The organism is Thioalkalivibrio sp. ALJ24, assembly GCF_000377785.1.
In the GTDB taxonomy this organism is placed as follows: domain Bacteria; phylum Pseudomonadota; class Gammaproteobacteria; order Ectothiorhodospirales; family Ectothiorhodospiraceae; genus Thioalkalivibrio.
Window position 1 is genome coordinate 113,616 of the sequence record NZ_KB898729.1, and the last position, 55,146, is coordinate 168,761.

Genomic DNA, 55,146 nt, shown 5'->3' on the forward strand with positions numbered 1-55,146 from the left:
GGGTACTGCAGCAGCAGCTGCGCGAACGCGCCGAGGGCCGGGACGCTGCACTGGACGAGGCCGGGCGCGAGCAGCTGGAACGCGAGCTCCACCACCAGAGCCTGTACCGCTTCGAGGATCTGCCGGTCGCGGGCAGCTACTGGAGCGCGGTGCGCCGGCACGGCGAGCAGACCGGGCTCGCCGGCCTGGTGATCCCGCCCGCGCCGCTGCCGGCCTTCTGGCAGCTGGCGCGCATCGCCCTGACCGTGGCGGTGGACGCGCAGGGCGAACTCGACCGCGACCGCTACCGGGCGCTGCTGGACGGCTACCACCGGGAGCGTCCGCTGAGCGCGATCGAGCGCGGCGCGGCGCCCACCCTGCTGCGCATGGCGGCACTGGATGCATGGCTGGGGCGCATCGAATCGGGCGATGCCGATGCGGGGCCGGATGCGCGCCTCGCCGGCCTGCAGGGTGCCGGCACCCGGGTGCAGTCGGTATGGGTACGCCAGGCGGCCTGAGGGCCCCGCGCGCGGGGCCCGGAGCCCTGTTCTTCGGCACGGTTCTCGGCGTGATCATCGCTGGTGCGCCCGGGCTCGCCGCGCAGGCCTCCACCGAGGTCCATCGCTGGGTGGACGACGACGGGGTGGTGCATTTCTCCGACGAGGCCCCTGGCGACAGCCGCAGTGAACGCATCGAGATACAGGAACCCATGGGCGCAATTCCGCTGGAGAACGCCCGCGAGATCCTGGATCGACCGATCCGCCGGCCGGGCGAAGACCCGGCGCAAGCCGAGGAAGACACCGCCGAGGCGGACGGAGAAGCCGACGACGCTGACGATGACGCGCCGGAATACACGGTTGAGGACGTCCCCGTGCCCGTGGAGATGGTGGATTTCTGAGGCTCCGCGCCGGATGCACCGCCATCGGGCAATTGATGCCCTATAATAGGGCAATGAATGCACCAATACGGAACACCTCGCCAGGCAGCGGCCTCGAAGGCCGGCCGACTTCCCGCCCGGTGCTTCTGGCGCGCTTCGTGCTTGGTATCGAGCGATGAGCTCGCAAACCCCCAGCACTGTCGACCCGCTGCCCACGCCCCCGTGGTGGGACGACCTCTCCACCGCGGTGCTGGTCACCGACGGCGAACTGCGCCTGCAGGCGATGAACGGATCCGCCGAGGTCCTGCTGGGGCTCAGTCGCGAGCGCATCCTGGGCCACTCCCTGGGGCAGTGGCTGCACCTGGACCGCAACCTGGCGACCCGCCTGCGCAGTGCCCTGACCCTGGACCAGCCGATCACCCTGCGGGCACGACAGATGGAACCTGTGCGGGCCGACAGCTTCCTCGCGGACGTAATCATCACGCCCCTGCACGGCCCGGGCGACAAGCCCGGACAGCTGCTGTTCGAGCTCAGTGCGATCGACCGCCACGAACGCATCTCGCGCGAAGAACAGCTGCAGAAACAGCAGGCCATCTCGCGCGCGGTTACCCGGGGCCTGGCCCACGAGATCAAGAACCCGCTGGGCGGCCTGCGCGGTGCCGCGCAGTTGCTGGCGGCGGAGCTGGACGATCCCGATCTGCGCGAATACACCCGCATCATCATCCACGAGGCCGACCGCCTGCGCTCGCTGGTGGACCGCATGCTGGGGCCCAACAACATGCCGCGGCGCGAACCGGTCAACCTGCACGAGATCCTCGAGCACGTGCGCGGCCTGATCAGCGTGCAGCTCCCTCTGGGTGTCAGGATCCGCGGCGACTACGACCCGTCGATCCCGGAGATCCAGGCGGATCGCGACATGCTGGTGCAGGCCATTCTCAACCTGGTGCAGAACGCCCTGCAGGCGCTGGGGGACGAGGGCGAGATCGTGCTGAGCTCGCGCATCCTGCGCCAGTACACCGTGTCCGGCCAGCGCCACCGGCTGGTGGCGCGCCTGAGCGTGCGCGACAACGGCCCGGGCATCCCCGAAGAGGTGCGTGAACGCATCTTCTTCCCCATGGTGACCGGCCGCGCCAGCGGCACCGGCCTGGGCCTGCCGATCGCACAGAGCCTGGTGCAGCTGCACAACGGGCTGATCGAATGCCATTCCCGGCCCGGCGCCACCCGCTTCGACATCCTGCTGCCGATCGAAGACCCGCCCGTCGCGGAGGAACCCCGAACATGAATCCCACGGTCTGGGTCATTGATGACGACGACTCCATCCGCTGGGTACTGGAGCGCGCCCTGCAACGCGCCGACATCCGTGTTCGGTGCTTCGAATCCGCCGATGCGGCCTGGGCCGCGCTGGAGCAGGACCATACCCCGGACACCGTGGTGGCGGACATCCGCATGCCCGGGCTTAACGGACTGGACTTCCTCGCGCGCATGCAGGAACGCGGCGACGCGCCGCCGGTGATCATCATGACCGCGTTCTCGGACCTGGAGAGCGCGGTGGGCGCCTACCAGACCGGGGCGTTCGAATACCTGCCCAAGCCGTTCGACGTGGACGAGGCGGTGGCACTGGTCCAGCGCGCTCTGGAGGCGCGGCGCGACAGCCAGGCCGCCGCGGCCCCGGGCGCGGCGGGCGCGGAGGAGGCCCCGATCATCGGCGAGGCGCCGGCGATGCAGGAGATGTTCCGCGCCATCGGTCGGCTGTCCCGGTCCAACATCACGGTGCTGATCAACGGCGAATCCGGGACCGGCAAGGAGCTGGTCGCGCGCGCGCTGCATCAGCACAGTCCGCGTGCGGGACAGCCCCTGATCGCGCTGAACACCGCCGCCATCCCCAAGGACCTGCTGGAGAGCGAGCTGTTCGGGCATGAACGCGGTGCCTTCACCGGCGCCAGCCAGACCCGCAAGGGCCGCTTCGAACAGGCCGACGGGGGCACCCTGTTCCTCGACGAGATCGGCGACATGCCGTTCGACCTGCAGACCCGCCTGTTGCGCGTGCTGTCCGACGGCACCTTCTACCGGGTCGGCGGACACACGCCCATCCGCACCGACGTGCGCATCATCGCTGCGACCCACCAGGACCTCGAGGAGCGCGTGCGCGCGGGCCAGTTCCGCGAAGACCTGTTCCATCGCCTGAACGTGATCCGCATCCATGTCCCCTCGCTGCGCGAACGCCCGGAGGACATCCCCCTGCTGGTCAGCCACTTCATGACCGAGGTGGCGGGCGAGCTGGGGGTGGAACCCAAGGTGATGCGGCCCGAGGTGGTCGCCGAGATGCAGCGGATGCCGTGGCCGGGCAACGTACGTCAGCTGGAGAACACCTGCCGCTGGCTGACGGTGATGGCTTCGGGGCGCGAGGTGCACCTGGACGACCTGCCTGCCGAACTGCGCGCGTCCGGCGCGCCCGCACCGCCCTCCGCCGATGGGGCCGACGGGGCCTACGGGCCGGTCGGGGCGAGCGCGCCGGGGCCGGCGCGCGACTGGACCGAGGAGCTGGCGCGTACCGCGCGCGAGCACTGGGGCCGCGGCGATGCCGACCTGCTGGGCAGTCTGCAGCCGGCGATGGAGCGCACCCTGATCCGCGAGGCCCTGCGCGCCTCGGGCGGGCACCGGCAGAAGGCCGCGGCCCTGCTCGGCTGGGGCCGCAACACTCTCACGCGCAAGATTCAGGAGCTGGGCATGGACCGCGAACCCGGGCCGCAGGACCCGGACTGACGCGCCATCGCTAGTCGGGTACGCCGCAGCCGGAGAAGCCCTCATTCAGCTGCAGCCGCCCGGTCAGCTCGCTCACGTGGCCGATCCCGTGGCGGTCCATGTAATCGTTAATGCCCGCCAGGATCTTCGGCAGGCACAGCGGATCGTAGAACAGACCGGTACCCACGCCCACGGTGCTGGCCCCCGCCAGCAGGAACTCCAGGGCATCCTCGGCGCGGGTGACCCCGCCCTGACCGATGATCGGGATGCCGTGGGCCTTCGCCACCTGGTGGACCTGGTGGACCTTCAGCAGCGCCACCGGCTTGATCGCCGGGCCCGACAGTCCGCCCTGGTTGTTGCCGATCACCGCGCGGCCGCTCTCGGCATCCACCGCCATGCCCATCAGGGTGTTGATCACCGCGAAGCCGTCGGTACCCGCTTCGATGCAGCGCCGGGCGTTCTCGGCGATGTCGGTCTGGTTGGGCGAGAGCTTGGTGATCAGCGGTTTCTGCGTGACCGAGCGGCAGGCCTCGACCACCCGCGCGGACATGTCCGGGTCATTGCCGAAGGCGACCCCGCCTTCCTTCACATTGGGGCAGGAGATGTTGATCTCGATCGCGTCCACCGGGGAATCATCGAAGGCCCGGGTGACCGCGATGTATTCCTCGATGGTGGACCCGGAGACGTTGGCGATGAAGCGCGTCTCGTCGTAATCCAGGCCCGGCAGGATACCGCCGACCACCTGTTCGACCCCGGGGTTCTGCAGGCCGATGGCGTTCAGCATGCCCTCCGGGGTCTCGTACACCCGGTGCGGGGGGTTGCCGGGCCGTGCGGCCCCGGTGGTGCCCTTGAGGCACACCGCGCCGGCATCCCGGTTGGAAAAGCCGGCCACCCGGGTATATTCCTCGCCGAACCCGACACAGCCGGACAGCAGCACCAGAGGCGTGTTGAAATGCAGCCCGCAGAATTCCAGGGAGAGCCGCGAATCGTCGCGCGCTTCGCTCATGTTTCACATCGTCCTGTATCAGCCCGAGATCCCGCCGAACACCGGGAACGTCATTCGTCTGGCCGCCAACACCGGGGCGGCCCTGCATCTGATCCACCCGCTGGGCTTCAGCCTCGACGAGAGCCGGCTGCGCCGCGCGGGGCTGGATTACCGGGAATGGGCCCGGGTCCGCGAGTATGACAGCCTGGCCGCCTGGCGGGAATCCGTGGCCCCGCAGCGGGTGTTCGCGATCACCACGCGCGGGAGCTGTCGCTTTGATACCCCGGCGTTCGCCGCGGGCGATGCCTTCCTGTTCGGCCCCGAGAGCCGCGGCCTGCCGCAGCAGGAACTGGACGCGATCCCGGAGGAGCGGCGCCTGCGGCTGCCGATGCAGCCCGGCAGCCGCAGCCTCAATCTCGGCAATTCGGTCGCGGCGGTGATCTACGAGGCCTGGCGCCAGCTGGACTTCGCCGGCGGCGAGTAGGGCGGCCAGGCTTCTCCGGTTCAAGGCTTCAGGGGTTCAGGCGTCCTCGGCGACCGGATCGCGCTCCAGCAGGCGGCGCACCGCGTCGTGCACCCGCCGGCCACGATAGAGCACCGCGTGTACCTCCTCGCAGATCGGCATCTCCACGCCGGCGGCATGCGCGCGTTCCACCGCCACGCGCGCGGTCTCGACCCCTTCCACCGACTGACCCACCCGCTCGCGTGCGGTCGCCAGGTCGTAGCCCTGGCCCAGCAGCAGACCGACCCGGCGGTTGCGCGACTGGTCGTCGGTGCAGGTGAGCAGCAGATCGCCGAGGCCGGACAACCCGGTCAGGGTCTGCGGCCGCGCGCCGAGGGCCTCGCCCAGGCGCTGCAGCTCGGCCAGACCCCGGGTCAGCAGGGCGGCGCGCGCATTGGCGCCGAACCCGGCCCCGTCGGCGACCCCGGAGGCCACCGCCAGGACGTTCTTGAACGCGCCGCCCAGCTCCACGCCGATCACGTCGGGGTTGCCGTAGATGCGCATGGAACCGCCGTGGAAGGCATCGGCCAGGCGGCGCCGGCGCTCCGGATCGGCCGAGGCGGCGGTCAGGGCGGTGGGCTGGCCGCGCGCAACCTCGGCGGCGAACGAAGGCCCGGAGATCAGGGCCGCCGGCTGTCCGGCCCCCAGTTCCGCCTCGGCCACCTCGTGCAGCCAGGCCCCGCTGGAGGTCAGGCCCTTGGTGGCCCAGGCCACCGCCTGCCCAGGGCCGAGCCGGGGCTGCAGCCAGCGCAGGGTCTCGCGGAAGGCGCCCGAGGGTACGGCCACCAGCACCAGATCGACGTCGTCGACGACCTCCGCGTCGGCACTCACCCGCAGGTTGCGCGGGAAGGTCAGCCCGGGCAGGTAACGGGGATTCTCGCGCTCGCGTTCCAGTCGCTCGGCAGTCTCCGCCGACCGGCCCCACAGGCGCACCTCGTCATGCAGGCGTGCGGCATGCACCGCCAGGGCGGTTCCCCAGGAACCCGCGCCCAGTACCGCGATGCGCATCGCCGGGGTCGGCTCAGGCGTTCTGGCTGGCGGTGACGCTGGCGCCGTTGCCGCCGCTGGCCTGGCCTTCCTTCTGCTCCTTCAGATGCTTGGCATACAGCGCGTCGAAATTGACCGGCTGCAGCAGCAGCTGCGGGAAACCACCCTTCAGGACCAGATCGGCGACCGTCTCGCGCGCGAACGGGAACAGCGCATTGGGGCAGTAGGCGCCCAGCAGCTGATTGCGCTGTTCCTCCGGGAAGCCGCGCACGATGAACACGCCGGCCTGCTTGATCTCGACCAGATAGCCGGTCTCGCCGTTGGACTCGGTGGTGACCGTCAGGCCCAGTTCCACCTCGTAGACTCCTTCCTGCTCACCTACCGGTCGCGCCTGGGTGTTGAGCTGGATGCCGGTCTCGCCCTTCCATTCCTTGAGGAAAATCTCGGGGGCGCCGGGGGCCTCGAAGGACAGGTCCTTGATGAAGACCTTCTGCATGGAGAATTCGGGGCCGCCGGAGCCCTGGCCGCCCTGCGCGGCCGCGTCGGTCTGATTGTCTTCAGCCATGGTGCGTTCGGATCCTTTCAGGTGTTCGTGGAATCGCCGGCGTCCACGCCCCCGCAGGCCTCGATCAGGCGGTCCAGCTCGCCGGACCGATCCATGGCCTGGAGTTCGTCGTAGCCGCCGATGTGGGTATCCCCCAGGAAGATCTGCGGGACACTGGTACGTCCGTTCGCGCGCTGCTCCATCTCGTGGCGCAGCCCGGAATCGCGGTCGATGCGGTATTCGTCAAACCCCAGATCGCGCTGGTTGAGCAGCCGACGGGCGAGGATGCAGAACGGGCAGTGCCCGGTGGCGTAGACTTCGAATCGCATTACTTTTTCTTCAGCGGCATGCCGGCATTCTGCCAGGCCTGGACACCGCCGGAGAGGTTGACCACGTCCTCGAAGCCGGCCGAGGTCAGCTGACTGGCCGCCATCGACGAGCGATTGCCACTCCGGCAATAGACCACCACCGGGCTCGATTTCCACCCCTCGATGTCCTGCATGCGCTTTTGCAGCTCGCCCAGCGGGATGTGCTTCGCGCCACCGATCCGTCCCTCCGAGACTTCCTTGTGCTCACGCACGTCAAGGATCAGGGCGTCGTCCTGGTTCATCACGCGCACCGCCTCGGTGGGTCCGAGCTCGCGGTACTTGCGCGTCAGGCGTCGGAACTCGGCGAAGATGATCAGCGCGAGCACGGCCACCAGGGCGCCGGTCAGGATGGGGTGGGCAGCAAGGAATTCGGGCAGACGTTCGAACATTCGGGAGACCGGTCGGGATTCAGGAACGACAGAAAACGTCCTGCATCATACCGATCAGGCGCAGGGTGCGGGAGTCCCCCACGCGATAGTAGACACGATTGGCGTCCTTGCGGGTGGCCAGAATCCCCTTGTCGCGCAGGATCCCGAGGTGCTGGGAGATGTTGCTCTGGGAAGTCCCGACCTGGTCCACGATTTCCTGTACGCTGACCTCCCGGTCACCCAGAATGCACAGGATTTTGAGCCGCAGCGGATGGGACATGGCCTTGAGCGAGCGCGAAGCTCGCTCGATGTCCTCGTCCTGCGACATCAGTTCGTCTTCGGTGCATGTATCGTCGCTCACGGCAGCCTCTTGATCGTGGGGGCAAGGCCCCTGGCACTGGGTGAGAATATTAGAACGCAAACGTACCCCGATATGCGGATCCACGCAATCTTGTCCCTGTCCTTTTCGTGGATTGTCCTGCTGGTGGCGGGTCTGCTGACCGCCCTGCCGGCCCAGGCACTGGAGCCCGAGGCCGAACTGGAGGCCACCCTGGAGGCGATCCGAGACATCGAACGCTCGCTGGACGAGCGCCGCGAGGCGGTGGCCGACCTCGAGGAACGCATCGCCGCCTCGGCACGCGGATCCAGCGAACAGCGCGAACGGCTGGGGGAACTGGAAGCCCGGCGCCAGGCGCAGGAACAGGTGATCGCGGACCACGAGGAGCGGGTGGAGGCACGGGAGGCCGGATTGCGCGAACAGCGCCGCGAGGCCGCTCATCTGCTGCACGACCAGTGGCTGCAGGGTCGGCACCCGCAGCGGAGTCGGGCCGATGCCGACCGCCAGCGGCATCACGACGTTTATCACGCTTCGATCCGCGATGCCCGCCAGGAGGCGCTGGCGGCGCTGCAGGAACGTCTGGAGGACCTGCGGGCGGCACGCGCGGAGCTGGCCGAGGAACGCGAACGCCTCACGCGGCGCGAGGCCGAGGCGCGTGAGGCGATGGAGGCACTGGAACGCGAGGAGGCGGCCCGCCGGGCGGCCCTGGCCGATCTTGAAGCCGCCATGCAGGACGAGACCCTGGAACTGGAACGGCTGGAACGCAACGCCGAGACCCTGGACGCGGTGATCCGTGAGATCGAGGAGGAACGGCAGGCGGCGCGCGAGGCGCCGGACGATGGGGAGACCCGGGGCGCGGTGAATCCCGATGTGGCCTTTGCCGCGCTGGAGGGCGAACTGCCGCGGCCACTCGAGGCCCCGGTGGTGCGCACCTTCGGCTCCAGCCGCGACAGCGGGCTCGGGAGCCGCTGGCAGGGGGTGGTTCTGGACGCAGAAACCGGTGCCGCCGTGCGCGCCGTGCATCAGGGGCGAGTGGCCTATGCTGACTGGATGCAGGGATACGGCTTCCTGGTGATCCTGGAACACGGGGAAGGATATCTGACGCTGTACGGGAACCTGGACGAGATCATGGTGCGGCCGGGCGAGGATGCGGATGCCGGCGAGGCCGTCGGGCGGGCCGGGGAAGGCAGTCCGGGCATCGCGCCCGGGCTGTATTTCGAGGTTCGGCGAGAGGGCCGCACATTGAACCCGGAGGACTGGTGGCCGTCTCAATAGTCAGCAACGGGAAAAGGCGCGGCGGCAGGCGTCCGCGGTGTTCGCGGATTGTGTGTACTTGAACGCGCGTTTCCCTAGAATGGATCGTCAGGGATCCGCAGACAGACTCGGACAAGGTATACATCAATGAACAAGCTTTTCCATTCCGGCTACGGCCTGCTGACCGGGCTGGTGCTGGGCATCATGCTGAGCGTGTCCGTGGGCGTCTATGCGGGCCGCGAAGACGCCTCGGGCCTGTCGGCCCTCCCGGTCGAGGACCTGCAGCGCTTCACCGACGTCTACATGCGCATCAAGCGCAATTACGTGGAAGAGGTCGAAGACAAGGAGCTGCTGGACAACGCCATCCAGGGGATGCTGACGGGTCTGGACGAGCACTCCACGTATCTGGACGAGGACGACTTCCGCGACATGGAGGCCGGCACCTCTGGCGAGTTCGGCGGGCTGGGGATCGAGGTCGGCATGGAAGACGGCTTCGTCAAGGTCATCGCCCCGATTGACGACACGCCTGCCGACCGCGCCGGGATCGAGGCAGGCGACCTGATCGTGCGGCTCGACGGCGAGTCGGTGCGCGGCATGGACCTGTCGGATGCCGTCAGCCGGATGCGCGGCGAGGAGGGGACCGACATCACGCTGACGGTGGTGCGTGACGGCGAGGATCAGCCGCTGGAGATCACCATTACCCGCGACATCATTCAGGTCGAATCGGTGCGTTCGGAAATGCTGGAAGATGGCTACGGCTACGTCCGCGTCAGCAATTTCCAGACGCGCACCGCACAGGACCTTGTCAGAGCGATTGAGGAACTGAAGGACAAGAACGGCCTGCGTGGGCTGGTGCTGGATCTGCGCAATAACCCGGGCGGGATCCTTAACGGCGCGGTGGGCGTCTCGGACGCCTTCCTCGACGGTGGCCGCATCGTGTACACCGAAGGACGCCTGGACGAAGCCCAGGTCGATTACGACGCCTCGCCCGGTGACGTGCTCAACGGCGTGCCAATGGTCGTTCTGGTGAACCGCGGTTCGGCCTCGGCCTCCGAGATCGTTGCCGGCGCGCTGCAGGACCACGGGCGGGCGATCATCATGGGTCAGAACAGCTTCGGCAAGGGGTCGGTACAGACGATCCTGCCGCTGACCGAACAGACCGGGATCAAGCTGACCACCGCTCGCTACTACACGCCGGACGGGCGTTCGATCCAGGACGAGGGGATCGAACCGGACATCCGTCTGGACGAGCGCTTGAGCGTCTCGCGGGACGAAGAGGACGAGACTGATGCGATGCGCGGTTTGCCCGACGACCTCGACGAGGACGAGGATGATGAGGAGAGCCTGGCGGAGCGTGACTTCGGCCTGAACGAGGCGCTAAACCTGCTGAAGGGTCTCAACATCTACAACGCGCGATAGGAGGCGGCATGACAAGCGTCCTGGTACCCGTCGCCGAGGGTTCGGAAGAGCTCGAGGCGGTGACCATGATCGATCTGTTCCGCCGCGCGGGGTTCGAGGTGACCGTGGCGGGCCAGTACAACGCCCCGGTCACCTGTTCGCGCGGCACCCGGCTGGTTCCGGATTGCGGTCTGGATGACCTGGGGGACCGGGCCTTCGACCTCATCGCGATCCCGGGTGGCCTGCCGGGCGCGAATCATCTGCGCGATGATGAGCGGCTCATCCGGCGGCTGCGCGATCAGGCCGCGGCCGGTCGACCGTCGGCCGCAATCTGTGCCGCCCCCAAGGTGCTGGCCCGCGCCGGGCTGCTGGAAGGTCGGCGCGCGACCTCGTTTACCGGCGCCCTGGATGGAACCGGTGTGGAATCGACCGGCACGGCGCTGGAGGTCGACGGACCGGTGATTACCGGCCGCGGGCCCGGGGTTGCGATGGATTTCTCTCTGGCCGTGATCGAGGAGCTGGCCGGCCGCGAGACTCGAGAGGCGGTCGAGGGCCCGCTCCTGCGGGCCTGAGGCGGTTCGGACGAACGACGTGTCCGTACATGAAAAAGCCCGGCATGGCGCCGGGCTTTTTCATGCTGCGGGCTGGCGCGACGCTCAGTCGGCGCGGCGCAGAAACGGGCGCTGGCCCGACTGCACGGCCCGCCGGATGAAATCGGCACGGCCGCTCTCACGCTGGTTGACCTCGTCGGCGCACTGCGACGGCTCGTAGGCAGCCGCGGACAGCATCACTTCCAGTTCGGCCACGTCGACCTTGGGCTGGGTCAACTGGTCGGAGGTGACGTTCAGGTGAGGGCCCACCTCCCAGAACATGCGCGGATGCCACATCTTGTTCTGCACCCGCGGCGAATTGAAAAGTTCGACGCAGCGCTGATTGATCTGTTGCTGATCCATGGAATACTCCGGTAACGGTTGGCGAATCGGACGGGAATCTAGCGAAGGCGGCGCACCAATACAAGCCGGGAGGGCTATTCGACGGTGACCGACTTGGCCAGATTGCGCGGCTGATCGACGTCCGTGCCCTTGAGCACCGCGGTATGATAGGCGAGCAGCTGCAGCGGGATGGAGAACAGCACCGGCGCGATCCACGGATTCAGCGGCCCGGCGGTCGGCAGCCCGATCCAGGTATCGTCGGGTCCAAGGGCTCGCGCAGCGGCGCTTTCGCCGATCACGATCAACTGGCCACCACGGGCCCGAACCTCCTGCAGATTGCTGGCGAGCTTTTCCAGCTGGGTGTCATCGGGGGCGACCGCGATCACCGGCATCTCGGCATCCACCAGCGCCAGCGGGCCATGCTTCAGCTCGCCCGAGGGATAGGCCTCGGCGTGGATGTAGGAGATCTCCTTGAGCTTCAGCGCCCCCTCGAGCGCGATAGGGTAATGCACGCCCCGGCCCAGGAACAGGGCGTGGTCACGCTCCACCAGCTGTTCGGCCACGCGGGCGAGATGACCGTCCAGGTTCAGGGTCGCTTCGGCCAGGCCCGGGAGGCCGTGCAGGGCCTGCAGGCCGGACTCACGCTCGGCCGCACCCAGGCGCGCCGCGCGGGCGGTATCGCCAAGCAGCAGCACCAGCACCGCCAGGGCCGCCAGCTGGGTGGTGAAGGCCTTGGTCGAGGCCACGCCGATCTCGGGACCCGCGCGGGTCATCAGCACGAGGTCGGCGAGGCGGGCCATGGTGCTCTCCGGCACGTTACAGATGGCCAGACGCGCGGCAAAGGGTTCCTCGCGCGCCTGGCGCAGCACGGCCAGGGTGTCGGCGGTCTCGCCGGACTGGGAGAGGACGATCAGCAGGCAGCCCGGAGCCACGACGTGCCGGCGATAACGGAACTCGCTCGCGACTTCGACCTGGGCGGGCAGCCCCAGGTGCTCTTCAATCCAGTACCGGGCGACCATCCCCGCGTGGTAACTCGTGCCACAGGCGACGATCTGGACCGAGGACACGGGTTCCAGGCGTTCGGTGGTATCCGGCCCGAGGAGGTTGGCCAGGACACCGTCGCGACCGAAACGACCGGCCAGGGTATCGGCCAGCGCGCGCGGCTGTTCGTGGATCTCCTTCAGCATGAAATGCCGGTAGTCGCCGCGATCGGCGACGCTGACCTCGCAGCGGGTCTCCCGGACCTCGCGTTCCACCCGCTGGCCCGTGGCGTCGGTGATCGTCACGCGATCGCGAGTGAGCTCGGCCACATCTCCTTCTTCGAGGTCGATGAACCGCTGCGTGATGGGAAGCAGGGCCTGCATGTCGGAGGCCGCGAAGTTTTCACCGATCCCCAGTCCCAGTAGCAGCGGGGATCCGCGGCGGGCCACGATGATGCGTTCCGGTTCACCGGCCACGGTGACGGCGAGGGCCCAGGCCCCTTCGAGTCGGTCACACACGGTGCGTACGGCAGCGGCCGGGTCCTGGTCGTCCAGCAACGCCCGTTCGATCAGGTGGGCAATCACCTCGCTGTCGGTCTCCGACGCGCACGGCCAGCCGGCGGCCTCGAGTTCGGACCGCAGCTCGGAGTGATTCTCGATGATCCCGTTGTGGGCGATGGCGACCCGCCCATCACGGGAGACGTGGGGATGGGCGTTGCGTTCCGAAGGACGTCCGTGAGTGGCCCAGCGGGTATGCGCCAGACCGGCGCGTCCCTGGAGGCCGGCAGAATCGACACGTTCGCCGAGGGCCGCGACCTTGCCTTCGGTACGGACGACCTGGAGGCCATGACTCCCGCTGACCGCGATACCCGCCGAGTCGTAGCCGCGGTATTCCAGCCGGTAGAGGCCCTCGATCAGCAAGGGGACGACGTTACGCTCCGCGACTCCGGTCACCAGTCCGCACATGCCTCAGCCCTCATGGTTGTTGCCGGACCCCGACGCGCCTTCCTTGCGCGGACGGGACCAGTCATTGCGGGTGCGCGTCGGCGCGCGTGTGAGTGCCAGCGCACCCGGGGGCACATCCCGGCTGATGGTGGAACCGGCACCGACGGTCGCGCCGTCGCCGATGGCGACCGGCGCGACCAGCGCGGTGTTCGAGCCAATGAACGCATCCGCACCGATGTCGGTATGGTGCTTGTTCGCCCCGTCGTAATTGCAGGTGATGGTCCCTGCGCCGAGATTGGCCCCGGGGCCGACGCGGGCATCACCCACGTAGGTCAGATGGTTCACCTTGGCACCGGCCTCCAGCACGGCATTTTTTACCTCGACGAAGTTCCCCACACGGGCACCCGTCTGCAGCTCGGCGCCAGGACGCAGGCGCGCGAACGGCCCGACGGTGGCCCCGGCGCCGACGTGCGCACCTTCCAGCACGCTACAGGCGTCAATCCGCGCTCCGGAATCCACCCGACACTCGCGCAGTACGCAGCCGGGTCCGACCTCCACATCATCTCCCAGGACCACGTCGCCCTCGATGACAACATTCACGTCGAGGCGACAATCCGTTCCCACGGTCAGGCTGCCACGGCAGTCGAAGCGGTCCGGATCGGCCAGGGTCAGCCCGGAACGCATCAGGCGGTCGGCGATCTCCCGCTGCAGGGCACGTTCCTGGTATGCGAGCTGCGCCCGATCGTTGACCCCCAGCACCGCATCCGGATCGGCACTGGCGATCAGTCCCACGGACTCGCCTTCGGCTCGCGCGTGCGCGACGGTATCGGTGAGGTACCACTCCCGCTCACCACCCGCTGGCGGTTCGCTGGCCACCAGCCATCGTTGCAGGGCAGCCGCCTCGCCGGCCAGGACGCCGGTATTGATGTGGTTCACCGCCGCCTCCTGCGGATCTGCATCCTTGTCTTCGACGATGCGCTCGAGGTGGCCCGTTCCGTCCTCGATCAGCCGTCCGTAGCCGCGGGGATCACGTACGCGGGTACCGAGGACGCACAACCGTTCGCCCGACCCGGCGCAGGCTTCGAGATCCGCGAGCGGGATGCGTGGCACATCTCCGTAGAGGACGAGAACCCGGGCTCGCTGCGGAATCCCTTCCAGGGCACACATTACGGCATGCCCGGTTCCTCGGGGGGGTCCTTGATCGACCCAGCGGATGTCCTCACGTGCGGCGAACGCGCTTTTCACCTCCTCGCGGCCATGGCTGACCACCACATGGATGGCCGCAGGCGACAGGGCATCCGCGCGTTCCAGTACGTGTGCCAGCATTGGCCTCCCACCCAGTGCCTGCAGCACCTTCGGACGGGCCGAGCGCATGCGCGTGCCCTTGCCGGCGGCCAGGATGATCAGGTGAAGCTCTTCCATGGCGAATGCGCCCCCGGATATTCATGCGGTCCACAAATGACAAGGCCGCCCATAAAGGCGGCCCGGTCGTACGACGTCATGTGCTGGCCGAGATCAGCGGCCGCGCCGCAGTTTTTCGATCATCTGCAGACGGGCCGCGGCCTCGGCCAGTTCGGCCTGGGCCTTCGCATAGTCGAAGTCGGCCTTCTTGTCGGCGAGGGCTTCTTCGGCCCGCTTCTTCGCCTCCAGTGCCTCGGCCTCGTCGAGGTCCTTGGCCCGCACCGCGGTGTCGGCCAGGACGGTGACGTGGCGCGGCTGCACCTCCATCAGGCCACCGGACACGAATACCGGCTGCGGTTCCGCCCCTTCCTTTTCCTTGATGCGCAGTTCGCCCGGGTTCAGACGAACCAGCATCTGAAGGTGGCCGGCGTAGACGCCGACCTCGCCTTCTTCCGCCGGAGCGGCGATCATCTCGGCGGTCCCGGAGTAGATCGACTCCTCCGCGGAGACCACGTCCACATGCATTGTCATTGCCATGACAGGCGCTCCTTAGCCGAGCTTGTCGGCCTTCTCGACGGCTTCCTCGATGGTACCCACCATGTAGAACGCCTGCTCGGGCAGGTGATCGTACTCACCGTCCACGATCGCCTGGAAGGCACGGATGGTGTCCTTCAGGGAGACGTACTTGCCGGGGGCGCCGGTGAACACTTCCGCGACGAAGAACGGCTGCGACAGGAAGCGCTGGATCTTGCGCGCCCGGGCCACAACCAGCTTGTCGTCTTCCGACAGCTCGTCCATGCCGAGGATCGCGATGATGTCCTTCAGCTCCTTGTAACGCTGCAGGGTACCCTGCACCGCGCGGGCGGTGTCGTAATGCTGCTGGCCGATGATCTGCGGGTCCAGCTGGCGCGAGGTCGAGTCCAGCGGGTCCACTGCGGGGTAGATCCCCAGCTCGGCGATCTGGCGCGACAGCACGACCGTGGCGTCCAGGTGCGCAAAGGTAGTGGCGGGCGACGGGTCGGTCAGGTCGTCCGCCGGCACGTAGACCGCCTGGATCGAGGTGATCGAGCCCTTCTTGGTGGAGGTGATGCGCTCCTGCAGGACGCCCATCTCTTCCGCCAGCGTCGGCTGATAGCCCACCGCGGAGGGCATGCGGCCCAGCAACGCCGAGACCTCGGTACCGGCCAGGGTGTAACGATAGATATTGTCGATGAACATCAGCACGTCACGGCCTTCGTCGCGGAAGTACTCCGCCATGGTCAGGCCGGTCAGTGCCACGCGCAGGCGGTTGCCCGGCGGCTCGTTCATCTGGCCGTAGACCAGCGCCACCTTGTCGAGCACGTTGGAGTCGTTCATCTCGTGGTAGAAGTCGTTCCCTTCACGGGTACGCTCCCCGACACCGGCGAACACCGAGTAGCCGCTGTGCTCGATGGCGATGTTACGGATGAGCTCCATCATGTTGACGGTCTTGCCCACGCCGGCACCGCCGAACAGGCCGACCTTGCCGCCCTTCGCGAAGGGGCAGAGCAGGTCGATGACCTTGATGCCGGTTTCCAGCAGATCCGTCGAACCCGCCTGTTCGTCGAAGGTCGGCGCCTTGCGGTGGATCGACCACTTTTCGTCGGTGGCGACCTCGCCAGCGTTGTCCACCGGGCGGCCCAGCACGTCCATCACGCGACCCAGGGTCCCCTGACCCACCGGCACGGAGATCGGGCCACCGGTGCTGGTCACCGCGGTCTGACGCTTCAGACCGTCGGTGCTGCCCATGGCGATGGTACGGACGATCCCGTCACCCAGCTGCTGCTGGACTTCCAGGGTCAGGCCGTTTTCCAGCGTCAGGGCGTCGTAGACCCTGGGCACTTCGCCGTGGGGGAACTCCACGTCCACGACGGCGCCGATGATTTCGACAATCTTTCCAGAGCTCATGCGTTCAATCCTCTAAGTCGTAATTCTTGCCGCGTCGGGCCGGCCGTCGGGGTCACTAGACCGCCGCGGCGCCGCTGACGATCTCGGAGATTTCCTGGGTGATCGCCGCCTGGCGTGCCTTGTTGTAAACCAGCTGAAGGTCCTTGATCATGGTGCCGGCGTTGTCGGAGGCGGCCTTCATCGCCACCATCCGCGCGGCCATCTCGCAGGCCACATTCTCGACCACCGCCTGATAGATCAGGGATTCCACGTAGCGCTCGACGAGGGTGTCGAGCACCTCGTAGGGCTCCGGCTCGTAGATGTAGTCCCAGTGATACTCGAGCTCGTTCTCGGTGCTCGGTGCCGTCGGCAGCAACTGGGTGACCTGCGGCTTCTGCGTCATGGTGTTGACGAACTTGTTCTCCAGCAGCACCACCCGGTCGATCTTCTCCTCGCGGAAATCATCGAGCAGGACCTTGACCGTACCGATCAGATCGGACAGGTGCGGGCGGTCACCGAGATCGGTCGACTGAGCGACGATGTTGCCGCCCAGACGCCGGAAGAACTGCAGGCCCTTGTTGCCGAACACGCAGAGATCGACCTCGACCCCTTCGTCGCGGTAGCGCCGCATCTCGCTCACGGCCTGTTTGAACAGGTTCGTGTTGAGCCCGCCGCACAGTCCACGATCGGTCGACACCACGATCATGGCCACGCGCTTGACCTCGCGCTCGACCATGAACGGGTGCCGGTATTCGGCATTGGCCATCGCCACATGCCCGATCACGTCACGGATCTTCTCCGCGTACGGCCGGGACTCCTGCATGCGGTCCTGGGCCTTGCGCATCTTGGACGCGGCCACCATCTCCATGGCCTTGGTGATCTTCTGAGTATTCTGGATACTCTTGATCTGCGTCCGGATCTCCTTTGTGCCCGCCATTGCGCGCCCCCGTTACCAGCTGTTCTTGGACTTGAACTCGTCCAGGGCACTCTTCATGCGTTCCTGGATGGAGTCGTTGTAGTCACCGGTGCTGTTGATCTCGTCAAGCAGGGACTTCTGGTTCGAGCGCAGCCAGGCCTGGAGTTCGCGTTCGAAATCGACCACCTTGTCCTCGTCGATGTCGTCGAGGTAACCCTCGTTGGCCGCGTACAGCGAGAAGGCCATCTCCGCGATCGACATCGGCTTGTACTGACCCTGCTTCATCAGCTCGGTGACGCGCTTGCCGCGATCCAGCTGCTTGCGGGTCAGTTCGTCGAGGTCGGAGGCAAACTGCGAGAACGCCGCCAGCTCGCGGTACTGGGCCAGCGCCAGACGCACGCTGCCGCCCAGTTTCTTGATGATCTTGGTCTGCGCGGAACCACCGACACGGGATACCGACAGGCCGGCGTTGATCGCCGGACGGATGCCCGAGTTGAACAGGTCCGTCTCGAGGAAGATCTGACCGTCGGTGATGGAGATCACGTTGGTCGGCACGAACGCGGAGACGTCGCCGGCCTGGGTCTCGATGATCGGCAGGGCGGTCAGCGAGCCGGTCTGACCCTTCACTTCACCGTTGGTGGCATTCTCCACGTATTCCTCGTTCACGCGGGAGGCACGCTCCAGCAGACGGGAATGCAGGTAGAACACGTCACCCGGATAGGCTTCGCGACCCGGCGGACGACGCAGCAGCAGAGACACCTGGCGATAGGCCCAGGCCTGCTTGGTCAGGTCGTCGTAGACGATCAGGGCATCTTCGCCCTTGTCGCGGAAGTATTCGCCCATCGCACAGCCCGCGTACGGCGCAATGAACTGCATCGCGGCGGACTCGGAGGCGTTGGCGGCAACGATGATGGTGTTATCCATCGCGCCGGCCTCTTCCAGCTTGTTCACGACCGACGCCACCGAGGAGGCCTTCTGACCCACGGCGACGTAGATGCACTTAACGCCCGAGTCCTTCTGGTTGATGATCGCGTCGATCGCCACCGCGGTCTTGCCGGTCTGGCGGTCGCCGATGATCAGCTCGCGCTGACCCCGGCCCACCGGGACCATGGCGTCGATCGCCTTGATCCCGCTCTGCAACGGCTGATCGACGCCCTGACGTTCGATGACACCCGGGGCCATGCGCTCGATGGGGCTGGTCTGATCGGTCTCGATCGCGCCCTTGCCGTCGAGCGGCTGGCCGAGTGAATCGACCACGCGGCCGAGCAGCTGGTCGCCCACCGGGACCTCGAGGATGCGGCCGGTGCACTTGACGGTGTCGCCTTCGCGCAGGTGGTTGTAATCACCCAGGATCACCACGCCCACGGAGTCGCGCTCGAGGTTGAGCGCCATGCCGTAGGTGTCGCCGGGGAAGGCGAGCATTTCGCCCTGCATGACGTCGCCCAGGCCGTGAACGCGGGCGATGCCGTCCTGCAGGCTGACCACGGTGCCCTCGTTCGAGGCCTCGGAGCCCGCATCGAACTTGTCGATGCGCTGTTTGATCAGATCACTGATCTCGGAGGGATTCAGTTGCATGATAATTTCCTCTTAGCGACTCAAATTGGCAGCCAGGCGGTCCAGCTGGCCTCGCACGGAGCCGTCGATGACCAGGTCGCCGGCGCGGATGATGGCCCCTCCAAGCAGGGAGCTGTCGACCGAGGAGGTCAGGGACACCTCGCGGCCGAGCCGCTCGGACAGCGCCTTGTGGATCTCTTTCTCCTGCGCCTGGGTAAGTTTGCGGAACGCGATGACCTCGGCCTCGACGCGGCTCTCGGCTTCGGCCTTGAGCTCGTTGAAGGCCTTGCTGACCGCTGGCAGCGTCGGCAGGCGACCGTTTTCGCCCAGCAGACGCACGAGGTTGATTACGCCGTTGTTGAGCTTGCCCTCGGCGATATCCAGGACCAGCTGGGCACGCTGTTCCCGCGGGACCCGGGGGTTCGAGAGGAGATCGTGCATCCGGGAGTCACTGGCGATCGCCGCCAGCAACTCCAGCTGCTCGGCCCAGCCGGCGAGGTCGTTTTCCTCGCGGGCCCGCTCGAAAGCGGCGCGGGCGTAGGGTCGGGCTACCGAAATCAGGTCTGACATAGCCTCTCCTTACAGCTTGGCGGCGAGCTTCTTGAGAAGTTCGCCGTGCGCCTTGGCGTCAATCTCCTTGGCCAGGATCTGCTCGGCACCGGAGACCGCCAGCTGGGAGACCTGCTTGCGCAGCTCTTCCTTCGCCCGGTTGAGCTCCTGCTCGGCTTCGGCCTGCGCCGATTCCTTGATGCGCTCCCCTTCCTCGCGGGCGCTGGTACGGGCTTCCTCGACAAGCTCGTTGGCACGCTTCTGGGCGGAGGCGACGATGTCGTTGGCCTGCTGCTTGGCCTCCTTGATGACCTCGGTCGCACGCTCCTGGGCCAGCTCCTGTTCCTTCTCGCCGCGTTCGGCGGCCGCGAGGCCGTCGGCGATCTTCTTGCGCCGCGCCTCCAGGGCCTGGGTCAGCGGCGGCCAGACGAATCGCATGGTGAACCATACGAAAACGCTGAAGGCCAGCAGCTGCCCGATGATGGTGAGATTGATATTCATCCTGCTACCTCAGGTTGACGAGTGGTGAGGGATCCTCGTGACTCGATCAGCCCTTAGCCGAGAACGAACAGGACGTACAGACCGATACCCACCGAGATCATCGGCACGGCGTCGGTCAGGCCCACGACGATGAAGAAGTTGGTGCGCAGCATCGGGATCAGTTCCGGCTGACGGGCGGCGCCTTCGAGGAAGCGACCCCCGAGGGTGGCGACACCAATCGCGGCGCCGATAGCGGCCATGCCCATCATCAGAGCGGCGGCGATAATAACCAGAGCGTTAGCCATTTCCATCGTAGTATCTCCAGTGAAGTTGAGACGGTCGGTTGAAGTGAAGGGTTATCAGTGGTCTTCGGAGTGCGCCATGTCCAGATAGACGATGGTCAGCACCATGAAGATGAAGGCCTGCAGCGGCACCACCAGGATGTGGAAGATCGCCCAGCCGACATGCAGTACGCCCCCGGCAAGGCCGAACACCAGGCCGGCAGAGTACATCAGGCCGATCAGGATAAAGATCATCTCGGCGGCGTACAGGTTGCCGAACAGTCGCAGGGCGAGCGAGGCCGGCTTGGCCAGCAGGTCCACCACCTCGAGGATGAAGTTGGCGACCCAGGTCAGCGGCTTCAGCGGTGCGATGGAGGTCTGGAACGGCGCCCCGGTCAGCTCCTTGAAGAAACCCACCGGACCCTTGATCTTCAGCGAGTAATAGATGATGAGAATGAACACGCCCAGCGCCAGGCCGATGGTCACGTTGATATCGGTGGTGGGCACGATCTTGAAGTACGGGATGCCCAGCAGATAGGCGAGGTGCGGGATCAGATCCACGGGCACCAGGTCCATCAGGTTGAGCAGGAAAATCCAGATGAAGATGGTCAGTGCGAGCGGGGCCACCAGGTCGTTCTTGTGCTTGAACGAGCCGCGCACGTTGGTGTCGACGAACTCCATGATCCATTCGACGAAGTTCTGCCAGCCCCCGGGGACTCCGGCGGTAACCCTCTTGGCCGCCGCACGGAAGCTGAGGATGAACAGCAGTCCGAGGCCGATCGACCAGATCATCGAGTCGACGTGGATGGCCCAGAAACCCATCTCCGCGGCTTCGGACGAACTCATCGCGAAGCCGAGCCCGTCCTCCGGGTGATACCCGAAGGTCAGGTTCGTGAGATGGTGATTGATATGGTCGTCCATTTCTGAAGCCATGTCGCTATCTCTTCATTGCTTGGGCGGATGCCCGGTGGACCCACCACACGGGCAGAAGATGCACCGCGAGAAAGCCACCGAACAGGGCAAGCAGGTCCGGTTCGTCGTAACGAGCGAACACCCCCGCAAACGCGGCCGCGATGAGCAGCAGCCGGAACACCTGGGCCAGCATCATGCGCCCGGTCAGATCGCGAACCGCGGCAGCACGATACGCCCCGAAGACCGCGAATACCATCACGGCGTTTCCGAGGACGGCAATCCCGCCGCCGAGCGCCATCGAGATGGCGGCCGACGGTAACGACAGCGCCAGCAACAGCACCGTCGGGAGAAGGGTGGCGGCGAGCTGCAGGCCGAGCGACTGAATGGCAGGGCTGGAGCTACGCGGCGTCATCTGATGGATGGGCACAACCCACCCCTCTCCGGAAAATTGCGCGCAGTATAAGTGGGCCCTTAAGGGAGGTCAACGCGAGGGCCGGGGCACCGCCGGCTACTGGATATGTGACAGGATCCCGTCCAGTTCGTCCAGCGAGTTGTATTCGATCACCAGTTTGCCCTTGCCCTGGCGGTTGTAGCGAACCTGCACCGGAGCACCCAGGGTATCGGCGAGGCGGCTCTCCAGCTGGCGGATCTCCGGAGGGGGTTCGCTGCTGCGCGGGGTCTCGTCGGGCTGCTGTTCGAGCGTGCGGCGGACCAGCTGCTCGGTCGCGCGCACCGACAGGCCCCGCTTGATCACGCGCTCGGCGACGGCGGGCTGGTCGTCAGCGGGCAGGGCGAGCAGGGAACGCGCGTGGCCCATCTCCAGGCGGCCCTCGTCCACGTGGACCTTGACCGCGTCGTGCAGGTCAAGCAGCCGCAGCAGGTTGGTGACCGCAGTGCGCGACCTGCCCACCGCGGTGGCGGCGTCCTGGTGGGTCAGTTCGAATTCCCCGATCAGGCGCTGGATGGCACTGGCCTCCTCCAGCGGATTGAGGTTCTCGCGCTGGATGTTCTCGATCAGGGCCATTGCCGCGGCGGCCTGATCGGGGATCTCGCGAATCACTGCGGGCACGGTCTCCAAGCCGGCCTGCTGGGCGGCCCGCCAGCGCCGTTCGCCGGCGATCAGCTCGTAGCCGTCGTCCACCGGGCGTACCACCACGGGCTGGACAATGCCCTGCGAACGGATGGACTCCGTGAGCTCCGCCAGCGCCTCTTCGGAGATCCGGCCGCGCGGCTGATAGCGGCCGCGGCGGACACGTTCGACCGGGAGCTGTTCCAGGCGATCGTCGTCGCCGGGTTCCTCGGAGGCGCCGCTGAGCAGCGCGTCGATCCCGCGTCCGAGTCGTCCACTGTTTCGTCTCGCCATGATATCGATCCTGCCTGGGGATGAATCAGCGCCGCAGCAGCTCGCCGGCCAGGGCGAGATACGCGACGGCGCCGCGCGAGGACGCATCATACAACAGCGCAGGCTGGCCGAAGCTCGGAGCCTCGGCGAGACGGACGTTGCGCGGGATTACGGTATTGTACACACGGTCGCCGAAATAGTCGGTCAGCTGTTCGGAGACATCCCCGGCGAGACGGTTGCGGGCGTCGAACATGGTCCGCAGCAGGCCGGAAATGCGCAGGCGGGGGTTGGGCCCGCGCTGGATACTCTCGATGGTGCGCATCAGCGCGGTGAGGCCCTCCAGCGCGTAGTACTCGCACTGCATCGGGATGACCACGCCGTCGGCGGCAACAAGGCCGTTGACGGTCAGCAGGTTGAGCGAAGGCGGACAGTCGACCAGGACATAATCCCAGCGGCCGCGAGCCTCGGCCAGCGCACGCTGCAGACGGTATTCGCGCCCGTCCTCCTCCATCAACCGCACCTCCGCCACCGTCAGGTCGCCATTGGCCGGGATCAGGTCGAAGCCCGATTCCACTCGCTGCACCGCGTCGTCCAGCCTGACCTCGCCGAGCAGGACTTCGCAGCTGGTGGGCACATCGGCATGCTTGTCCTGACCGGAACCGGTGGTCGCGTTGCCCTGCGGATCCATGTCGACCACCAGCACGGAGCGGCCCAGCCGCGCGAGCGAAGCGGCGAGGTTCACGCAGGTCGTCGTCTTGCCGACGCCGCCTTTCTGGTTGGTGATCGCGAGGGTTTCGGTCACGGCGCGGCTCTCTCGATGATGGCGATATGACGGGGGGCGTGCTCGCCCGGAATGGTAACCGGCTCGACCGCATGATACGACCACGGGTCGGGCAGCGCTTCGCGCGCGCGGTCCGCCGGGCCGAGCATCGCCAGCACGTGGCCGCCGGGGGCCACCAGATGGCCGGCCCGCTCGAGGGTCTCGCGCGGGGACTTGAAGGCCCGCGAGATCAGGGTGTCGCAGAGGGCCTCGGGGGCGAAATCCTCGATTCGCCGATGCTGCGCCTCGGCGTTGGCGAGATGCAGCAGGCCGATCACGTGGCGCAGGAAACGCACGCGCTTGGCCGCGCTGTCCAGCAGACAGTAGTGGCGGGCGGCCGCCTCGGAATCGGTCGGGGAGTGGGCGTCGGCGATGGCCAGGATCAGCCCCGGCAGTCCGGCCCCGGTTCCGACATCGAGGATGCGGGTACCACGCAGCCACGGACGCAAGCTCAGGCTGTCGAGGATATGGCGCGAGACCATCTGCCCGGGATCCCGCACGGCGCTCAGATTGTGCACCCGGTTCCAGCGTTCCAGCTGGATCAGCCAGGTCACCAGGGCGTCAATCGCGGACTCGCTCAGCCCCGCATCGTCGGCATGCTGCGCGAGCTCGGCACGCCAGGTCGCCTCATTCCCCACTGGCCCGCCGCTTCAGATGCACGGCCAGCGCCGACAGCGCCGCCGGGGTAACCCCCGGGATGCGTCCCGCCTGGGCCAGCGTATGGGGTCGGAACTCGGCGAGTTTCTGGCGCAGTTCCGCGGACAGCCCGTGGACCGAGTCATAGTCGAGATTCTCCGGCAGTGGAGTGTGTTCGGCCCGCTCCTGGCGCCGGACTTCGGCCTGCTGGCGCTCGATGTACCCGGCGTACTTGGTCTGGATCTCGACCTGTTCGCGCACGTCGGCGGGCAGGTCGTCGCGGGCGAGCGCCGGCAGACAGGCGAGCAGGCCGGCGTAATCCACCTGCGGGCGGCGCAGCAGGTCCTCGAGCGTCGCATCGGCATCCGGTTCGCTGCCCAGATATTCTATCAGCGCCGATCCACGGCGCTGCTCCGCAGACAGACGGGTCGCGGCCAGGCGCGCGCGCTCATCCTCCACCTGGTCCGCGCGGCGGGAGAACACCGACCAGCGGTCGTCGTCGACCAGCCCGAGTTCGCGGCCCACGGGCGTCAGGCGCAGGTCGGCGTTGTCCTCGCGCAACAGAAGACGATGCTCGGCGCGCGAGGTGAACATGCGGTAGGGCTCCCGCGTGCCGCGCGTGACCAGGTCGTCGATCAGTACGCCGATGTAGGCCTCGGAGCGCTGCGGAACCCAGGGCGCCTGCCCGGCCGCCTCGCGCGCGGCGTTCAGCCCCGCGACCAGACCCTGGGCGGCCGCCTCTTCATAGCCGGTGGTGCCGTTGATCTGGCCGGCGAGGTACAGACCGGCGACCTCGCGGGTAGCCAGCGCGGGGGTCAGGCCACGCGGGTCGAAGAAGTCGTATTCGATGGCATAGCCCGGACGGGTGATGTGGGCGCGTTCGAAGCCCGGGATGCTGCGCACGACCTCCACCTGGACCTCCCACGGGAGGCTGGTGGAGATTCCGTTGGGGTAGAGCTCGTGGGTATCCAGGCCCTCCGGCTCGACGAACACCTGGTGGCTGTCCTTGTCGGCGAAGCGCACCACCTTGTCCTCGATGGAAGGACAGTAGCGCGGGCCAGTGCTGTCGATGGCCCCGGAATACATCGGTGAGCGCTCGAGGTTGTCCCGGATGATCGCGTGGGTGCGCTCGCTGGTGCGCGCGATGTGACAGGAACGCTGGGCGGGGTGTTCGTCGCGCGACCCGATGAACGAGAAGACCGGGCGCGGGTCGTCGCCCGGCTGTATCTCCAGGCGTGAAAAATCGATACTGCGTCCGTCGATGCGCGGGGGGGTCCCGGTCTTCAGCCGGCCCACGTCGAAGGCCATCTCGCGCAGGCGCGCGGCCAGGCGCTCGCTGGGCGGATCGCCGGCGCGGCCGCCCGGCTGCTGACGCTCGCCGGTATGCATGCGCCCGTTGAGGAAGGTACCCACGGTCAGGACCACGCTGCGCGCACGGAAACGGATCCCGCCTTCGGTGACCACCTCGGCGACGCGATCGCCCGCCAGGACCACGTCGGCCACCCCCTGCTGGAATACCTGGAGACCGGGGGCTTGATCCACCGCGCGCCGAATGGCCTGACGGTAGAGCTGGCGATCGGACTGGGCCCGAGTGGCCCGCACGGCCGGGCCCTTGCGGCGGTTAAGGACGCGGAAATGGATGCCAGCCGCATCCGCGGCGCGCGCCATGATCCCGCCGAGGGCGTCGATCTCCCGGACCAGGTGCCCCTTGCCGATGCCGCCGATCGCCGGGTTGCAGCTCATCTGGCCCACGGTCTCGAGATTGTGGGTCAGCAGCAGGGTTTGCGCACCCGTGCGCGCAGCGGCCAGGGCCGCTTCGGTGCCGGCGTGTCCGCCACCCACCACGATAACGTCGAAGGATTCTGCCATGTTCCCGGTACTTCCCGGTCCGTGCCCGGACCTCCTGCGTTGCAAAGCCGAAGTTTAGCAGCTGGCCCGCCGCGCCCGAAGTGACCCCGGCGCCCGGGGGTGTCAGCGGGAAGTTCGGCAGGGTCAGGGCCGGAAAGAAGGCGTAGCCGGCGGCCAGTGCGGATTCCAGCTCGGTTTTGATGATGGAGCGCGCCACGGCATAGATGACCAACCGGATCGCCACCAGCAAGGCAAGCCGCTACAAGGTACCGCAATCGCTTCTTTCTCCGCGACAGGGCCACAATAGCGCAGGGCCGGCCGGATGCGCTGGCAGATGGAATCGCCGCGGGGATCCTGAAAATCGGGTGCGTGCCCGCCGCCATGGATCAGATCGGGCAGCGAATCAGTCCGGATCTGTTCATGGTGCGGAGACGGGTCGACAGCCATGTTGCAGTCCTTCCCGGATTGCCGTCGCAGGGCGGGGTACGGACCCGCAGCGGCCGTTACTTGCCGATGCAGAACCCGGCGAAGATCTCGCCCAGCAGGGCCTCGTGGTCCTGACGGCCGAGCAGCGCATCCAGGGCCTGTTCCGCGCACCGCAGTTCTTCGGCGGCCAGATCACCCGGAAGGTTCGGATCGATCCTCTCCAGCGCCGTCGCCGCTGCCGCGAGACCGTCGAGGTGTCGGGCGCGTACGCTGAAGCCATCGTCCTCGCGCGGATGCAGGCCCAGGCGTTCGACGATGGCATCACGCAGTGCCTCCAGCCCCTCGCCGGTGCGCGCCGAGATCGCGAGCGCCCCGGGGGCGGCGGCTTCGGGACCGGCAAGGTCGCGCTTGTTCCACACCACCAGCCGCGGCAGATCGTCCGGGAGGTCGTCGGGCAGCAGCCGGTCGGGGGCGGTCAGATCCCGCAGTTCCAGTACCAGGTCCGCGGCCCGGCCCGCCTCGCGGGCGCGCTCCATGCCGATCACCTCCACCGGATCCTCACTGGCATGCAGGCCGGCCGTATCCACGATCTCGACCGGCACGCCGTGGATGGCAACCGGCGCGCGCAGGACATCGCGCGTGGTGCCCGGCCGGTCGGTGACGATCGCCACCTCCTCTTCGGCGAGGCGGTTCATCAGGCTCGACTTGCCGGCATTGGGGGCGCCGATCAGCGCGAGGCGCAGACCGCGGTCGAGGTAACGGGCCGGTCGCAGACCCTGCAACAGGTCGCGGATGCCGGCGGCGAGCTCGCGGGCCTGCGGGGCCAGGGTCCCCGCGACGTCGGATTCGAGGTCGGTCTCGCCGAAATCCAGCTCCGCCTCCATGTGAACACGCAGGTCGCGGATCCGGCGTGAAACCGGCTGCAGGCGATCGGCCAGCGCACCATCCAGACTGGAGCGCGCACGACGAGCGGCGCGTTCGGTCTGGGCGTGGATGAGGTCGGCCACCGCCTCGGCCTGGGCGAGGTCCATGCGCCCGTTGAGAAAGGCGCGTTCGGTGTACTCGCCCGGCCGCGCGCGGCGGGCGCCCAGCGCCACGCAGGTGGCGACCAGGCGTTCCAGCAGCACCGGGCTGCCGTGGCCCTGGAACTCGACCACGTCCTCGCCGGTGTAGGAATGCGGCGCGGGGAAATAAAGCACCAGACCGTCGTCGATCAGTTCGCCGTCGACCGGATTGCGCAGGCGGGCGTAGTGCGCGTGGCGCGGGCGCGGGTCCATCCCCGTGATGCGCCGCGCCAGCGCCGCGGACTCGGATCCGGACAGGCGCACCACGCCGATGCCGCCGGTCCCCTGCGGGGTCGCGACCGCGACGATGGTGTCGCCATCCATGGCGGGTCTACTCCTTCTTCTTGTCCGGATCCGCCCCGGTCTCGATCTTGCGGGTGATGTACCACTGCTGGGCGATCGAGAACAGGTTGTTGGTGAACCAGTACAGCACGAGGCCCGCCGGGAAGAAGGCGAAGAACACCGTGAACACGAACGGCAGGGCCATGAAGACCTTCTGCTGCACGGGGTCCATCGGCGGCGGGTTCAGCTTGTACTGCACGAACATCGACACGCCCATCAGGATCGGCAGGATGAAGTACGGATCGCGCGAGGACAGATCCTGGATCCACAGCCACCACGGGGCCTGACGCAGTTCCACGCTCTCCAGCAGCACCCAGTACAGGGCGATGAACACCGGGATCTGGACCAGTATCGGCAGACAGCCGCCCAGCGGGTTGATCTTCTCCTTCTTGTACAGGTCCATCAGCGCCTGGTTCATGCGCTGCTTGTCGTCCTTGTAGCGCTCCTTCAGCTCCTGCAGCTTGGGCGCCACCTTGCGCATGCGCGCCATGGACCGGTAGCTGGTCGCCGAAAGCTTGAAGAACGCCAGCTTGATCAGGATCGTCAGGATCACGATCGACCAGCCCCAGTTGCCCACCACTGCGTGGATCTTGTCCAGCAGCCAGAACAGCGGACTGGAGAGGAAGGTGAAGATCCCGTAGTCCACGGTCAGCTGCAGGCCGTCGGCGATCTCGGCCAGTTCGGCCTGGGTCTTGGGACCGACCCACAGCCGGGTGTGGAAATCCCCGCTCTCGCCGGGTCCGACGCGCAGGGGCTCGGCCGAATGCAGGCCGATCAGGTATTCCTCGCCCACCTCGCCGGGCACGGCCCGCGCGTACAGGGCGTTGAGTTCCTCGGCGCCCGGGATCCAGGCCGACACGAAATAGTGCTCGATCATCGAGACCCAGCCGCCTTCCAGGCGATCCTCCACCGGATCGTCGGCCAGCGACTCGAAGCGCTCGCGCTCGTAGCTGCCGTCATACCAGGCCGCCCCGGTGAAGGTATACAGCCACCAGGCATCGCGGTCCGGGGTCTCGCCGTGGCGCAGCTGGCGATACTGGCGACCCACCCAGGGATCGGTGCTGTGGTTGTTGACCTCGTATTCGACTTCGATCAGGTGGGTCCCGCGATTGAAGACATAGGTCTTCACGACCTCGATCTCGCCGTCTTCCGAGGTCCAGCGCATCGGCACCCGCAGCTGGTCCTCGTTCTCGCCCAGCTCGAAACGATCCTGGTCGACTTCGAAGTCCGCGTGGTGCGACGGCGCACGGCCGTCGGGATCGACCCCTTCGACGCGGTCATGGGTCAGGCCGCTCTGGGCGACATAGCCCCGAATGCGGTGGTCCAGCAGGCGCACCGGCTCCAGCGGGTCATCGCGCAGGTCGCGCGGGAACTGCAGCAGGTCGGCGCGCAGGATCGTACCGCCCCGGGTATCGATCAGCAGATCATGCTTGTCGGTCACCACCTGGATCTGGCGGCGCTCGGGCGCGGCGATGGGTTCGGGCGCGTCCACGGCCGGATCTGCCTCGGGATCATCGACCGCTTCCGGGGTATCGGGAACGTCCTCCGGCCTCGCGTCGGGATCTTCTTCCAGTTCACGTTCCGCCGCCGTCTCCTGTGCGGGTTCCGGACCGTACATGTCGTTCCAGGCCATCCACATCAGGAACAGGATGAAGGCCAGGGTCAGCCACAACAGAGGACGGATGTTATCCATGGGAGCGATTACTTCCGGGAAGAAGATTGGGAATCGGGTTTGCGCGGCGGCACCGGGTCATAGCCGCCGGGCGACCAGGGATGACAGCGCAGGATGCGACGCAGTCCCAGCCAGAAGCCGCGCAGCACGCCGTGGGTCTCCACCGCCTCGACGGTGTAGGCCGAGCAGGTAGGAAAGTGTCGGCAGTGCGGCGCCATGAACGGCGAGATGCCGTACTGGTAGGCGCGTACCGGCAACAGGGCAATCTTGCGCAGCAGGCGGCTCATCGGATGCGATTCAGCAAGTCGTCGATCTCCCGACGCAGGGTACGGCGATCCAGATCTCCGGCGCCACCCCGGGCGAGGACGATCAGATCCACCCCGGGCAGATTGCCACGCCGCAGGCGGAAGGCCTCGCGCGCAATTCGCTTGATCCGGTTGCGCTGCACGGCAAGGCGCACGTGACGCTTGCCGATCGCCAGCCCGAGGCGGGCGGGACCGGCCTCCACGCGGCGCCGGTGCAGCAACGTGAGGTGGCGACCACGAACACGCCGCGCGTCATCGAAGACGTGGCGGTATTCACCACCGGTCAGCAATCGGGCGGCGCGTGGAAAGCCCTGGCCGACGGGGTACGCAGGCACGCGGGCCGCCCCTCGGCGTTACGGCGTCAGACGCTTGCGGCCCTTGGCGCGGCGCGCATTGATGACCTTGCGACCGCCACGGGTGGCCATGCGGGCGCGGAAGCCGTGGGTCCGCGCGCGAACGAGTCGACTGGGCTGAAAGGTGCGCTTCATGGTTGTTCCCGGAATGACTGGGTGAAAGGGCGGTGAACCTACCCCGAGTGGCGTCACAAGTCAATCACCGCACCCGGCGGGTGGCTGGCGTGAGCGGGCGCGGGCGGCGTAGACTGCACGCCTGTTTCGTATCCCCCGGCGGAGGGAATCGCGTGGCTTCCGATCACCTGTGGAGGACCTGTCTGGAACGGCTCCAGGAGAAGGTCTCCGAACAGAAGCTCAACACCTGGCTGCGCCCCCTGCATGCGGACGAAAGCGGGGAGGTCCTGCGCCTGCTGGCGCCCAACCAGTTCGTATTCGAATACGTGCGCGATCATCTCCTCGCCACCATCGAAGAGGCGGTGGCCGAGGTGGCGCCGGCCGGAGCGGACGGGGTGGCTCCGGAAGTGCGCCTCGGAATCGGCGGTGACGAACCGCCCGCCCGACCGGGCGGCGGCAGCACATCGGGGCCCGAGCCGGCGGCCGCCCCCGCGCGGGCCCCGGGTCCCGTCAGCAACCTCAACCCCGCCTTCACCTTCGAGACCTTCGTGGAAGGCAAGTCGAACCAGCTCGCCCGGGCGGCCAGTCTGCAGGTCGCGGAGAATCCGGGGGTCGGGTACAACCCCCTGTTCATCTACGGCGGCGTCGGCCTGGGCAAGACCCATCTGATGCATGCGATCGGCAACAGCATTCTCGCGCGTCAGCCGGAGGGACGGATCATCTACCTCCACTCCGAACGCTTTGTGGCGGACATGATCAAGGCGCTGCAGCACAACGCGATCGACGACTTCAAGCAGCACTATCGCAGCGCCGACGCCCTGCTGATCGACGACATCCAGTTCTTCGCCGGGAAGGAGCGCTCGCAGGAAGAGTTCTTTCACACCTTCAACGCGCTGCTCGAGGGTCAGCAGCAGATCATCCTGACCTCCGACCGCTATCCGAAGGAAGTGGAGGGTCTGGAGGAACGCCTGAAATCCCGCTTCGGCTGGGGCCTGACGATCGCGATCGAACCGCCGGAGCTGGAGACCCGGGTGGCGATCCTGCAGCGCAAGGCGGAACAGGCCGGCATCGAACTGCCCAGCGAGGTCGCCTTCTTCATGGGCAAGCGCATCCGCTCCAACATCCGCGAACTGGAAGGGTCGCTGCGACGGGTACTGGCGAACGCCCATTTCACCGGCAAGCCGATCACGGTGGATTTCGCCAAGGAGGCACTGCGGGACCTGCTGGCCGTACAGAACAAGCTGATCACCCTGGAGAACATCCAGAAGACGGTGGCCGACTATTACCGCATCAAGGTCGCCGATCTGCTGTCGAGTCGGCGCAGTCGCTCGATTGCCCGGCCACGGCAGATTGCCATGGCACTGGCGAAGGAACTGACCCAGCACAGTCTGCCGGAGATCGGCCAGGCCTTTGGCGGGCGCGATCACACCACGGTGATGCATGCCTGCCGCAAGGTGGCAGAGCTGCGGGAAGCGGATTCCAGCCTGGACGAGGATTACTCCAACCTGCTGCGTACGCTGAGCAGCTAGGAAACACCGAGCCGGCGGCTGTGGACAAGACTGTGCATAACTGGGCGTCGAAATCGTGGACAATCCGGGGGTGAATGAGGGGCGTCAATCTGTCCACAGGTGCCCCACAGGTCACCCGGTGGGTTCACGCGACATGGAAAATCGTTCAGTTGTCTGTTTTTTAAGGGAAAAATGAACTTTTCCCACAGGCGAACGGCGCGGTTATTACTACAGGTTTGTATTTAGAAAAGAACTTACAACAGGACACGCCATGGAACTGTCATTCAACCGCGAAGCGATGACCGACGCCCTGCAGCGAATCGTGGGGGCAGCGGAAAAGAGGCTGACCATGCCCATCCTCGGGAACGTTCGGGTTCGGCCGGGCGAAACCGGGGGCATGCGCCTGGAAACAACCGATCTGGAGCTCGCGTGGAGCGCCCGGACCGAGGGGACCATTCCGGCTGAATGCGATACGACGGTCTCGGTGCGGAAGCTTCTGGATGTCGTGAAGGCCGCGCCCGCCGACAGTGACATCCGCGCGGAGGTCGATGGCGAACGGATGAGCGTAGGGTTCGGTGGATCGCGGTTCTCGCTCGCCACCCTGCCCGGTGAAGACTTTCCGGACTGGGAGGCGGGAGCGATCGGTGCAACGGTGGTCGTTCCGCAGAACCGCCTGCGGCGCCTGCTGGAAGCGACAATGTTCTCGATGGCACAGCAGGATGTCCGCTATTACCTCCAGGGCCTGTTGCTGGTGGCGACCGGGCATACCCTGCGGGCCGTTGCGACGGACGGTCACCGGCTGGCGCTTTCCGAGATCGAACTGGATTCCCCGGTTGAAGGGCGCATTGAGCGGATCGTCCCGCGCAAGGCGGTCGCAGAACTCCGGCGCAACCTCAGCGATGACGATCAGGCGGTGCAGATCGGGTTCGCGGAGGATCAGATCGTGTTCGAACTCGGGCCGGCGGTGCTTCGCTCCAAGGTCATCGAGGGTCGGTTCCCTGACTACGAACGGGTCATTCCGACCGACCTGCCAGCAACGTTGGTGGTAGAACGGGAGGTCCTCAAACAGGCACTCACCCGGGTCGGGATCGTCGCCAGCGACAAGTATCGTGGTGTGCGGATGATCCTGGGTCCCGAAGGCTGTCAGGTGCTCACGCACAACGCCGATCGCGAGGAGGCCCAGGAGACGGTTGAAGCCTCCTACGACGGGCCGGAGATGGAGATCGGTTTCAACCTCGGGTATCTGCTGGATGTCCTGAACGTGATCGAGACCGATTCGGTCCGGATCGGCCTGCGTGACGGTAACTCGTCGATCCTGGTCCAGGCGGAACCGCCGGGCGGATCGCGTTACGTGGTCATGCCGATGCGGCTGTAGGCGGGCGGACCCGAGTGCTGGAGGAGCTGCGCATCCAGGGCGTGCGCAATCTGGCCCCTGCGCGTCTGCGTCTGGGATCGGGGTTCAATATCTTTCTTGGACCGAACGGGGCGGGGAAGACCTCGATCCTCGAAGCCTGTCACCTGCTGGCGATGGGACGCTCCTTTCGCACCCCCCAGCTGCGGCGGGTCGTGCGAGAGGGGGAGCATTACCTCGGGGTCGGCGGGGATGTATCTGATCCGGTGACGGGGGGACGGCACCGCCTGGGAGTCGAATGGCAGGGAACCCGCAGGTCGCGGCTGGACGGTCAGTGGCTGAAGGGCCATGCGGCAGTGGCGGAATGGCTGCCGGCGCGCGTGCTGCACGCGGGGAGTTTCGATCTGGTCGGGGGCGGACCGGAGGAACGGCGTCGACTGCTCGACTGGGGCTGTTTTCACGGCGTGTCGGGATACCGAGAGGCCTGGCAGCGCTGGCGGCGGGCCCATGAACAGCGCAACGCGGCGCTGCGTCAGGGGCAGACCCGGGCGGCGCGCGAATTCGAGGGACCGCTGGTGGAAGCCGGGGAACGGATCACGCGGGCACGTGAGGAATACGTGCAGCGGTGGCGTGCCTGTACGGTGGATGCAGCCGCGCGTCTTGGGTTTTCTGCGGATCTGGACGGTCTGGATCTGCGTCTGCGGCCGGGCTGGGAGCAGCGGCGCTCTTTGGCGGAGGCGGTGGAGCGCAGTCGTGCGGGCGATGAGGAACGGGGTTTTGCCCAGGTGGGACCGCAACGGGCGGATCTGATCCTGAGGCTGGCGGGCCGTGATGCGACGGAAGGATCCCGGGGGGAGCAGAAACGACTCATTACGGGGCTGGTGGTGGGGCAGGGGTTGATGCTGATGGAGCGAAGCGGGCGCTCGCCCCTGCTGTTGCTGGACGACGTGCTTTCCGAGCTGGATCGTGGGGTCGCGAGCGGCCTGATCGCGGGCCTGCGGGACCTGGGCTGGCAGGTTCTGATGACGGCGGTGGGTGCCGGTTTTCCGGGCCAGGAGGGGCAGGAACCGCAATGGTTTCACGTGGAACACGGTCGGGTGTACGAGGGGTCGGATCCCCACGTCTCGCGCCCTCATGTTCCACGTGAAACCTGATTCGGGCCACGCCGACCTAGCCCTGCCCCGATCCATTCCCCCAGGGGCCAAAGACCGCGGGGTTGGGGTACAATGCATCGGATTGCCACCAGCCGGAACACGATCCATGGCCGACCACGAAACCGCTGAAGATCCCACTGCTTACGATTCCAGCCAGATCCGCGTCCTCAAGGGTCTCGATGCGGTGCGCAAGCGCCCCGGGATGTACATCGGCGATACCGATGACGGTACCGGCCTTCATCACATGGTCTTCGAGGTGGTCGACAACTCGATCGACGAGGCCCTGGCCGGCCACTGCGACAGCATCGAGATCGTGATCCACGAGGACAACGCCATCAGTGTCACCGACAACGGGCGCGGTATCCCGGTGGACATCCACGAGGAAGAAGGCAAATCCGCGGCCGAGGTCATCCTCACCGTGCTCCACGCGGGCGGAAAGTTCGACAACAACTCCTACAAGGTCTCCGGTGGTCTCCACGGGGTCGGCGTTTCGGTGGTCAATGCCCTGTCCGAAGAACTGCGCCTGGAGATCCATCGCGACGGCCAGAGGCACGAGCAGACCTACCATCTCGGCGTCCCTGAAGACGACCTCCGTGTGACCGGCCCGACCGATCGGCACGGCACCCGTGTCTGGTTCCGGCCGAGCCCGGAGATCTTCTCCGACGTCGACTTCCACTACGAGATCCTCGCCAAGCGGCTGCGGGAACTCTCCTTCCTGAATTCCGGCGTCCGCATCACGCTTCGCGACCTTCGCGACAACCGCGAAGAGACCTTTGTCTTCGAAGGCGGGATCCGCGCATTTGTCGAACACCTGAACCAGAAGAAGACCGCCCTGCATCCGACCGTGATCTACGCCGACCAGACGCGCGAGGATTACGCGGTCGAGATCGCGCTGCAGTGGAACGACTCCTACCAGGAGAACATCTTCTGCTACACGAACAACATTCCGCAGCGCGATGGCGGGACGCACATGGCCGGATTTCGTGCGGCCCTGACCCGAACGATCAACCAGTATCTCGAGCGCGAGGGCCTGACGAAGAAGGCCAAGGTCGCCACCGCCGGGGATGACATGCGCGAAGGCCTGACGGCGGTGCTGTCGGTGAAGGTGCCGGATCCCAAGTTCTCGTCGCAGACCAAGGACAAACTGGTCTCGTCCGAAGTCAAGCCGATCGTGGATTCGGTCCTGTCCGATGCGCTCGGCAACTTCCTGATGGAAAACCCCCCGGAGGCGCGTGCGATCACCGACAAGGTGCTGGATGCCGCCCGTGCCCGCGAGGCCGCACGCAAGGCCCGCGAGGTCACCCGGCGCAAGGGCGCGCTGGATGTCGCCGGACTGCCCGGCAAACTCGCGGACTGCCAGGAGAAGGATCCGTCCCGATCCGAGCTTTACCTGGTCGAGGGTGACTCCGCGGGGGGGTCGGCCAAGCAGGGCCGCGACCGTCATTTCCAGGCCATCCTGCCGCTGAAAGGCAAGATCCTGAACGTCGAACGTGCGCGTTTCGACCGGATGCTGGGTTCGGCCGAGGTGGGGACCCTGATCACCGCGCTGGGTTGCGGCATCGGCAAGGACGAATACGATCCGGACAAGCTGCGTTATCACCGAATCATCATCATGACGGACGCGGACGTGGACGGCTCGCATATCCGCACCCTGCTGCTGACCTTCTTCTTCCGTCAGATGCCCGAGCTGATCGAACGTGGCCACGTCTATATCGCCCAGCCGCCGCTGTACAAGGTGAAGCGCGGCAAGCGTGAACAGTACGTGCGCGACGAACAGGAGATGCAGGAGCTGACCCTTTCACTTGCCCTGGATGGCGCCGTACTCCATCCGGCGGCAGAGGCGCCGCCGATCTCGGGTGAGGCCTTCGAGGACCTGATCAAGTCCTATCAGGCCGCCGCAGCCGCGGTCGCCCGTCTGGGCCGTCTGTATGATTCGCGGGTCCTGTGGGCCATGCTCGAGGCGCCGCCCATGCCGCGGCCGAGATCCGTCACCGAGCCCGCGGTCCAGCGCTGGTTCCAGGATATCCTCGACAGTCTGTCCAGCGACCGCGCCGGGGCCACCCGCTATCAGCTGGAGGCTGACCGCGACGCCGACGGACACGATCGCCTCGCCCTTCAGCGGCTGGAGCACGGGGGGCGTCTGTCGCAGTACCTGACCGACGATACCCTCGCTTCGCGAGACTTCCAGGCGGTACTGGACCTCTCGGAACGCCTGCAGGCACTGCTTGAGGAAGGCGCCTATATCCAGAGAGGTGAACGTCGCCACGTAATCCAGCGCTTTTCCGAGGCGATGGAATGGCTGCTGGCCGAAGGCCGCCGGGGTCTTTCGGTGCAGCGCTACAAGGGTCTGGGCGAGATGAACGCCGAACAACTGTGGGAGACCACCATGGATCCCGATTCGCGCCGGCTGCTGCAGGTCCGGGTCGAGGACGCCATCCGCGCCGACGAGATCTTCACCACCCTGATGGGGGACCAGGTCGAACCGCGGCGGGATTTCATCGAGACCCGCGCCCTCAGCGCCGAGAACGTCGACATCTGATCCGACACGCGGGCTGGCCGTAATGCTCACCCTGGCGCTGATCCTGGCCGGAATCGCTATCCTCGTGTGGCTGGGCCGCGACGCCGCGCGTCTCGCTCATGCCCACCGCCAGGTGGTGCGGGCGTGGGAACGGTTCGACGTGCTCCTCTGCCAGCGCAATGCGCTGATCCTCGAGCTGCTGGACGCACGCGATCCGCAGGCACCCGACCGTGAAGATCTGTATCAGGCTCAGCAGGCCTCCGAGCGTGCGCGCCGCTCCGGCGACCTGCAGGCCCTCGCCCGCGCCGAAAGGCAATTGCGCGCCGAACGTGATCGATCGCTCTCCGACGCTGCGGAGGCCAACACCCCGACGGCGCGACTGGATGCACTCGACGAGGCGATCACCGACGCCATCCACCGCTACAATCACTGGGTGAATCGGTACCAGCAGGCCTGTCGCCGGCCGACCTCTGCGCTGATGGCTCGTTTGACCGCCTGTGGCCGATACGGACGGATTCACCCGGACGATCCGAAAGAAGCCTGACTGAACCCGGACCGGCTGCAATCCGCATTCCCCGCACTGCCACTCCCGGCCATGCCGGCCAGGGTGGCATACTTTCCGTTCAGCCACCGAATCCAGGAGCCACCGTGTCCAACCCGCTGCTGCGCATGGAGACCTTACCGGCGTTTCGCGCCATCGAGCCGGATCACGTGATCCCGGCAATCGATCAGCTGCTGACCGAGAACCGCCGCGAGATCGAACGCCTCGTGGCCGAGGCCGGCGAAGCACCGACCTGGGACACGCTGGTTGCACCTCTCCAGCGCCTCGAGAACCGACTCGAGAACGCCTGGTCGCCGGTGAGCCACCTGAACTCCGTGATGAACTCGCCTGCCCTGCGCGAGGCCTATAACGCCTGCCTGCCCAGACTGTCCGACTACTCCAGCTGGCTGTCCCAGCACCAGGGTCTTTATCGCGCCTTCCGCGCGCTGGCCGACGGCGAAGAATATCCGCGTCTGTCACCCGCGCGTCGAAAGGTGATCGACGACGCCCTGCGCGATTTTCACCTCAGCGGGGTCGACCTTCCCCGGGAAAGCCGAGATCGCCTGCGGGCCATCGATAGCCGCCTGTCGGAGCTGACAGCCAGTTTCGAGGAGAATGTGCTGGACGCCACACAATCCTGGAGGTATCCGATCCATGACGAATCCGAACTGGCGGGGCTTGCGGAATCGGACCGGGCCATGCTGGCGCAGAACGCCCGCGACCACGAACTCGATGCCCCCTGGGCGGCCACACTCGACTTTCCCAGTGTCCATGCGGTGCTGACCCATGCCGACGATTCGGCCCTGCGCGAACGCGTCTATCACGCGTTCGTCACCCGCGCCTCCGACACGGGCCCGCACGATTCTGCATACGACAATTCGACCAACATGGTCGAGATCCTGCGCCTGCGCCAGGAGAAGGCCGAACTGACCGGATTCCCCCGTTACGCCCATCGATCACTCGCCACCAAGATGGCCGAAACCCCGGAGCAGGTCGAGCAGTTCCTGGCCGATCTGGCCCGCCGCGCGCGTCCGCAGGCGGAACGGGATCGGGACGAACTCGAGACCTTCGCACGCGAAGAACTCGGCCTCGACCGGCTCGAGTCGCCGCACGTCGCCTGGGCGGCGGAAAAGATGCGCGAGCGCCGTCTGGGCCTGTCCCAGGAGATGCTCAAACCGTATTTTCCGGCACCTCAGGTCGTCGACGGCCTGTTCCGGCTGGTCCAGCGGTTGTTCGGGATCTCCCTGCAGCCCGACCCCGAGGTCGAGACCTGGCACGATGACGTGACGTTCTATCGTATATATGGTCCGGAGGGTGAGGAGCGCGCGGGCTTCTATCTCGATCTTTATGCCCGTCGCAACAAACGGGGCGGGGCCTGGATGGATGTCTGCCGCCAGCGCTATGCCCGAGCCGACGGCCTCCAGTTACCGGTGGCCTACATGACCTGCAACTCCACTCCACCGGTGGATGGCAAGCCCGCGCTGTTCACCCACGACGAGGTGATCACGCTATTCCACGAATTCGGCCACGGCCTGCACCACATGCTGACCCGGGTCGACGAGCCCGAGATCGCGGGAATCAATGGCGTGGAATGGGACGCGGTCGAGCTGCCCAGCCAGTTCATGGAAAACTGGTGCTGGGAACGCGAACCGCTGGATCTCTTCGCCCGGCACTACGAGACCGGCGACCCGATGCCCGAGGACCTGTTCCAGCGTCTGCAGGGAACCCGCCACTTCCACGCGGCCCTGCAGCTGCTGCGCCAGGTCGAATTCTCGCTGTTCGACATGCGCCTGCACGATCGCGACGCACCCGCCAGCGCGGACGAGATCCTTGCGCTGCTGGACGAGGTCCGGCGCGAGGTGGCCGTCTTCATCCCGCCGTCGTACAACCGGTTCCCGCACGGCTTCGCGCATATCTTCGCCGGCGGTTATGCGGCGGGCTACTACTCCTACAAATGGGCCGAGGTCCTGTCGGCGGATGCCTTCGCCCGCTTCGAGGAGGAGGGCCTGTTCTCGCGCGAGGCGGGTGATGCCTACCTGCGCGAGATCCTGGAGGCGGGCGCCTCGCGACCCGCCGCAGAATCGTTCCGCGCCTTCCGCGGCCGGGAACCACAAATCGACGCCCTGCTGCGCCACTGCGGACTGGAGGAAGCTGCGTGAAGATCGCCAGCTGGAACGTCAACTCCCTCAAGGTCCGCCTCCCGCAGGTCCTCGACTGGCTGGGTACGTCCCATACCGACATCCTCGCCCTGCAGGAGACCAAACTGACCGACGACGCCTTTCCCGTCAGCGCGATCCATGACGCCGGTTACCAGGTCGTCCATTCCGGACAGAAGACCTATAACGGCGTGGCCATCCTGTCGCGGACCGAAGCCACCGACGTCGTCACCGATCCGCCCGGCGTGGAGGATGCCCAGCGGCGCATCCTCGCGGCCACCATCGGCGGTGTGCGCGTGGTCAACCTGTACATCGTCAACGGCGAGGCCGTCGACTCGGAAAAGTATGCGTACAAACTCGACTGGCTGAGCCGTGTGCGGGACTGGCTGGAAGAGGAGGCCCGTCGTCACGAGCAACTGGTCGTCGTCGGGGATTTCAACATCGCCCCCGAAGACCGCGACGTCCATGACCCGGAGGCCTGGGAAGGCCGGGTGCTGTGTTCCGCGCCGGAACGCGAGGCCCTGCAGTCCATCCAGGCCCTCGGCCTCAGCGATACCTTCCGCGCCTTCGAGCAGCCAGAGAACGAGTTCTCCTGGTTCGATTACCGCGCCGCCTCGTTCCGTCGTAACCGTGGCCTGCGCATCGACCTGATCCTGGCTTCCGCCGCATTGGCCGAACGCCTGACGGCTGCCGGCATCGATCGGGAACCGCGCGGCTGGGAACGGCCATCGGATCACGCCCCGGTCTGGGCCGAATTCACCGACGCCTGAGCCGCCACCCGCACCGGAGACCCTCAAGGGAGACAGCATGCAGTACAAGGATCTGCGCGACTTCATCGACGGCCTCGAGCAGCGGGGCGAGCTGCGCCGTATCCAGCGCGAGGTGAGTCCCGACCTGGAGATGACCGAGATCAGCGATCGCGTGCTGCGCGCCGGTGGCCCGGCCCTGCTGTTCGAGAACCCCTCCGGCTCCGAGATCCCGGTGCTTGCCAACCTGTTCGGTACGCCGGAACGCGTGGCCCTGGGGATGGGCGAGGATTCGGTGGAGGCGCTGCGCGAGGTGGGCCGTCTGCTGGCCTTCCTCAAGCAGCCCGACCCGCCGAAGGGCCTGAAGGCCGCCTGGGATCAGCTTCCGGTCTTTCGCAAGGTCCTCGACATGGCGCCGAAAAAGGTCCGCAGTCCGGATTGTCAGCGCCATGTGCTGGCGGGCGATGACGTCGATCTGGGGAAACTGCCGGTACAGACCTGCTGGCCCGGAGACGCCGGGCCGCTGATCACCTGGGGTCTGGTGGTCACGCGCGGCCCGGAGAAGTCACGCCAGAATCTCGGGATCTACCGCCAGCAGGTCATCGGGCGAAACCGGGTGATCATGCGCTGGCTGTCCCACCGCGGCGGCGCCCTGGATTTCCAGGAGTGGTGTCAGGCCCGTCCCGGCGAACCCTTCCCCGTCGCCGTGGCCCTCGGGGCCGACCCGGCGACCATCCTCGGCGCCGTGACCCCCGTGCCCGACACGCTCTCGGAGTACGCCTTCGCCGGTCTGCTCCGCGGTCGCCGTACCGAACTGGCCACCTGTATCGGCTCCGATCTGCAGGTCCCGGCTTCGGCCGAATTCGTGCTGGAGGGCCACATCCATCCGGGGGATACCGCCCCGGAGGGGCCGTTCGGCGACCACACCGGCTATTACAATGAAGTCGATGAATTCCCGGTCTTCACCGTCGACCGCATCACCCATCGCGACCAACCGATCTACCACTCGACCTACACCGGGCGTCCACCGGATGAGCCGGCCATCCTCGGTGTGGCCCTCAACGAGGTCTTTGTACCCATCCTGCAGAAGCAATTCCCGGAGATCGTCGACTTCTATCTGCCGCCGGAAGGCTGTTCGTACCGCATGGCCGTGGTCTCCATGCGCAAACAGTATCCGGGGCACGCCAAGCGCGTGATGATGGGGGTCTGGAGCTTCCTGCGCCAGTTCATGTACACCAAGTTCGTGATCGTGGTGGACGAGGACGTGAATACCCGCGACTGGAAGGACGTGATCTGGGCGATCACCACGCGCATGGATCCGGTCCGGGATACCACACTGGTCGAAAATACACCTATCGATTATCTGGATTTTGCCTCGCCCGTCTCGGGGCTGGGATCCAAGATGGGGCTGGACGCGACGTCGAAGTGGCGCGGCGAGACCGAACGGGAATGGGGCCGTCCGATCACCATGGATCCGGCCGTCAAGCAGCGGGTGGACGAGATCTGGGACGACCTGGGCCTGTGAGTGGCCCGGACGCGGGGCGCTTCCCTGCGCCGCGCCCGGCCGACCTTCCCGTCAGTCGCCGAGGTGGGCCCCGTCCTCCGGCGCGCGCGCCCAGGCCGCGATGTCCGAACCCATCGCGCGGATGGTTCGGCCCATCACCGAGCAGGTCCCCCTGAAGCCGCCGAAGGCGCCGCCACCGGAGATCCGGCGCGAGGTGAAATCGGCGACCGGCTCGCCGTCCTCGTACAGCGTACCCTCGGCCTCGCTGAAGGCACGATGTCCCGACCAGGCGTTGCCGTCGTTGCGCGCCTGGGTGATTTCGACCATCAGCACCTTGCCGCCGTCTGCCGGGCCTGCACCGCCGCGTGACTCGACCTGGATATCGTGGCGGGCCCCGAACTCCGCCACGAAGCCGGGAAAGCGTTCTTCCAGTTCGCACTCATTGCGGATCGCCTGCGGCACCACGGCGTCCTCGCTGTAGGCAAACCGGTCCTTGGTCACGATGGTCACCGCCGGATCGGCGACTTCCGTTGCCGCCGGTTCGTCGACCCCGGATTCGCGCGTCTCGTTGGCCGCACAGCCACCCAGTGCCAGCAGCCCGGCCCCCGCCAGTCCCCCGATCACGTATCGCCACGACATCGCTTCTCTCCCCTGTGTGGACTCTGCCTCCAGTCTGCCGCATCTGCCCATCCTCACGACCCCCCCAAACAGAGGGGGAATGGACGGTCGCGCCTGCCCTTCGGCCGCGGTTGCTTGCGTTCCCGGGGCACCTGAAGAAAATGAACGCCTTTCCCCACCGAGGACGCCGCCATGGCCTTTGACGTCACCATCCAGCCCAGCGGACACCGCTTCGAAGTCGAAGACGACGAGACCGTGCTGGAGGCGGGGCTGCGACAGGGCTTCGCCTTCCCCTACGGCTGCCGCAACGGTGCCTGTGGCTCCTGCAAGGGTCGTGTGCTGGCGGGGGAGGTGGACCATGGTCCCAAGTTGCCGCCGGGTATCACCGAGGCCGAACGGGCCGACGGCATGGCGCTGTTCTGCCAGGCGGTCCCGGTGGACGATCTGGAGATCGAAGTCCGCCAGATCGGCGCTGCCCGCGACATCGAGGTGAAGACGCTGCCGTGCCGGGTTGCAGCCCTCAATCGGCTCGCCGACGACGTGATGGAGTTGCGCATCCAGCTGCCCGCCCGGGAGCGACTGCAGTTCCTCGCCGGGCAATATCTCGATGTGCTGCTGAAGGGCGGCGAGCGGCGCAGTTATTCGCTGGCAAACGCCCCGCACGACGACGAGCAGCTGGTTGTGCACGTGAAATACGTCGAGGGCGGCCGATTCTCGTCGATGGTGTTCGAGGAGATGCAGCCCAAGGCGCTGCTGCGCATCGAGGGTCCCCTGGGCCAGTTCTTCGTTGACGAGGATTCGCCGCGCCCGCGCCTGTTCATCGGCGGCGGTACCGGCTTCGGGCCGTTGAAAGGGATGCTGGACCACCTCGCCGCCGAGGGCCTGGACCGCCCGCATCACCTGTTCTGGGGCGCGCGGGAAGCCGCGGGCATCTACGCGCCCGAATGGCTAAAGCAGATGGCCGAGGAAGAGCCGGAGCATTTCCGTTTTACCCCGGTGCTGTCGGACCGGCCCGAGGACGAAGCGGCGGGGTTTGCCGCCCGCGCGGGTCTGCCGCACGAGGCGGTCCTGGCGGAATATCCGGACCTCTCCGGTTTCGACGTCTACATGGCCGGGCCTCCGCCCATGGTCCATGCGGCCCGCGAGGCCTTCCGCTCGGCGGGCCTGCCGCTGGAACAGCTGTACTACGACAGCTTCGAACCGGCGGGTGACTCCTGACGGCGGCAAACGTCAGCCGTCTGCGCACTCGAGTCGCGCGGCGAGGCGGCGCGCGGCCGCGAGCATGGACGCGTCGGTGGGATCCTCGGCGGTTTCTACAGCCGACTTGAAGCCGAGTTCCTGCGCGATCTCGGCGATGCGCTCGCTGCCCACCACCAGCGGCGTCTTGCGCAGCCACATCCGGCCCAGCTTGCCCACCATCTCATAGAGATTGCGCAGGCCTTCGCCGGAGGTAATGGTGATCAGATCGATCTGCCCGCGCGAGAAGGCGTACATCAGATCGCCGGTATCGCCCTCCGGGCGGCCGCGCCGGTAGGCCTCGGCGAAGGTGACAGTGGCGCCGCGCTCGCGCAGGGTGTCCCCCAGCAGCTCGCGGCCACCGTCTCCGCGGAAGATCACCACCCGCTTGCCGGAGACATCCTGCATCGCCGGTTCGGCCAGCAGCGCCTCGCTGTCGAAGCGGCGGGGCGGGGCGATATCCGGGGCACGCCCGAAACTGCGCAGCTCCTGAGCGGTGCGATTGCCGATCGCGGCGATCGCCGTGCCGGCGGGCCATTCGCGTTCCGCCAGCGCCAGATTCATCACACGCTGGACCGCGTTGGGGCTGATGAAGACGGCGATATCGAACGAATCGAGCTCGTCCAGCACGGCCCGCAGATTGGTCGGATCACTGGGTGCGAGGATCTCCAGAACCGGGAAGCGGATCACCCGCGCCCCTTCGCGTTCCAGCGCCTCGCAGAAGGGTTCCGCCTGCGCGGCGGGGCGGGTCACCAGCACGCCGCGATCGGCGAGTACCGTGGCGTCGGGACTGGCTGCGGTCTCGGTGTCGGCCATGTTGCGCTCCTCAGTGGTGGTCCATAGCGGCGCGCAGGAGCTCCCCCGCACCCAGTTCCAGCAGCTCGTCGGCCAGACGGATCCCCAGGGCCTCTGCCTCGGCGCGGGCACCGCGCACCTCGCGCTGCAGCAGACGGCTGCCGTCCACCGCGCCCACCAGCCCGCGCAGCCACAGGCCGCCGTCTTCCTCGAGAATGGCATGCGCCGCCAGCGGCACCTGACAGCCGCCCTCCAGGCGTCGGTTGAAGGCCCGTTCCGCGCGTACCCGGTCACTGGTGTCGCCATCGTTGAGCGGTGCAATCAGACCCTCGACCTCGTCATCGCCCGCCCGGCATTCGATCGCGATCGCGCCCTGGCCCACCGCCGGCAGGCTGACCTCGGGCTCCAGGCGATTACGGATGCGTTCGTCAAACCCGAGGCGTTTCAGCCCGGCAGCCGCCAGGAGGATTGCGTCGTATTCGCCGGCGTCCAGCTTCGCCAGCCGCGTGTTCACGTTGCCCCGCAGGTCATGCACCTGCAGATCGGGCCGGCGGGCGCGCAGCTGACACTGACGGCGCAGGCTGGACGAGCCGACCCGCGCACCTTCCGGCAGTTCGTCGACATGCGCGTAGGTGCCGGACACGAAGGCATCCAGCGGGTCCTCGCGATCGAGGATCACCGGCAGGGCGAGATTCCCCGGCAGCTCCATCGGCACGTCCTTCACCGAGTGCACGGCGATGTCGGCGCGGTCTTCCAGCAGGGCGTTCTCGAGTTCTTTCACGAACAGCCCCTTGCCGCCAATCTTCGCCAGAGGGGAGTCCAGCACGCGATCACCCTGGGTGGTCATGCCCACCAGTTCGACCGGCCGATCGGGGTGCACGGCGCGCAACCGCGCGGCGACATGTTCGGCCTGCCACATGGCGAGCGGGCTCTTGCGGGTGGCGATGCGTAGCGGTTTCATGTGATGTCCCGATCCGGGAACCCGGGAACGTCTTGCGGGTCCATAAAAGCGACGTAGTATAACGGCTCGCACCCCGCAGCCGAAAAACCAGGCAGGTACGATCATGATGTTTCGCAACTGGCTTATCGCGGCCACCGGGCTGGCCGCGGCCATGCTGCTGGCCGGCCCCGTGCAGGCCGATCTGGAACGCGTCACCGACCTCAAGGCGCTGAAGAACAACGGCGATGCCGGCCCGACGGTGGTGATGTTCACCGCCGAAAACTGCCCGTACTGCCATCTCGCCAGCGAACGTTATCTCGGCCCGATGAGCCGCGAAGACGAGAACTCCGACGTGAACATCGTCAAGGTCGAGATGAACGGCGAGGAAGTCCGCGACTTCGATGGCGAGACCATGCGCGGGTCCGAACTCGGACAGCGCTATGGCGCGCGGGTCACCCCGACGGTCGTGGCTTTCGATACCCGGGGCAACCCGGTGGGCAGCCCGCTGGTCGGGATCGCGGTGGAGGAACTGTACCGCGGTCAGGTCAACAACCGCATCGAGGCCGCGCGCCAGGGCAATTGATCCGCGTTTCCCTCAAACCCGGGTTTTGCGCCGCAGGAACTCGCGCACCCGGGTCAGCTGCCGGCGGCTGACCGGCACCGGCTCCAGGTCATCCCGGAAAAGCAGGCGATGATCGCCGGCGTTGCGTGTCTCCAGACCGGAGATGTTTCGGGTTACCGCCAGCGCGCCGCGATGCACCCGCAGTACCTCGTCTCCGAGTCGCTCCTCCAGATCCTGCAGGCGGGCATCAACGAAACCCTCCATTTCGCCCGAGCGCGCCACGACACAGCCATCCTCGGTAACGAAGCAGTCGATCGCGTCCAGCGTGACCGTTTCCTCGCGGCGACCGATGCGCAGGCGGATCGCGGGGGAGGACGTGGCCGCGGACCCGTTGGCCGAACGCGCCCGCTCCAGCGCCTGCTGCAGGCGTTCACGCCGCACCGGCTTGAGTACGTAGTCGCGCACGCCGGCCTCGAACGCCGCCATGCCGAAGTCGTCGTGAGCGGACACCAGGATCACCACCAGCTCGGGGTGGTCTGCGGCCAGCTCCGCAGCCAGATCGATCCCTCGCTCCCCGGGCATCTCGATGTCCAGCAGCAGCACGTCCGCGTTCCGCTCTCCCAGCCATTGGCGGACCCCCGGGACATCCGGCGCCTCGCCGGCGACGTGGTGGCCGAGTTCCTCGAGCAGTCCGCGCAGACGCTGGCGGGCAATCGGTTCGTCATCCGCGATCAGCACGTCCATGATTCTGCACCTCCCTGCGTTCATGGTGGGCAGTTGGCGCCGGCAGCCGCAGCCGCACGCGGAACTCGTTCGCGCCCTGCTCGCTGTCCAGCTGCATCCGGTCGCCGAAGGCGTGCTGCAATTGCAGGCGTACCGCCTCGGTTGCCGTCCCGGTACCCGCAGTAGCCCCTTGCGTCGGCACGCTGTTGCGGATCTCCAGCACGCTGCCGGTGCCTTCCGGCCGCAGGCGCACGCTCAGCTCACCCGGCACCCGCGCCGGCGCGATCCCGTGCTGGATCGCGTTCTCCACCAGCGGGAGCAGCACCAGTGCGGGCAACTCCAGCTCCAGCCCCGGCTGTTCGGGACAGTCCCAGTCCAGTTGCAGGCGCTCGCCGAGACGGTTCTGTTCCACCCGCAGGTAGCCGCGCACCAGCTCCAGCTCGTCGCGCAGGGTATGGCGTTCCGCCCCGTCGAACGCGGCCCGGAACAGATCCGCGAGATCCAGCGTGACCTGCTCGGCGCGGGCCGGATCACTGCGGCACAGACCCGCGATGGTGTTCATGCTGTTGTAAAGGAAATGCGGTCGCAGGCGCGCCCGCATCGCCTGCTCGCGAGCCTCGGCCACGGCACGCGTCTCGCGCTGCCAGGCGGCCTGCAAATAGAGATAGTGCATGGCCACCAGGCTCAGGATCGCAGCCACGCCCAGCACCGGCAGGCGCAGCTCGGGATCGGCCAGGTGTACCCGTTCCGCCAGGTCCTGCACCACCGCGGTGTTGACGATGGGTACCAGCGGCGGCAACACGATCTGGGCCCACAGCGCGGCGCGTCGCAGGGCCCGCTGCAGCAGGCAGAGGATCAGCAGGCTGACCAGCACGACCCAGAAGATGAACAGCGCATGCAGCGCCAGGCTGCCGGTCCAGTCGGCGGTTCCCGGACGCAGCAGGGTAATGGCCAGCGCCAGCAGCACCGCGAGCATCAGGACCCGCAGCAGGGTCTCCCCGGCGCAGAAGTCGGGCAGCGGCGAGGGCCGCACATCCCGGTCGCGATGCGGCGCGCCTGATCCCCCGGAGGTTCCCGCTGGCGGGCGCATGGCAGTGGCTCTCCCTGTATACTTCCGTGTCGTTCAAAAAACCGCTTCAGAGTGCACCATGACGCAGGATTCCCCGCAGAACAAGCCGGCCACCGCTAGCGAGCCCCGGGACCAATCTCGGGCCAAACTCTGGGGCGGGCGCTTCTCCGAGCCCACCGACGCGTTCGTGGAACGTTTTACTGCTTCGGTGGACTTCGACCGCCGGCTGTACCGCGAAGACATCCTTGGTTCGCAGGCCCATGCGCGCATGCTGGCGAAGGTGGGCGTGCTGACCGCCGACGAGGCCGAGCGGATCATCGCGGGCCTGGATGCGATCCGCGACGAGATCGCGGCCGGCGAATTCGACTGGCAGGTGGGTCGCGAAGACGTGCACATGAACATCGAGGCGCGTCTGATCGAGCGCATCGGCGATGTCGGCAAGAAGCTGCACACCGGCCGTTCGCGCAACGACCAGATCGCCACCGACATCCGTCTGTGGCTGCGCGCCGCAATCGACGAGATTCTGGAGCTGATCCGCGGCTACCAGCGCGGGCTGGTGGATCTCGCCGAACGCGAGGCCGACACCATCATGCCCGGTTTCACCCATCTGCAGACCGCCCAGCCGGTGACCTTCGGCCACCACATGCTGGCGTGGTACGAAATGCTCGATCGCGACGCCGAGCGGCTGGGGGAATGCCGCCGCCGGGTGAACCAGCTGCCGCTGGGCGCCGCCGCGCTGGCCGGGACGCCGTACCCGCTGGATCGCGAATACGTCGCCGGGCTGCTGGGGTTCGACGGGGTCACGCGCAATTCGCTGGATGCGGTGTCGGATCGCGATTTCGCCATCGAATTCAGCGCGGCCGCCGCGACCCTGATGATGCATCTGTCGCGACAGGCCGAGGAACTGGTGCTGTGGACCAGTGCGCAGTTCGATTTCATCGAGCTGCCCGATCGCTACTGCACGGGTTCCTCGATCATGCCGCAGAAGAAGAACCCCGACGTCCCGGAGCTGGTGCGCGGCAAGACCGGACGGGTCTACGGCCACCTGACCAGTCTTCTGACCCTGATGAAGAGCCAGCCGCTGGCGTACAACAAGGACAACCAGGAGGACAAGGAGCCGCTGTTCGACACCGTGGACACGCTCCTGGGCTCCCTGCGTGCCTTCGCCGACATGGTCCCGAACCTGGCGGTGCGGCGTACGAACACCCTGGCGGCGACCACCCGCGGTTTTGCCACGGCCACCGATCTGGCCGACTACCTGGTGGAACGCGGCGTGGCTTTCCGTGATGCCCACGAAGTCGTGGGCCGAGCGGTGCGCCTGGCGCAGGAACGTGGCGTGGATCTGGCACAGCTGGCACTGGAGGATCTGCAGTCGCTCAGCGGCGCGGTTGGCGAGGATGTCCACGGGGTACTGACCGCCGAGGGATCAGTGGCGGCCCGAAAGCTGACCGGGGGGACGGCGCCGGAGCAGGTCCGGCACCAGGCCGCGGCGGCGCGCGAGCGCCTGGCCGCGGTGGATGGGGCGGCTCAGTCGGCGACGTAGCCGTCGACCACCTCCCACATCACGTTGCCGTGCACCACCTCGTATTCCAGTAGCAGCTGACCGAACTGGTCGCCGCTCTCGAAGTGGGCAAGGACCCAGCGGGCGTTCAGCACGTAGATCCCGTCTTCGCGGAATTCGGCCTGATCGCCGTCGCGCAGGACTTCGGGGATGACCTGCGGATTCTGGACCAGGTCATCGGTCAGCCGCTGTTCCGGATTGGTCATGCCAAGGCGTTGCAGTTGCTGGATGTCGGCGTTGCGCAGACCGATCTCCACCGGGCGCGGCACCTCCTCGCGGGTATACTCGGCCAGCTGCATCTGGGCCTGCAGCAGGTCGCGGTTGGCCTGGGAGACGTCGTGCTCCAGGCCTTCGGCGCGGGCGATGTAGATCGCGAGAATGACGACAAAGAACGCCATCAGCCCCAGCCACATCAGGCGTTCGCGGGTCCGCAGGCGACCGGGATCCTCGTTGGAGGGGGTCGGCTTTTCGTTTTCCTCGTTCACGGCAGGTTCTCCTCAAGTCGGGCGGGGCGGTAGTCCCGGGCCGAGTGGGCCCTTGCGACACGCCTCCGGGATTCGGCGCATGATAACTCGCATCTGCAGTGATGCCGAGGTGATCACCGATGTCCGCTGCCGCACCCGCACCGGAAGACCGTCCCGAAGCCCCGGGTGAACCGCCCACCGGCGGTGGCCTGGAATGGATCAACCGCTTTGCCGCATTGCCGGATGCCTTCCACCACCGTCCCGATCCGGCGCCGTTCCCCGGGGCGCAGCTGCTCGCCAGCAGCCCCGCGATGCGCGAGCGCCTGAGTCTGACGCCGGACGACCTGGCCGCCGAGCCGTGGCTGGGGATGATCACCCGCGGCGAGCCGGTGGCCGGGACCCCGCAGGTCGCCAGCGTATATGCCGGTCACCAGTTCGGGGTCTACGTACCGCAGCTGGGCGATGGTCGTGCGAAATTGCTGGGGGAGGTGCGCACCCCTGCCGGGGAGCACTGGGAACTGCAGAGCAAGGGATCCGGACCCACGGCCTTCTCGCGGCATGCCGACGGGCGTGCGGTCCTGCGCTCCTCGATCCGCGAATATCTGGTCTCCGAGCACATGGCCGCGATGGGGATCCCGACCACACGTGCAGTGGCCCTGTACGGATCCTCGTTGAGGGTGTTCCGCGAGCGCATCGAGAGCGGCGCGGTGGTGCTGCGCGCGGCGCCCAGCTTCCTGCGGTTCGGTCATTTCGAGTACTTCCACTATGCCGGCTATCCCGAACGCCTGCGCCAGCTGATCGACTACGCGCTGGACCATGACTTTCCCGAGCACCGCGAGGCCGAGGACCCGGTGCGGGCGATGCTGGAGACCGTGACCGCGCGGACCGCCGAGCTGATGGCGGACTGGCAGGCGGTGGGCTTCTGTCACGGGGTGATGAACACCGACAATATGAGCCTGACCGGGCTGACCATCGACTACGGTCCGTTTGCGTTCATGGACGCCTATGACCCGGACTACATCTGCAACCACACCGACCAGGGCGGGCGCTATGCCTTCGCGCGTCAGCCGGGCGTGGCCCTGTGGAACCTGACGCGGCTGGCGGAAACGCTGGTGGCGCATTTCAATGCGCCCGACGTCGACACCGCGGTGGAGCAGGCGAAATCCGTGCTCGAGGCCTTCCAGGGGCAGTTCCGCGCGGCCTGGCTGCGGCGCATGCGCGCGAAGCTGGGTCTGCAGCTCGAGCGCGAAGAGGACGAGTCCCTGGTCCAGGAGCTGCTCGCCCGGATGGCCGCGGAGGGCATCGATTACACCCGGTTGTTCCGTCAGCTGCCGGAGCTGGAAGACGGCGGGACACGCCAGGGATTCATCGAGGAGCTGGAGGATCCGCAGGCCTGGCAGGCCTGGGAGGAGCGTTACCGGGAGCGCCTGGCGCAGGAATCCCGCCCGACGCCGGAGCGCCATGCGGCGATGCGGGCGGTGAACCCGAAGTACGTGCTGCGCAACCATCTGGCCCAGACGGCGATCGAGCGGGCCGAGGACGGCGACTTCTCGGAGCTGGAGCGGTTGCAGCGGGTGCTGAGCCGGCCGTTTGATGAACAGCCCGAAGCCGAAGACCTGGCCGAACTGCCGCCCGCCTGGGCCAGCGGGATCCAGCTCAGCTGTTCTTCCTGAGGCGACGCGGCGGCCGGGTCAGGCCGAGTCCGGGACCTCTTCCAGCAGCAGGCTGCGGCCGCCCATCGCGCTGGGCTTGGGCACGCCCATCAGTTCCAGCACCGTCGGCGCCACGTCCGCAAGGCCGCCACCGGTGCGCAAGCGCCAGCGCTGGCTGTCCAGGATCATGCACATCACCGGGTAGATGGTGTGCTGGGTATGCGGCGCGCCAGTCACCGGGTCGACGTATTCGTCGCAGTTGCCGTGGTCGGCGGTGAGGATCACCGAATATTCCTGGGCCTCGGCCGCGTCCAGTACCCGTCCGACCTCGCGGTCGAGGGTCTGCACCGCTTCGATCAGCGCCTCGCGGCGGGCGGTATGGCCCACCATGTCGCCGTTGGCGAAATTCACCAGGATGAAGCCGTACCGTCCGCTCTCCATCGCCTGGATGGTTTCGTCGGCCACCTCGCGCGCGCTCATTTCCGGCTGCTCGTCGTAGGTGTCCACGGCTGGCGACGGCACCATCACCCGCTTCTCGCCCGCATAGGGTTCTTCCTTGCCGCCGTTGAAGAAAAAGGTCACGTGGGCGTATTTCTCGGTCTCCGCGCAATGGAACTGCGGGATCCCGGCGGAGGCGATGGTCGAGCCCAGGGTGGTGGTCGGGCGCTCCGGGGGGAATGCGATCGGCGACAGGAAGCGCGGGTCGTACTCGGTCAGGCAGGTCTCGGAGACCGGATGGAAATCCCCGCGGTCGAAGCCGTCGAAATCGTCCATCCCGAGGGCGGCCGTGAGCTGGCGCGGACGGTCGTTGCGGAAGTTGAACAGCACGCATTCCGCGTCGGTGCCCATGGGTGCGCCGCCGTTGATGATGCGGGGCTTGATGAATTCGTCATCCTCGCCCGCGGCCCACGCTCCCTCGATCGCCTCGCGCGCGCTGCCGACCGGCTCGCCTTCGGCGTAGGCCATCGCCCGGAAGGCCTTCTCCGTGCGGTTCCATCGCTTGTCACGGTCCATGGCGTAGTAGCGTCCACAGACCGTGGCGATGAAACCGCCGGCCTGTTCCAGCTCCGGCTCGAGGGTTTCGAGATAGTTGAGCGCCGAGCGCGGCGCGGTATCGCGGCCGTCGGTGATCATGTGCACGATCGGCTGCGCCCCTTCATGGCGGCAGATACCGATCAGCGCCACCAGGTGGCGGATATGCGAATGCACGCCGCCGTCCGAGACCAGCCCGATCAGGTGCAGCGGCTGATCCTTGGAGGCCGCTGCGCGTGCCGCGCTGAGCAGTGCGTCGTTCTCGAAGAAGCTGCCATCGGCGATGGCGTCGTCGATCCGCACCAGATCCTGATTGACCACCGTGCCGGCACCCAGCGTCAGGTGGCCCACTTCGGAGTTGCCCATCTGTCCGTCGGGCAGGCCGACCGCGCGGCCACAGGCATCCAGTGTCGTGTGGGTGCGGGTCGACAGGTAACGGTCGAGGTTGGGGGTGTCGGCCTCGGCGTAGGCGTTGTTGATCTTGCTCGGGTTCACGCCCACTCCGTCCATCACGATCAGTAGGACGGGGCGGCGCGGGGTGGTGCGCGGGTCAGCCATCGCGGTCTCGGTCCCTGGGAACGATTGAAATCGGTGGATCGGAAGATTCTGAACTTCGGGCGAAGTTTACCATTTCCGCCGCGCCCCGGGAGGACCCGCACAGGCTCGCCCGTCAGCCCGGACCACCGATGGCCCGGGCGTCAGCGCCGGTCGGACCCGGGCTCGTCCGGGGTATCCGTCGACCCGGCTTCGGTGTCGCCGCCGGACGGTCGGTCCCTTCTGGCCTCCGCCTCGGCCTCGATGCGGTCGAGTTCGGCGTCCATCTCGGCCTCCGACAGCGGAGTGTATCCGGCGCGGGCCGCCGGATCGGGCCGGCGCGTACCGGACGGTTTCTTGGCGGCGGAGGACTTCGCGCTTGACTTTTCCCGAGCGGCCGCGGGGTCGCCGCCGTGCGGGCCGGCATCCCCGGGTTCGGGTCCGTCACCGGCATCGCCGCCGGGACCGCCGTCCGGGTCGTCCGGGCCATCGGGGCCATCGGGATCATCGGCGTCTTCCGCGCCGGCCTCCTGCGCCTTGCGACGTTCCATGATGCGGGCAAGGATCAGTCCCACCTCGAACAGCAGCCACATCGGCAGCGCCAGCAGGGTCTGCGAGATGATGTCCGGCGGGGTCAGGACCATGCCGACCAGGAACACGCCGACGATCACGTAGGGGCGCTTGGCCGCCAGTTTCTCCGTGGTGGTCGCGCCCAGGGTCACCAGCAGGATGGTCGCGACCGGCATCTCGAAGGCGATCCCGAAGGCGATGAACAGCAGGATCACGAAATCGAGATAGCGCGAGATGTCGGTCATCACGTCCACGCCCTCGGGCGCGGCCGCGGTGAAGAAGGCAAAGATCAGCGGGAACACCACGAAATAGGCGAACGCCATCCCGAGGTAGAACAGGATGGTGGACGAGGCCACCAGCGGCGCGGCCAGGCTCTTCTCGTGCTGATAGAGCCCCGGGGCGATGAAGGCCCAGAGCTGATAGAGCAGATACGGGATGCTGATCGCAACGGCCAGCAGCAGCGTCAGCTTGAACGGGATCAGAAATGGTGCGGCCACCTCGATCGCGATCATGCTGGTGCCTTCCGGCAGATGCGCCATCAGCGGATCGGCCAGGAAGGTGTAGAGCTGGTTGGCGAACGGGAACAGGATCAGGAACACCACCAGCACGGCGATGAACATCCGCAGGACCCGGTCACGCAGCTCGATCAGGTGGGAGAGCAGGGTCTCGGTGGCCTCTTCCGAAGGTTCGACCCCCGGGGTGGTCTTGCTCATGAGCGCTCGTCGGGTGTGCGGGATGAGTGGTCGGCGTCGGTGTCGGCCGGGTCGTCGTGTTCGTCCGATCCGTCACTCCGGGAGCGGGGCCGGCGGCCGCCGGCGTAGCGACGCGAGCCCTTGCGGGGCCCGCGTCGTTCGCGTTCGGCTTCCAGCGCGGGGTCATCGGTGGTCATGTCCGGGCCCATGGGCTGGTTCAGCGGCACGCGTTCGATGCCGTCTCCGGCTGCGTCCCAGGCCTCTTCGGCGGGGGCTTCCCCGTCTTCGGCCGTATCCGGGTCGTCGTCGCCGCGATCGCGGCTGCCGGCGGTCTCGCGCCCGGCGGGTTCCGGCGGCGTGCGCCGCTCGCGGACTGCGGGGCGGGCGCCGCGATCGGACTTCGCGGTCCCGTCATTGGCGTCGTCTTTCCCGGTGTCCTCGAGGCCCTCGGAGTCGGCGCGCCTGCGCGATTTCTGCGTCCGGGTTTTTTTCTCGCCCCGGACGTCCTGCTTGATCTCACGTTCGGTCTCTTCGAGATCCTCGCGCAGCTCCGATTCCGTGTCCTCGACCATGTGCTTGAGCTCGCGGATCTCGCGATCCTGGCTCTTGACCATCTCGCGCAGTTCCTCGGTCTGGAACTCGCGTTCCACGTCCGAGCGCACGCTTTGCACGAAACGCCGGGTCTTGCCGACGAACCGGCCGATCTCGCGCGCAAGGCCGGGCAGACGCTCCGGTCCCACAACCAGGAGCGCTACCACGACGATGATCAGGATTTCCCAGAAGCCGATGTCGAACATGAGGCTGGCGCCGCTGCCGGCCGGTCGTTACGGACCGGACCCGGATCAGGCGTTCTTGTCCGACGAATCGTTGTCGCCGGACTTCTCGCTGCGCTTTTTCACCTCGGCGTCCACGACCCGGCCATCTTCCTCGCTCTGGTTCTCGACGCCCGGCTTCTCGCCTTCCTCGCCTTCTTCCTTCTTCTGGTTCTCGCCGTCGGGGTCCTTGACCGCCTGCCGGAAGTTCTTCAGCGCGGAGCCAACGTCACCGCCCATGTTGCGCAGCTTCTTCGTGCCAAACAGCAGCACCACGATCAGAAGGATGA

Annotated in this window: 57 protein-coding genes (2 of these 57 running past the window's edge); 20 read left to right on the forward strand and 37 right to left on the reverse strand. The window is 67.0% G+C overall.

The features are described 5' to 3' along the window. The 4 genes from D571_RS0109215 to ntrC form a co-directional block, all read left to right on the forward strand. Positions 1-497: the 3' portion of a hypothetical protein gene (locus D571_RS0109215; RefSeq protein ID WP_018936397.1), read on the forward strand. The gene continues 283 nt to the left of window position 1, outside the view; 497 of the gene's 780 nt are visible here — the last part of the coding sequence; the start codon falls outside the window, past its left edge; the stop codon is at positions 495-497. Next, positions 476-877, forward strand: a complete 402-nt coding sequence (locus D571_RS0109220) for a DUF4124 domain-containing protein (RefSeq protein WP_083916890.1) — start codon at positions 476-478, stop codon at positions 875-877. The genes D571_RS0109215 and D571_RS0109220 overlap by 22 nt, the downstream gene beginning before the upstream one ends. Positions 878-1,031: 154 nt before the next feature. Further along, on the forward strand, positions 1,032-2,138 hold the full coding sequence (gene glnL, locus D571_RS0109225; protein WP_018936399.1) for a nitrogen regulation protein NR(II): 1,107 nt from the start codon (positions 1,032-1,034) through the stop codon (positions 2,136-2,138). Then, the gene (gene ntrC, locus D571_RS0109230; protein WP_018936400.1) at positions 2,135-3,619 is read left to right on the forward strand and encodes a nitrogen regulation protein NR(I); all 1,485 of its coding nucleotides are present in this window, start codon (positions 2,135-2,137) and stop codon (positions 3,617-3,619) included. The genes glnL and ntrC overlap by 4 nt, the downstream gene beginning before the upstream one ends. A 10-nt stretch (positions 3,620-3,629) precedes the next feature. Here the strand turns inward: ntrC and D571_RS0109235 are convergent, their stop codons facing one another. Beyond that, complete coding sequence (locus D571_RS0109235; protein WP_018936401.1) at positions 3,630-4,604, reverse strand: dihydroorotate dehydrogenase; 975 nt, start codon at positions 4,602-4,604, stop codon at positions 3,630-3,632. Here D571_RS0109235 and D571_RS0109240 point away from each other — a divergent pair. Continuing rightward, positions 4,603-5,067: a tRNA (cytidine(34)-2'-O)-methyltransferase gene (locus D571_RS0109240; RefSeq protein ID WP_018936402.1), complete on the forward strand. Its 465-nt coding sequence runs from the start codon at positions 4,603-4,605 to the stop codon at positions 5,065-5,067. The genes D571_RS0109235 and D571_RS0109240 overlap by 2 nt on opposite strands. A gap of 36 nt (positions 5,068-5,103) precedes the next feature. Here D571_RS0109240 and D571_RS0109245 read toward each other — a convergent pair whose 3' ends face one another. From D571_RS0109245 to D571_RS0109265, 5 genes are read right to left on the reverse strand one after another with little or no spacing between them, the layout of a single operon-like run. Then, on the reverse strand, positions 5,104-6,093 hold the full coding sequence (locus D571_RS0109245) for an NAD(P)H-dependent glycerol-3-phosphate dehydrogenase (RefSeq protein WP_018936403.1): 990 nt from the start codon (positions 6,091-6,093) through the stop codon (positions 5,104-5,106). Between the two features lie 13 nt (positions 6,094-6,106). After that, the gene (secB, locus tag D571_RS0109250) at positions 6,107-6,637 is read right to left on the reverse strand and encodes a protein-export chaperone SecB (RefSeq protein ID WP_018936404.1); all 531 of its coding nucleotides are present in this window, start codon (positions 6,635-6,637) and stop codon (positions 6,107-6,109) included. A 17-nt stretch (positions 6,638-6,654) separates the two neighbouring features. After that, a complete protein-coding gene (grxC, locus tag D571_RS0109255) occupies positions 6,655-6,945 on the reverse strand; it encodes a glutaredoxin 3 (protein WP_018936405.1) in 291 nt (96 codons plus the stop codon). Further along, positions 6,945-7,373 (reverse strand): rhodanese-like domain-containing protein, encoded by a 429-nt coding sequence (locus D571_RS0109260; protein WP_018936406.1) that lies wholly within the window; start codon positions 7,371-7,373, stop codon positions 6,945-6,947. Before D571_RS0109260 ends, grxC begins: the two co-directional genes overlap by 1 nt. A 19-nt stretch (positions 7,374-7,392) precedes the next feature. Continuing rightward, positions 7,393-7,680, reverse strand: a complete 288-nt coding sequence (locus tag D571_RS0109265) for a helix-turn-helix transcriptional regulator (protein ID WP_051073636.1) — start codon at positions 7,678-7,680, stop codon at positions 7,393-7,395. 105 nt (positions 7,681-7,785) lie between these two features. On the opposite strand from D571_RS0109265, the gene D571_RS0109270 reads away from it, so the two are divergent. From D571_RS0109270 to D571_RS0109280, 3 genes are all read left to right on the forward strand, one after another. Next, positions 7,786-8,964: a murein hydrolase activator EnvC gene (locus D571_RS0109270; RefSeq protein WP_018936408.1), complete on the forward strand. Its 1,179-nt coding sequence runs from the start codon at positions 7,786-7,788 to the stop codon at positions 8,962-8,964. Positions 8,965-9,090: 126 nt separating this feature from the next. Further along, complete coding sequence (locus tag D571_RS0109275; protein WP_018936409.1) at positions 9,091-10,362, forward strand: S41 family peptidase; 1,272 nt, start codon at positions 9,091-9,093, stop codon at positions 10,360-10,362. Positions 10,363-10,370: 8 nt separating this feature from the next. Continuing rightward, positions 10,371-10,913, forward strand: coding sequence for a DJ-1 family glyoxalase III (locus D571_RS0109280; protein ID WP_018936410.1), 543 nt, complete (start codon positions 10,371-10,373; stop codon positions 10,911-10,913). Positions 10,914-10,997: 84 nt separating this feature from the next. On the opposite strand, the gene D571_RS0109285 is transcribed toward D571_RS0109280, so the two are convergent. The 21 genes from D571_RS0109285 to rpmH all read right to left on the reverse strand — a co-directional run bounded on the left by D571_RS0109285 (position 10,998) and on the right by rpmH (position 30,139). After that, entirely contained in the window at positions 10,998-11,294 is a 297-nt protein-coding gene (locus D571_RS0109285) for a hypothetical protein (protein ID WP_018936411.1), read from the reverse strand. Positions 11,295-11,368: 74 nt separating this feature from the next. Further along, positions 11,369-13,219 (reverse strand): glutamine--fructose-6-phosphate transaminase (isomerizing), encoded by a 1,851-nt coding sequence (gene glmS / locus D571_RS0109290; RefSeq protein ID WP_018936412.1) that lies wholly within the window; start codon positions 13,217-13,219, stop codon positions 11,369-11,371. A gap of 3 nt (positions 13,220-13,222) precedes the next feature. Then, positions 13,223-14,620 carry a bifunctional UDP-N-acetylglucosamine diphosphorylase/glucosamine-1-phosphate N-acetyltransferase GlmU gene (gene glmU, locus D571_RS0109295; RefSeq protein WP_018936413.1) on the reverse strand — a complete coding sequence of 466 codons (1,398 nt, stop codon included), beginning with the start codon at positions 14,618-14,620 and terminating at the stop codon, positions 13,223-13,225. A 93-nt stretch (positions 14,621-14,713) separates the two neighbouring features. Continuing rightward, positions 14,714-15,136: a F0F1 ATP synthase subunit epsilon gene (locus D571_RS0109300; protein WP_026287748.1), complete on the reverse strand. Its 423-nt coding sequence runs from the start codon at positions 15,134-15,136 to the stop codon at positions 14,714-14,716. 12 nt (positions 15,137-15,148) lie between these two features. Continuing rightward, positions 15,149-16,525 (reverse strand): F0F1 ATP synthase subunit beta, encoded by a 1,377-nt coding sequence (gene atpD / locus D571_RS0109305; protein ID WP_018936415.1) that lies wholly within the window; start codon positions 16,523-16,525, stop codon positions 15,149-15,151. Between the two features lie 55 nt (positions 16,526-16,580). Continuing rightward, positions 16,581-17,441 carry a F0F1 ATP synthase subunit gamma gene (gene atpG / locus D571_RS0109310; protein WP_018936416.1) on the reverse strand — a complete coding sequence of 287 codons (861 nt, stop codon included), beginning with the start codon at positions 17,439-17,441 and terminating at the stop codon, positions 16,581-16,583. A gap of 12 nt (positions 17,442-17,453) precedes the next feature. Next, positions 17,454-18,995 (reverse strand): F0F1 ATP synthase subunit alpha, encoded by a 1,542-nt coding sequence (atpA, locus tag D571_RS0109315; RefSeq protein WP_018936417.1) that lies wholly within the window; start codon positions 18,993-18,995, stop codon positions 17,454-17,456. A 12-nt stretch (positions 18,996-19,007) separates the two neighbouring features. Beyond that, positions 19,008-19,544, reverse strand: coding sequence for a F0F1 ATP synthase subunit delta (locus D571_RS0109320; RefSeq protein WP_018936418.1), 537 nt, complete (start codon positions 19,542-19,544; stop codon positions 19,008-19,010). Positions 19,545-19,553: 9 nt separating this feature from the next. After that, positions 19,554-20,024: a F0F1 ATP synthase subunit B gene (locus D571_RS0109325; protein WP_018936419.1), complete on the reverse strand. Its 471-nt coding sequence runs from the start codon at positions 20,022-20,024 to the stop codon at positions 19,554-19,556. A gap of 53 nt (positions 20,025-20,077) precedes the next feature. Further along, entirely contained in the window at positions 20,078-20,314 is a 237-nt protein-coding gene (gene atpE / locus D571_RS0109330) for a F0F1 ATP synthase subunit C (protein ID WP_018868902.1), read from the reverse strand. 48 nt (positions 20,315-20,362) lie between these two features. Next, positions 20,363-21,205, reverse strand: a complete 843-nt coding sequence (gene atpB / locus D571_RS0109335) for a F0F1 ATP synthase subunit A (protein ID WP_018936420.1) — start codon at positions 21,203-21,205, stop codon at positions 20,363-20,365. Between the two features lie 16 nt (positions 21,206-21,221). Continuing rightward, a complete protein-coding gene (locus D571_RS0109340) occupies positions 21,222-21,608 on the reverse strand; it encodes an ATP synthase subunit I (protein WP_026287749.1) in 387 nt (128 codons plus the stop codon). Between the two features lie 96 nt (positions 21,609-21,704). Then, a complete protein-coding gene (locus D571_RS0109345) occupies positions 21,705-22,559 on the reverse strand; it encodes a ParB/RepB/Spo0J family partition protein (protein WP_018936422.1) in 855 nt (284 codons plus the stop codon). Between the two features lie 25 nt (positions 22,560-22,584). Beyond that, a complete protein-coding gene (locus D571_RS0109350) occupies positions 22,585-23,340 on the reverse strand; it encodes a ParA family protein (RefSeq protein ID WP_018936423.1) in 756 nt (251 codons plus the stop codon). Further along, positions 23,337-23,996, reverse strand: coding sequence for a 16S rRNA (guanine(527)-N(7))-methyltransferase RsmG (rsmG, locus tag D571_RS0109355; protein ID WP_018936424.1), 660 nt, complete (start codon positions 23,994-23,996; stop codon positions 23,337-23,339). The genes D571_RS0109350 and rsmG overlap by 4 nt, the downstream gene beginning before the upstream one ends. Further along, the gene (gene mnmG, locus D571_RS0109360) at positions 23,986-25,863 is read right to left on the reverse strand and encodes a tRNA uridine-5-carboxymethylaminomethyl(34) synthesis enzyme MnmG (protein WP_018936425.1); all 1,878 of its coding nucleotides are present in this window, start codon (positions 25,861-25,863) and stop codon (positions 23,986-23,988) included. Before mnmG ends, rsmG begins: the two co-directional genes overlap by 11 nt. A 482-nt stretch (positions 25,864-26,345) precedes the next feature. Then, complete coding sequence (gene mnmE / locus D571_RS0109365) at positions 26,346-27,656, reverse strand: tRNA uridine-5-carboxymethylaminomethyl(34) synthesis GTPase MnmE (protein ID WP_018936426.1); 1,311 nt, start codon at positions 27,654-27,656, stop codon at positions 26,346-26,348. A gap of 7 nt (positions 27,657-27,663) precedes the next feature. Continuing rightward, positions 27,664-29,367, reverse strand: coding sequence for a membrane protein insertase YidC (gene yidC / locus D571_RS0109370; RefSeq protein ID WP_018936427.1), 1,704 nt, complete (start codon positions 29,365-29,367; stop codon positions 27,664-27,666). 8 nt (positions 29,368-29,375) lie between these two features. Continuing rightward, on the reverse strand, positions 29,376-29,633 hold the full coding sequence (gene yidD / locus D571_RS0109375; protein ID WP_018936428.1) for a membrane protein insertion efficiency factor YidD: 258 nt from the start codon (positions 29,631-29,633) through the stop codon (positions 29,376-29,378). Beyond that, complete coding sequence (rnpA, locus tag D571_RS0109380) at positions 29,630-29,986, reverse strand: ribonuclease P protein component (RefSeq protein WP_026287750.1); 357 nt, start codon at positions 29,984-29,986, stop codon at positions 29,630-29,632. The genes yidD and rnpA overlap by 4 nt, the downstream gene beginning before the upstream one ends. A gap of 18 nt (positions 29,987-30,004) precedes the next feature. After that, the gene (gene rpmH / locus D571_RS0109385) at positions 30,005-30,139 is read right to left on the reverse strand and encodes a 50S ribosomal protein L34 (protein WP_018868890.1); all 135 of its coding nucleotides are present in this window, start codon (positions 30,137-30,139) and stop codon (positions 30,005-30,007) included. 152 nt (positions 30,140-30,291) lie between these two features. On the opposite strand from rpmH, the gene dnaA reads away from it, so the two are divergent. The 8 genes from dnaA (at position 30,292) to ubiD (ending at position 41,617) form a co-directional block, all read left to right on the forward strand. Then, positions 30,292-31,647 carry a chromosomal replication initiator protein DnaA gene (gene dnaA, locus D571_RS0109390; protein WP_018936430.1) on the forward strand — a complete coding sequence of 452 codons (1,356 nt, stop codon included), beginning with the start codon at positions 30,292-30,294 and terminating at the stop codon, positions 31,645-31,647. Positions 31,648-31,897: 250 nt separating this feature from the next. Then, a complete protein-coding gene (gene dnaN, locus D571_RS0109395) occupies positions 31,898-33,001 on the forward strand; it encodes a DNA polymerase III subunit beta (protein ID WP_018936431.1) in 1,104 nt (367 codons plus the stop codon). Positions 33,002-33,015: 14 nt separating this feature from the next. Beyond that, the gene (locus tag D571_RS0109400; protein ID WP_018936432.1) at positions 33,016-34,131 is read left to right on the forward strand and encodes a DNA replication/repair protein RecF; all 1,116 of its coding nucleotides are present in this window, start codon (positions 33,016-33,018) and stop codon (positions 34,129-34,131) included. Between the two features lie 106 nt (positions 34,132-34,237). Next, a complete protein-coding gene (gene gyrB / locus D571_RS0109405) occupies positions 34,238-36,670 on the forward strand; it encodes a DNA topoisomerase (ATP-hydrolyzing) subunit B (protein WP_018936433.1) in 2,433 nt (810 codons plus the stop codon). 22 nt (positions 36,671-36,692) lie between these two features. Further along, the gene (locus tag D571_RS0109410; protein ID WP_018936434.1) at positions 36,693-37,193 is read left to right on the forward strand and encodes a hypothetical protein; all 501 of its coding nucleotides are present in this window, start codon (positions 36,693-36,695) and stop codon (positions 37,191-37,193) included. Between the two features lie 104 nt (positions 37,194-37,297). Beyond that, positions 37,298-39,349, forward strand: a complete 2,052-nt coding sequence (locus D571_RS0109415) for a M3 family metallopeptidase (protein WP_018936435.1) — start codon at positions 37,298-37,300, stop codon at positions 39,347-39,349. Continuing rightward, positions 39,346-40,116, forward strand: a complete 771-nt coding sequence (gene xth, locus D571_RS0109420; protein ID WP_018936436.1) for an exodeoxyribonuclease III — start codon at positions 39,346-39,348, stop codon at positions 40,114-40,116. The genes D571_RS0109415 and xth overlap by 4 nt, the downstream gene beginning before the upstream one ends. 37 nt (positions 40,117-40,153) lie before the next feature. Further along, positions 40,154-41,617: a 4-hydroxy-3-polyprenylbenzoate decarboxylase gene (gene ubiD, locus D571_RS0109425; RefSeq protein ID WP_018936437.1), complete on the forward strand. Its 1,464-nt coding sequence runs from the start codon at positions 40,154-40,156 to the stop codon at positions 41,615-41,617. A 51-nt stretch (positions 41,618-41,668) separates the two neighbouring features. Here ubiD and D571_RS0109430 read toward each other — a convergent pair whose 3' ends face one another. Then, on the reverse strand, positions 41,669-42,235 hold the full coding sequence (locus D571_RS0109430) for a hypothetical protein (protein WP_018936438.1): 567 nt from the start codon (positions 42,233-42,235) through the stop codon (positions 41,669-41,671). A gap of 171 nt (positions 42,236-42,406) precedes the next feature. Here D571_RS0109430 and D571_RS0109435 point away from each other — a divergent pair, with 171 nt between their 5' ends. Next, entirely contained in the window at positions 42,407-43,432 is a 1,026-nt protein-coding gene (locus D571_RS0109435) for a CDP-6-deoxy-delta-3,4-glucoseen reductase (protein WP_018936439.1), read from the forward strand. 12 nt (positions 43,433-43,444) lie between these two features. On the opposite strand, the gene D571_RS0109440 is transcribed toward D571_RS0109435, so the two are convergent. Further along, entirely contained in the window at positions 43,445-44,266 is an 822-nt protein-coding gene (locus D571_RS0109440; RefSeq protein ID WP_018936440.1) for a uroporphyrinogen-III synthase, read from the reverse strand. A 10-nt stretch (positions 44,267-44,276) separates the two neighbouring features. After that, positions 44,277-45,206, reverse strand: a complete 930-nt coding sequence (hemC, locus tag D571_RS0109445) for a hydroxymethylbilane synthase (protein WP_018936441.1) — start codon at positions 45,204-45,206, stop codon at positions 44,277-44,279. 103 nt (positions 45,207-45,309) lie between these two features. Here hemC and D571_RS0109450 point away from each other — a divergent pair, with 103 nt between their 5' ends. Continuing rightward, positions 45,310-45,768: a thioredoxin fold domain-containing protein gene (locus tag D571_RS0109450; RefSeq protein WP_018936442.1), complete on the forward strand. Its 459-nt coding sequence runs from the start codon at positions 45,310-45,312 to the stop codon at positions 45,766-45,768. Positions 45,769-45,780: 12 nt separating this feature from the next. Here the strand turns inward: D571_RS0109450 and D571_RS0109455 are convergent, their stop codons facing one another. Together D571_RS0109455 and D571_RS0109460 are read right to left on the reverse strand one after the other, a co-directional pair. Beyond that, complete coding sequence (locus tag D571_RS0109455; RefSeq protein ID WP_018936443.1) at positions 45,781-46,491, reverse strand: LytTR family DNA-binding domain-containing protein; 711 nt, start codon at positions 46,489-46,491, stop codon at positions 45,781-45,783. Further along, positions 46,469-47,560 (reverse strand): sensor histidine kinase, encoded by a 1,092-nt coding sequence (locus D571_RS0109460; protein WP_083916891.1) that lies wholly within the window; start codon positions 47,558-47,560, stop codon positions 46,469-46,471. Before D571_RS0109460 ends, D571_RS0109455 begins: the two co-directional genes overlap by 23 nt. Positions 47,561-47,618: 58 nt before the next feature. On the opposite strand from D571_RS0109460, the gene argH reads away from it, so the two are divergent. Next, complete coding sequence (argH, locus tag D571_RS0109465) at positions 47,619-49,082, forward strand: argininosuccinate lyase (RefSeq protein WP_018936445.1); 1,464 nt, start codon at positions 47,619-47,621, stop codon at positions 49,080-49,082. On the opposite strand, the gene D571_RS0109470 is transcribed toward argH, so the two are convergent. Next, a complete protein-coding gene (locus D571_RS0109470; protein ID WP_051076176.1) occupies positions 49,067-49,513 on the reverse strand; it encodes a hypothetical protein in 447 nt (148 codons plus the stop codon). The genes argH and D571_RS0109470 overlap by 16 nt on opposite strands. Positions 49,514-49,704: 191 nt before the next feature. Here D571_RS0109470 and D571_RS0109475 point away from each other — a divergent pair, with 191 nt between their 5' ends. Continuing rightward, entirely contained in the window at positions 49,705-51,237 is a 1,533-nt protein-coding gene (locus D571_RS0109475) for a YdiU family protein (protein WP_018936447.1), read from the forward strand. Positions 51,238-51,255: 18 nt separating this feature from the next. Here D571_RS0109475 and gpmI read toward each other — a convergent pair whose 3' ends face one another. From gpmI to tatA, 4 genes are all read right to left on the reverse strand, one after another. Further along, positions 51,256-52,806 (reverse strand): 2,3-bisphosphoglycerate-independent phosphoglycerate mutase, encoded by a 1,551-nt coding sequence (gpmI, locus tag D571_RS0109480; RefSeq protein WP_018936448.1) that lies wholly within the window; start codon positions 52,804-52,806, stop codon positions 51,256-51,258. Positions 52,807-52,946: 140 nt separating this feature from the next. Further along, positions 52,947-54,065, reverse strand: a complete 1,119-nt coding sequence (gene tatC / locus D571_RS13700) for a twin-arginine translocase subunit TatC (protein ID WP_018936449.1) — start codon at positions 54,063-54,065, stop codon at positions 52,947-52,949. Continuing rightward, a complete protein-coding gene (tatB, locus tag D571_RS0109490) occupies positions 54,062-54,841 on the reverse strand; it encodes a Sec-independent protein translocase protein TatB (protein ID WP_018936450.1) in 780 nt (259 codons plus the stop codon). The genes tatC and tatB overlap by 4 nt, the downstream gene beginning before the upstream one ends. A gap of 45 nt (positions 54,842-54,886) precedes the next feature. Beyond that, a protein-coding gene (tatA, locus tag D571_RS0109495; RefSeq protein ID WP_018936451.1) for a twin-arginine translocase TatA/TatE family subunit crosses the window boundary here: on the reverse strand, positions 54,887-55,146 show its 3' portion. 37 nt of this gene lie beyond the right edge of the window; only the last 260 of its 297 coding nucleotides appear in the window; its start codon lies off the right edge, out of view; its stop codon occupies positions 54,887-54,889.

What these genes read in the sequence shown, in the direction of transcription:
- D571_RS0109475 (WP_018936447.1), top strand. Translation starts at nt 49,705, where the DNA reads ATGTCCGCTGCCGCACCCGCACCGGAAGACCGTCCCGAAGCCCCGGGT.
- atpB (WP_018936420.1), bottom strand. Translation starts at nt 21,205, where the DNA reads ATGGACGACCATATCAATCACCATCTCACGAACCTGACCTTCGGGTAT.
- mnmG (WP_018936425.1), bottom strand. Translation starts at nt 25,863, where the DNA reads ATGGCAGAATCCTTCGACGTTATCGTGGTGGGTGGCGGACACGCCGGC.
- D571_RS0109440 (WP_018936440.1), bottom strand. Translation starts at nt 44,266, where the DNA reads ATGGCCGACACCGAGACCGCAGCCAGTCCCGACGCCACGGTACTCGCC.
- D571_RS0109235 (WP_018936401.1), bottom strand. Translation starts at nt 4,604, where the DNA reads ATGAGCGAAGCGCGCGACGATTCGCGGCTCTCCCTGGAATTCTGCGGG.
- D571_RS0109450 (WP_018936442.1), top strand. Translation starts at nt 45,310, where the DNA reads ATGATGTTTCGCAACTGGCTTATCGCGGCCACCGGGCTGGCCGCGGCC.
- argH (WP_018936445.1), top strand. Translation starts at nt 47,619, where the DNA reads ATGACGCAGGATTCCCCGCAGAACAAGCCGGCCACCGCTAGCGAGCCC.
- D571_RS0109245 (WP_018936403.1), bottom strand. Translation starts at nt 6,093, where the DNA reads ATGCGCATCGCGGTACTGGGCGCGGGTTCCTGGGGAACCGCCCTGGCG.
- D571_RS0109220 (WP_083916890.1), top strand. Translation starts at nt 476, where the DNA reads ATGGGTACGCCAGGCGGCCTGAGGGCCCCGCGCGCGGGGCCCGGAGCC.
- atpA (WP_018936417.1), bottom strand. Translation starts at nt 18,995, where the DNA reads ATGCAACTGAATCCCTCCGAGATCAGTGATCTGATCAAACAGCGCATC.
- grxC (WP_018936405.1), bottom strand. Translation starts at nt 6,945, where the DNA reads ATGCGATTCGAAGTCTACGCCACCGGGCACTGCCCGTTCTGCATCCTC.
- D571_RS0109455 (WP_018936443.1), bottom strand. Translation starts at nt 46,491, where the DNA reads ATGGACGTGCTGATCGCGGATGACGAACCGATTGCCCGCCAGCGTCTG.
- yidC (WP_018936427.1), bottom strand. Translation starts at nt 29,367, where the DNA reads ATGGATAACATCCGTCCTCTGTTGTGGCTGACCCTGGCCTTCATCCTG.
- D571_RS0109300 (WP_026287748.1), bottom strand. Translation starts at nt 15,136, where the DNA reads ATGGCAATGACAATGCATGTGGACGTGGTCTCCGCGGAGGAGTCGATC.
- tatB (WP_018936450.1), bottom strand. Translation starts at nt 54,841, where the DNA reads ATGTTCGACATCGGCTTCTGGGAAATCCTGATCATCGTCGTGGTAGCG.
- D571_RS0109270 (WP_018936408.1), top strand. Translation starts at nt 7,786, where the DNA reads ATGCGGATCCACGCAATCTTGTCCCTGTCCTTTTCGTGGATTGTCCTG.
- atpD (WP_018936415.1), bottom strand. Translation starts at nt 16,525, where the DNA reads ATGAGCTCTGGAAAGATTGTCGAAATCATCGGCGCCGTCGTGGACGTG.
- ntrC (WP_018936400.1), top strand. Translation starts at nt 2,135, where the DNA reads ATGAATCCCACGGTCTGGGTCATTGATGACGACGACTCCATCCGCTGG.
- D571_RS0109275 (WP_018936409.1), top strand. Translation starts at nt 9,091, where the DNA reads ATGAACAAGCTTTTCCATTCCGGCTACGGCCTGCTGACCGGGCTGGTG.
- glmU (WP_018936413.1), bottom strand. Translation starts at nt 14,620, where the DNA reads ATGGAAGAGCTTCACCTGATCATCCTGGCCGCCGGCAAGGGCACGCGC.
- D571_RS0109320 (WP_018936418.1), bottom strand. Translation starts at nt 19,544, where the DNA reads ATGTCAGACCTGATTTCGGTAGCCCGACCCTACGCCCGCGCCGCTTTC.
- rpmH (WP_018868890.1), bottom strand. Translation starts at nt 30,139, where the DNA reads ATGAAGCGCACCTTTCAGCCCAGTCGACTCGTTCGCGCGCGGACCCAC.
- D571_RS0109470 (WP_051076176.1), bottom strand. Translation starts at nt 49,513, where the DNA reads ATGTGGCTGGGGCTGATGGCGTTCTTTGTCGTCATTCTCGCGATCTAC.
- atpE (WP_018868902.1), bottom strand. Translation starts at nt 20,314, where the DNA reads ATGGAAATGGCTAACGCTCTGGTTATTATCGCCGCCGCTCTGATGATG.
- secB (WP_018936404.1), bottom strand. Translation starts at nt 6,637, where the DNA reads ATGGCTGAAGACAATCAGACCGACGCGGCCGCGCAGGGCGGCCAGGGC.
- glnL (WP_018936399.1), top strand. Translation starts at nt 1,032, where the DNA reads ATGAGCTCGCAAACCCCCAGCACTGTCGACCCGCTGCCCACGCCCCCG.
- gyrB (WP_018936433.1), top strand. Translation starts at nt 34,238, where the DNA reads ATGGCCGACCACGAAACCGCTGAAGATCCCACTGCTTACGATTCCAGC.
- D571_RS0109265 (WP_051073636.1), bottom strand. Translation starts at nt 7,680, where the DNA reads ATGTCGCAGGACGAGGACATCGAGCGAGCTTCGCGCTCGCTCAAGGCC.
- gpmI (WP_018936448.1), bottom strand. Translation starts at nt 52,806, where the DNA reads ATGGCTGACCCGCGCACCACCCCGCGCCGCCCCGTCCTACTGATCGTG.
- D571_RS0109260 (WP_018936406.1), bottom strand. Translation starts at nt 7,373, where the DNA reads ATGTTCGAACGTCTGCCCGAATTCCTTGCTGCCCACCCCATCCTGACC.
- D571_RS0109410 (WP_018936434.1), top strand. Translation starts at nt 36,693, where the DNA reads ATGCTCACCCTGGCGCTGATCCTGGCCGGAATCGCTATCCTCGTGTGG.
- D571_RS0109240 (WP_018936402.1), top strand. Translation starts at nt 4,603, where the DNA reads ATGTTTCACATCGTCCTGTATCAGCCCGAGATCCCGCCGAACACCGGG.
- D571_RS0109325 (WP_018936419.1), bottom strand. Translation starts at nt 20,024, where the DNA reads ATGAATATCAATCTCACCATCATCGGGCAGCTGCTGGCCTTCAGCGTT.
- D571_RS0109435 (WP_018936439.1), top strand. Translation starts at nt 42,407, where the DNA reads ATGGCCTTTGACGTCACCATCCAGCCCAGCGGACACCGCTTCGAAGTC.
- D571_RS0109285 (WP_018936411.1), bottom strand. Translation starts at nt 11,294, where the DNA reads ATGGATCAGCAACAGATCAATCAGCGCTGCGTCGAACTTTTCAATTCG.
- D571_RS0109280 (WP_018936410.1), top strand. Translation starts at nt 10,371, where the DNA reads ATGACAAGCGTCCTGGTACCCGTCGCCGAGGGTTCGGAAGAGCTCGAG.
- mnmE (WP_018936426.1), bottom strand. Translation starts at nt 27,656, where the DNA reads ATGGATGGCGACACCATCGTCGCGGTCGCGACCCCGCAGGGGACCGGC.
- tatC (WP_018936449.1), bottom strand. Translation starts at nt 54,065, where the DNA reads ATGAGCAAGACCACCCCGGGGGTCGAACCTTCGGAAGAGGCCACCGAG.
- ubiD (WP_018936437.1), top strand. Translation starts at nt 40,154, where the DNA reads ATGCAGTACAAGGATCTGCGCGACTTCATCGACGGCCTCGAGCAGCGG.
- D571_RS0109430 (WP_018936438.1), bottom strand. Translation starts at nt 42,235, where the DNA reads ATGTCGTGGCGATACGTGATCGGGGGACTGGCGGGGGCCGGGCTGCTG.
- D571_RS0109345 (WP_018936422.1), bottom strand. Translation starts at nt 22,559, where the DNA reads ATGGCGAGACGAAACAGTGGACGACTCGGACGCGGGATCGACGCGCTG.
- dnaN (WP_018936431.1), top strand. Translation starts at nt 31,898, where the DNA reads ATGGAACTGTCATTCAACCGCGAAGCGATGACCGACGCCCTGCAGCGA.
- atpG (WP_018936416.1), bottom strand. Translation starts at nt 17,441, where the DNA reads ATGGCGGGCACAAAGGAGATCCGGACGCAGATCAAGAGTATCCAGAAT.
- D571_RS0109460 (WP_083916891.1), bottom strand. Translation starts at nt 47,560, where the DNA reads ATGCGCCCGCCAGCGGGAACCTCCGGGGGATCAGGCGCGCCGCATCGC.
- hemC (WP_018936441.1), bottom strand. Translation starts at nt 45,206, where the DNA reads ATGAAACCGCTACGCATCGCCACCCGCAAGAGCCCGCTCGCCATGTGG.
- glmS (WP_018936412.1), bottom strand. Translation starts at nt 13,219, where the DNA reads ATGTGCGGACTGGTGACCGGAGTCGCGGAGCGTAACGTCGTCCCCTTG.
- D571_RS0109340 (WP_026287749.1), bottom strand. Translation starts at nt 21,608, where the DNA reads ATGACGCCGCGTAGCTCCAGCCCTGCCATTCAGTCGCTCGGCCTGCAG.
- yidD (WP_018936428.1), bottom strand. Translation starts at nt 29,633, where the DNA reads ATGAGCCGCCTGCTGCGCAAGATTGCCCTGTTGCCGGTACGCGCCTAC.